At 72.3% G+C, this 57,671-nt stretch carries 48 protein-coding genes and 2 pseudogenes (2 of these 50 cut by a window edge); 36 read left to right on the top strand and 14 right to left on the bottom strand.

Features of this window, described 5'->3' with window-relative positions; translation table 11 throughout:
- Nucleotides 1-1,069: the 5' end (the start) of an isoleucine--tRNA ligase gene (gene ileS / locus AB852_RS21535; RefSeq protein ID WP_399546525.1), read on the bottom strand. It extends 2,120 nt beyond the left edge of the window; the window shows 1,069 of its 3,189 coding nt (coding positions 1-1,069); it begins with the start codon at nucleotides 1,067-1,069; its stop codon lies off the left edge, out of view.
- Nucleotides 1,070-1,758: 689 nt separating this feature from the next.
- Between ileS and AB852_RS21530 the strand changes: the two genes are divergently transcribed.
- The 3 genes from AB852_RS21530 (at nucleotide 1,759) to AB852_RS21520 (ending at nucleotide 4,706) form a co-directional block, all read left to right on the top strand.
- Entirely contained in the window at nucleotides 1,759-2,892 is a 1,134-nt protein-coding gene (locus AB852_RS21530) for a TraR/DksA family transcriptional regulator (RefSeq protein ID WP_073791085.1), read from the top strand.
- A 157-nt stretch (nucleotides 2,893-3,049) separates the two neighbouring features.
- Nucleotides 3,050-3,694 carry a signal peptidase II gene (lspA, locus tag AB852_RS21525; RefSeq protein ID WP_073791083.1) on the top strand — a complete coding sequence of 215 codons (645 nt, stop codon included), beginning with the start codon at nucleotides 3,050-3,052 and terminating at the stop codon, nucleotides 3,692-3,694.
- Between the two features lie 70 nt (nucleotides 3,695-3,764).
- On the top strand, nucleotides 3,765-4,706 hold the full coding sequence (locus AB852_RS21520) for an RluA family pseudouridine synthase (protein WP_073791081.1): 942 nt from the start codon (nucleotides 3,765-3,767) through the stop codon (nucleotides 4,704-4,706).
- A 34-nt stretch (nucleotides 4,707-4,740) separates the two neighbouring features.
- On the opposite strand, the gene AB852_RS21515 is transcribed toward AB852_RS21520, so the two are convergent.
- From AB852_RS21515 to AB852_RS21500, 4 genes are all read right to left on the bottom strand, one after another.
- A complete protein-coding gene (locus AB852_RS21515; RefSeq protein WP_079184826.1) occupies nucleotides 4,741-5,946 on the bottom strand; it encodes a mechanosensitive ion channel family protein in 1,206 nt (401 codons plus the stop codon).
- Between the two features lie 175 nt (nucleotides 5,947-6,121).
- Nucleotides 6,122-6,940, bottom strand: coding sequence for a thioredoxin domain-containing protein (locus AB852_RS21510; protein ID WP_073791078.1), 819 nt, complete (start codon nucleotides 6,938-6,940; stop codon nucleotides 6,122-6,124).
- 79 nt (nucleotides 6,941-7,019) lie between these two features.
- Nucleotides 7,020-7,709 (bottom strand): hypothetical protein, encoded by a 690-nt coding sequence (locus AB852_RS21505; RefSeq protein WP_073791689.1) that lies wholly within the window; start codon nucleotides 7,707-7,709, stop codon nucleotides 7,020-7,022.
- 158 nt (nucleotides 7,710-7,867) lie between these two features.
- Complete coding sequence (locus tag AB852_RS21500) at nucleotides 7,868-9,214, bottom strand: DUF2252 domain-containing protein (protein WP_073791076.1); 1,347 nt, start codon at nucleotides 9,212-9,214, stop codon at nucleotides 7,868-7,870.
- 335 nt (nucleotides 9,215-9,549) lie between these two features.
- Here AB852_RS21500 and dnaE point away from each other — a divergent pair, with 335 nt between their 5' ends.
- Nucleotides 9,550-13,089, top strand: coding sequence for a DNA polymerase III subunit alpha (gene dnaE, locus AB852_RS21495; protein WP_073791073.1), 3,540 nt, complete (start codon nucleotides 9,550-9,552; stop codon nucleotides 13,087-13,089).
- Between the two features lie 160 nt (nucleotides 13,090-13,249).
- On the opposite strand, the gene AB852_RS21490 is transcribed toward dnaE, so the two are convergent.
- Nucleotides 13,250-13,504 (bottom strand): hypothetical protein, encoded by a 255-nt coding sequence (locus tag AB852_RS21490; RefSeq protein WP_245876865.1) that lies wholly within the window; start codon nucleotides 13,502-13,504, stop codon nucleotides 13,250-13,252.
- Between the two features lie 238 nt (nucleotides 13,505-13,742).
- On the opposite strand from AB852_RS21490, the gene AB852_RS21485 reads away from it, so the two are divergent.
- The 4 genes and pseudogenes from AB852_RS21485 to AB852_RS21470 all read left to right on the top strand — a co-directional run.
- A complete protein-coding gene (locus AB852_RS21485) occupies nucleotides 13,743-15,014 on the top strand; it encodes an NYN domain-containing protein (RefSeq protein ID WP_178391083.1) in 1,272 nt (423 codons plus the stop codon).
- 178 nt (nucleotides 15,015-15,192) lie between these two features.
- Complete coding sequence (locus AB852_RS21480; protein ID WP_399546528.1) at nucleotides 15,193-16,215, top strand: ABC transporter ATP-binding protein; 1,023 nt, start codon at nucleotides 15,193-15,195, stop codon at nucleotides 16,213-16,215.
- Nucleotides 16,216-16,371: 156 nt separating this feature from the next.
- Complete coding sequence (locus AB852_RS21475; protein ID WP_073791009.1) at nucleotides 16,372-17,199, top strand: ABC transporter permease; 828 nt, start codon at nucleotides 16,372-16,374, stop codon at nucleotides 17,197-17,199.
- 34 nt (nucleotides 17,200-17,233) lie between these two features.
- Nucleotides 17,234-17,878 (top strand): annotated as a pseudogene (locus tag AB852_RS21470) (hypothetical protein); the annotation flags it as partial.
- Between the two features lie 394 nt (nucleotides 17,879-18,272).
- Here AB852_RS21470 and ybaK read toward each other — a convergent pair.
- The 4 genes from ybaK to AB852_RS21450 all read right to left on the bottom strand — a co-directional run bounded on the left by ybaK (nucleotide 18,273) and on the right by AB852_RS21450 (nucleotide 22,611).
- The gene (ybaK, locus tag AB852_RS21465; protein WP_073791007.1) at nucleotides 18,273-18,773 is read right to left on the bottom strand and encodes a Cys-tRNA(Pro) deacylase; all 501 of its coding nucleotides are present in this window, start codon (nucleotides 18,771-18,773) and stop codon (nucleotides 18,273-18,275) included.
- Between the two features lie 166 nt (nucleotides 18,774-18,939).
- A complete protein-coding gene (locus tag AB852_RS21460; protein WP_073791685.1) occupies nucleotides 18,940-19,680 on the bottom strand; it encodes an LON peptidase substrate-binding domain-containing protein in 741 nt (246 codons plus the stop codon).
- 11 nt (nucleotides 19,681-19,691) lie between these two features.
- A complete protein-coding gene (locus tag AB852_RS21455; protein WP_178391082.1) occupies nucleotides 19,692-20,726 on the bottom strand; it encodes a hypothetical protein in 1,035 nt (344 codons plus the stop codon).
- 364 nt (nucleotides 20,727-21,090) lie between these two features.
- Nucleotides 21,091-22,611, bottom strand: coding sequence for an oxidoreductase (locus AB852_RS21450; RefSeq protein ID WP_073791683.1), 1,521 nt, complete (start codon nucleotides 22,609-22,611; stop codon nucleotides 21,091-21,093).
- A gap of 522 nt (nucleotides 22,612-23,133) precedes the next feature.
- Here AB852_RS21450 and hisD point away from each other — a divergent pair.
- Genes hisD through hisF form a run of 8 tightly spaced genes read left to right on the top strand, consistent with a single transcriptional unit; the run spans nucleotide 23,134 to nucleotide 28,929 of the window.
- A complete protein-coding gene (gene hisD / locus AB852_RS21445; RefSeq protein ID WP_073791001.1) occupies nucleotides 23,134-24,459 on the top strand; it encodes a histidinol dehydrogenase in 1,326 nt (441 codons plus the stop codon).
- Nucleotides 24,456-25,571, top strand: a complete 1,116-nt coding sequence (locus tag AB852_RS21440; protein ID WP_245876863.1) for a histidinol-phosphate transaminase — start codon at nucleotides 24,456-24,458, stop codon at nucleotides 25,569-25,571. Before hisD ends, AB852_RS21440 begins: the two co-directional genes overlap by 4 nt.
- Nucleotides 25,568-26,170, top strand: coding sequence for an imidazoleglycerol-phosphate dehydratase HisB (gene hisB, locus AB852_RS21435; protein ID WP_073790996.1), 603 nt, complete (start codon nucleotides 25,568-25,570; stop codon nucleotides 26,168-26,170). Before AB852_RS21440 ends, hisB begins: the two co-directional genes overlap by 4 nt.
- 3 nt (nucleotides 26,171-26,173) lie before the next feature.
- On the top strand, nucleotides 26,174-26,338 hold the full coding sequence (locus tag AB852_RS39870) for a hypothetical protein (RefSeq protein ID WP_178391081.1): 165 nt from the start codon (nucleotides 26,174-26,176) through the stop codon (nucleotides 26,336-26,338).
- 14 nt (nucleotides 26,339-26,352) lie between these two features.
- Nucleotides 26,353-27,033 (top strand): imidazole glycerol phosphate synthase subunit HisH, encoded by a 681-nt coding sequence (gene hisH, locus AB852_RS21430; RefSeq protein WP_073790993.1) that lies wholly within the window; start codon nucleotides 26,353-26,355, stop codon nucleotides 27,031-27,033.
- Nucleotides 27,030-27,755, top strand: a complete 726-nt coding sequence (gene priA, locus AB852_RS21425) for a bifunctional 1-(5-phosphoribosyl)-5-((5-phosphoribosylamino)methylideneamino)imidazole-4-carboxamide isomerase/phosphoribosylanthranilate isomerase PriA (protein ID WP_073790991.1) — start codon at nucleotides 27,030-27,032, stop codon at nucleotides 27,753-27,755. Before hisH ends, priA begins: the two co-directional genes overlap by 4 nt.
- Nucleotides 27,752-28,177, top strand: coding sequence for a RidA family protein (locus tag AB852_RS21420; RefSeq protein ID WP_073790988.1), 426 nt, complete (start codon nucleotides 27,752-27,754; stop codon nucleotides 28,175-28,177). The genes priA and AB852_RS21420 overlap by 4 nt, the downstream gene beginning before the upstream one ends.
- A complete protein-coding gene (gene hisF / locus AB852_RS21415; protein ID WP_073790986.1) occupies nucleotides 28,174-28,929 on the top strand; it encodes an imidazole glycerol phosphate synthase subunit HisF in 756 nt (251 codons plus the stop codon). The genes AB852_RS21420 and hisF overlap by 4 nt, the downstream gene beginning before the upstream one ends.
- A 66-nt stretch (nucleotides 28,930-28,995) precedes the next feature.
- Here the strand turns inward: hisF and AB852_RS21410 are convergent, their stop codons facing one another.
- Complete coding sequence (locus AB852_RS21410) at nucleotides 28,996-29,631, bottom strand: TIGR03085 family metal-binding protein (RefSeq protein ID WP_073790983.1); 636 nt, start codon at nucleotides 29,629-29,631, stop codon at nucleotides 28,996-28,998.
- 158 nt (nucleotides 29,632-29,789) lie between these two features.
- On the opposite strand from AB852_RS21410, the gene hisI reads away from it, so the two are divergent.
- The 11 genes and pseudogenes from hisI to lgt form a co-directional block, all read left to right on the top strand.
- Nucleotides 29,790-30,158, top strand: coding sequence for a phosphoribosyl-AMP cyclohydrolase (hisI, locus tag AB852_RS21405; protein ID WP_073791681.1), 369 nt, complete (start codon nucleotides 29,790-29,792; stop codon nucleotides 30,156-30,158).
- 11 nt (nucleotides 30,159-30,169) lie between these two features.
- On the top strand, nucleotides 30,170-31,657 hold the full coding sequence (locus tag AB852_RS21400) for an anthranilate synthase component I (RefSeq protein ID WP_073790981.1): 1,488 nt from the start codon (nucleotides 30,170-30,172) through the stop codon (nucleotides 31,655-31,657).
- Nucleotides 31,658-31,795: 138 nt separating this feature from the next.
- Nucleotides 31,796-32,458: a TIGR02234 family membrane protein gene (locus AB852_RS21395; RefSeq protein ID WP_073790978.1), complete on the top strand. Its 663-nt coding sequence runs from the start codon at nucleotides 31,796-31,798 to the stop codon at nucleotides 32,456-32,458.
- A gap of 817 nt (nucleotides 32,459-33,275) precedes the next feature.
- Nucleotides 33,276-33,497: an HGxxPAAW family protein gene (locus AB852_RS21390; protein ID WP_073791678.1), complete on the top strand. Its 222-nt coding sequence runs from the start codon at nucleotides 33,276-33,278 to the stop codon at nucleotides 33,495-33,497.
- Nucleotides 33,498-33,596: 99 nt separating this feature from the next.
- Nucleotides 33,597-34,061, top strand: a complete 465-nt coding sequence (locus tag AB852_RS21385) for a DUF2752 domain-containing protein (RefSeq protein WP_079184825.1) — start codon at nucleotides 33,597-33,599, stop codon at nucleotides 34,059-34,061.
- Between the two features lie 154 nt (nucleotides 34,062-34,215).
- Nucleotides 34,216-35,025 (top strand): indole-3-glycerol phosphate synthase TrpC, encoded by an 810-nt coding sequence (trpC, locus tag AB852_RS21380; protein WP_178391080.1) that lies wholly within the window; start codon nucleotides 34,216-34,218, stop codon nucleotides 35,023-35,025.
- A gap of 7 nt (nucleotides 35,026-35,032) precedes the next feature.
- Nucleotides 35,033-35,227 carry a tryptophan biosynthesis modulator TrpM gene (gene trpM / locus AB852_RS40895; RefSeq protein WP_073790974.1) on the top strand — a complete coding sequence of 65 codons (195 nt, stop codon included), beginning with the start codon at nucleotides 35,033-35,035 and terminating at the stop codon, nucleotides 35,225-35,227.
- 306 nt (nucleotides 35,228-35,533) lie between these two features.
- A complete protein-coding gene (trpB, locus tag AB852_RS21370) occupies nucleotides 35,534-36,820 on the top strand; it encodes a tryptophan synthase subunit beta (protein WP_073790971.1) in 1,287 nt (428 codons plus the stop codon).
- A 32-nt stretch (nucleotides 36,821-36,852) separates the two neighbouring features.
- Nucleotides 36,853-37,668: a tryptophan synthase subunit alpha gene (gene trpA / locus AB852_RS21365; protein WP_073791672.1), complete on the top strand. Its 816-nt coding sequence runs from the start codon at nucleotides 36,853-36,855 to the stop codon at nucleotides 37,666-37,668.
- Nucleotides 37,669-38,282: 614 nt separating this feature from the next.
- Complete coding sequence (locus AB852_RS21360) at nucleotides 38,283-39,062, top strand: DsbA family protein (RefSeq protein WP_073791670.1); 780 nt, start codon at nucleotides 38,283-38,285, stop codon at nucleotides 39,060-39,062.
- A gap of 133 nt (nucleotides 39,063-39,195) precedes the next feature.
- Nucleotides 39,196-40,048, top strand: a pseudogene (gene lgt, locus AB852_RS21355) (prolipoprotein diacylglyceryl transferase); the annotation flags it as partial.
- A gap of 198 nt (nucleotides 40,049-40,246) precedes the next feature.
- Here the strand turns inward: lgt and AB852_RS21350 are convergent.
- Nucleotides 40,247-41,506 (bottom strand): MFS transporter, encoded by a 1,260-nt coding sequence (locus tag AB852_RS21350; RefSeq protein ID WP_079184823.1) that lies wholly within the window; start codon nucleotides 41,504-41,506, stop codon nucleotides 40,247-40,249.
- A 200-nt stretch (nucleotides 41,507-41,706) separates the two neighbouring features.
- Between AB852_RS21350 and AB852_RS21345 the strand changes: the two genes are divergently transcribed.
- The 5 genes from AB852_RS21345 (at nucleotide 41,707) to AB852_RS21325 (ending at nucleotide 51,048) form a co-directional block, all read left to right on the top strand.
- Nucleotides 41,707-42,246 (top strand): TetR/AcrR family transcriptional regulator, encoded by a 540-nt coding sequence (locus tag AB852_RS21345; RefSeq protein ID WP_073790965.1) that lies wholly within the window; start codon nucleotides 41,707-41,709, stop codon nucleotides 42,244-42,246.
- A gap of 1,158 nt (nucleotides 42,247-43,404) precedes the next feature.
- A complete protein-coding gene (gene gltB, locus AB852_RS21340; RefSeq protein WP_073790963.1) occupies nucleotides 43,405-47,916 on the top strand; it encodes a glutamate synthase large subunit in 4,512 nt (1,503 codons plus the stop codon).
- Nucleotides 47,909-49,369: a glutamate synthase subunit beta gene (locus AB852_RS21335; protein WP_073790960.1), complete on the top strand. Its 1,461-nt coding sequence runs from the start codon at nucleotides 47,909-47,911 to the stop codon at nucleotides 49,367-49,369. The genes gltB and AB852_RS21335 overlap by 8 nt, the downstream gene beginning before the upstream one ends.
- 224 nt (nucleotides 49,370-49,593) lie before the next feature.
- Entirely contained in the window at nucleotides 49,594-50,547 is a 954-nt protein-coding gene (locus AB852_RS21330; protein WP_079184822.1) for a TrmH family RNA methyltransferase, read from the top strand.
- A gap of 102 nt (nucleotides 50,548-50,649) precedes the next feature.
- Nucleotides 50,650-51,048: a phage holin family protein gene (locus tag AB852_RS21325; protein WP_073790957.1), complete on the top strand. Its 399-nt coding sequence runs from the start codon at nucleotides 50,650-50,652 to the stop codon at nucleotides 51,046-51,048.
- Between the two features lie 704 nt (nucleotides 51,049-51,752).
- On the opposite strand, the gene AB852_RS21320 is transcribed toward AB852_RS21325, so the two are convergent.
- Nucleotides 51,753-52,613, bottom strand: coding sequence for a S1 family peptidase (locus tag AB852_RS21320; protein WP_245876862.1), 861 nt, complete (start codon nucleotides 52,611-52,613; stop codon nucleotides 51,753-51,755).
- Between the two features lie 161 nt (nucleotides 52,614-52,774).
- On the opposite strand from AB852_RS21320, the gene AB852_RS21315 reads away from it, so the two are divergent.
- A complete protein-coding gene (locus AB852_RS21315; protein WP_073790955.1) occupies nucleotides 52,775-53,662 on the top strand; it encodes a hypothetical protein in 888 nt (295 codons plus the stop codon).
- A 57-nt stretch (nucleotides 53,663-53,719) separates the two neighbouring features.
- Complete coding sequence (locus tag AB852_RS21310; RefSeq protein ID WP_073790952.1) at nucleotides 53,720-54,478, top strand: ankyrin repeat domain-containing protein; 759 nt, start codon at nucleotides 53,720-53,722, stop codon at nucleotides 54,476-54,478.
- Between the two features lie 52 nt (nucleotides 54,479-54,530).
- On the opposite strand, the gene AB852_RS21305 is transcribed toward AB852_RS21310, so the two are convergent.
- Nucleotides 54,531-56,285, bottom strand: coding sequence for a glycoside hydrolase family 35 protein (locus AB852_RS21305; protein WP_073790949.1), 1,755 nt, complete (start codon nucleotides 56,283-56,285; stop codon nucleotides 54,531-54,533).
- Nucleotides 56,286-56,449: 164 nt separating this feature from the next.
- On the opposite strand from AB852_RS21305, the gene AB852_RS21300 reads away from it, so the two are divergent.
- Nucleotides 56,450-57,343, top strand: coding sequence for a helix-turn-helix domain-containing protein (locus AB852_RS21300; RefSeq protein ID WP_073790947.1), 894 nt, complete (start codon nucleotides 56,450-56,452; stop codon nucleotides 57,341-57,343).
- 6 nt (nucleotides 57,344-57,349) lie between these two features.
- Nucleotides 57,350-57,671 carry the 5' portion of a chorismate mutase gene (locus tag AB852_RS21295; RefSeq protein ID WP_073790945.1) on the top strand. It continues 20 nt past the right edge of the window, so only the first 322 of its 342 coding nucleotides appear in the window; the start codon lies at nucleotides 57,350-57,352; its stop codon lies beyond the right edge, outside the window.

Genomic DNA, 57,671 nt, shown 5'->3' with positions numbered 1-57,671 from the left:
CCTTCAGGTCGTCCTCACCGAACGCGGGGGACTGGTGGACCAGACCCGTACCGTCCTCGGTGGTGACGTAGTCGGCGTTGACGACGTAGTGCGCGGGCGCCGCGTCGGCCGGGAAGTCGACCAGGGTGAAGGGGCGCTGGTACGACCAGCGCTCCATCTCGGCGCCGGTGAAGCTCTGTCCGGTGGGCTCCCAGCCCTCGCCGAGCGACTTCGCGATCAGCGGCCGGGCGACGACGAGCTGCTCCGTGCCGTCGGTCACCACGTCGTACACGACGTCGGGGTGCGCGGCGACGGCGGTGTTGGACACCAGGGTCCACGGGGTGGTCGTCCAGATCAGCAGCGCGGCCTCGCCCGCGAGGGGGCCCGAGGTCAGCGGGAAGCGGACGAACACCGACGGGTCGACGACCGTCTCGTAGCCCTGCGCCAGCTCATGGTCCGACAGGCCGGTGCCGCAGCGCGGGCACCAGGGCGCCACCCGGTGGTCCTCGACGAGCAGGCCCTTGCCGAAGATCTCCTTCAGCGACCACCACACGGAGTCGATGTACTCCGGGTCCATGGTGCGGTAGGCGTCGTCCAGGTCGACCCAGTAGCCCATACGGTCCGTCAGCTCGGCGAACGCGTCGGTGTGCCGGGTCACGGACTCACGGCACCTGGCGTTGAACTCGGCGATGCCGTACGCCTCGATGTCCTTCTTGCCGTTGAAGCCGAGTTCCTTCTCGACGGCCAGCTCCACCGGGAGACCGTGGCAGTCCCAGCCGGCCTTGCGGCCCACGTGGTAACCGCGCATGGTCCGGAAGCGGGGGAACACGTCCTTGAAGACGCGGGCCTCGATGTGGTGCGCGCCCGGCATGCCGTTCGCGGTCGGGGGGCCCTCGTAGAACACCCACTCGGGGCGTCCCTCGGAGCGCTCCAGGCTCTTGGCGAAGACCTTGCTCTCGCGCCAGAAGTCGAGCACGGCGTGCTCCAGGGCGGGCAGGTCGATCTGCGCGGGCACCTGCCGGTACTGCGCGGCGCCGGGCGCGGCGGACTCTGCGGTGGTGCTCCGGGCCGGTTCTGGCTGCGGGGTCATCTCGGCGGCTCCTCCAACGGACTGCTTCTTCCGTCGGAGGGACGAGAGCCGGTGCGCCGGCTACGGCGCGCTCCCGCGGTACCACCCTCCTTGGCCCTCCGGCGCGGCGCGCCGGACAGCCCCCTCATTGGGGTCGCGACGCCGGTTCTACTCGCCCCGCGGTGCCCGGCTCGCGGGCGGGGGGCTTTCCTCCGGCGGCTCCGGGGTGATCTTCACGCCGCGCTGACCCCCGGGCTCACACCGTCCCCGGGTCGCTCTGGGCTGCTCACGCCGCTACTCGGCCCCATCCAAGCCTTTTCGCTGCGGCCAGTGTACGGCGCCGGGCGCCGCGCGCCGAACGGATTGCGCGGCGGCGGGCGCGCGGGGGGCGGACCCCAGGGCGCCTCGCGGCCCCGGCGCGGGCGGGCCGTACGGCTGTCGGCGCACCGGTGACGGAGGCGGCGGCCGCCGGGGCCCGCGGTGACCCGAACGGGGCAGCGGGGCGGGTGAGGGTTCCTGGCCTGCCCTTGTGGGCGCCGCGCGCGGTCCGTGCGCCGGTGGGGGCGGGTGCCCGGGCCGCCGGACCGGGTCCGGGGTGGTGTGCGGGGAGGCCAGGGGCGCGGTGCTCCCCGTTGCCGTGGGTCCGGGGGCGATTTATCGTCCCAGCACGATTCGCGAGCAAGATCACGATATGTGAAGGGGCCGCGGCCATGGTGGCGAAAGAGACCGCCGCAGAGCACTCACCGCCCCCGGCGGAGGGGACCGAAGCCGTCGCCCGGACAGCGGCGGCCAAGAAGGCCGCGGGGAAGAAGGCCGCGGGGAAGAAGACCGCGGCGGCGAAGAAGACCACCGCGAAGAAGACGGCGGCCAAGACCGCGGGAGCCGGGACCGCGGCGGCCAAGAAGGCGACCGCGAAGAAGGCACCCGCGAAGAAGGCACCCGCGAAGAAGACCGCTGCCGAGAAGGCACCCGCCAAGGCGCCGGCCGGGAAGGCCGTGTCCGGTGAGGCGGCGGCCGGGAAGGTGTCCGCCGAGGGGGCCGGGAGCAGTAAGGCGGGTGCGGGCCGGGCAGACATCCGTAGGACGGACGTCCCGCACCCGGACCACGGGACCGGGACCGGGGCGGACACGGAGGCGGAGGCGGGCCCGGGGACGGACAGCGGCGGTGGCGGGGCGACCGGGGGCGCGGTGCGTACGGGTGCGGGGGGCGCCCGGGACACGGGTGCGCAGCGGTCGGCGGCCAGACGCAGGAAGAACACGGCGCCGGGGAGCGCCGGGGCAGGGGGCGGGAAGGACCGTTCGGACGGCTCGGAGAGTGCGGACAGTGCGGCTGCGGTCGCGGACATGACGGGAGCCACGACAGTGGTTGCGAAGAAGACTCGGGGTACGGCCACGGCGGCGAAGGGCACCGGTCCGGTGCCCAAGGCGCGGCCGGCCGCGGCGGAGCCCGGCGAACTCCAGGTACGCCCGGGTGAGGAACCCTGGACACCGGAGGAGGTCGCCGAGGCACGCGCGCTGCTGTCCGCCGACGCGACCCGGCTGCGGCAGGAGATCACCTCCTCGGAGGCGTCCCTGGCCGGTCTGATGCGGGACTCCGGGGACGGCGCCGGTGACGACCAGGCCGACACCGGGACCAAGAACATCACCCGTGAGCACGAGCTGGCGCTCACCGCCAACGCCCGGGAGATGCTCGAACAGACCGAGCGCGCCCTGGACCGGCTGGAGACCGGGACGTACGGGCTGTGCGAGAACTGCGGCAAGCCGATCGGCAAGGCCCGTATGCAGGCGTTCCCCCGGGCGACCCTGTGTGTGGAGTGCAAGCAGAAGCAGGAGCGCAGGGGCTGACACCCCGGCGCGACCCCCGCGCGCGGGGAGCCACCGGGGCGGTGTCCGCCGCGCCGCCCCGGTCCCGCCCCGGCCCCGTACCGCTCCTTGCCTGATCAGCCGGTCATGCCGTGCCGTACCCTCGTCCTCAGTCAGGTACCTAGGCTGAGGGACTCACGTGGCAGAGGCGGAGCGCATCATCGGTACGCCGGACATCCCGGACCCGTCCGGGGCTCGACCGGCCCCCGACGACGGGAACAGCGGACGGGAACCCGTCGAGGGGGACACCGCCGGTGCCGAGGGCACCGACGGCGCGGAGGAGACCCCCGCCCCGCGTGGCAAGCGGCGGATCATGGCGCTGTTCGCGGTGGCCGCGGTGGCGTACGCGTTCGACCTCGTCACCAAGCTGATCGTGGTCGCCAGGCTGGAGCACCATGAGCCGATCGAGGTCATCGGTGACTGGCTGCGCTTCGAGGCGATCCGCAACTCCGGTGCCGCCTTCGGCTTCGGCGAGGCGTACACGGTGTTCTTCACGGTGGTCGCGTCCCTGGTGATCGTGGTGATCGCCCGGCTCGCCCGCAAGCTGTACAGCACGCCGTGGGCCATCGCCCTGGGGCTGCTGCTCGGCGGCGCGCTCGGCAACCTCACCGACCGGATCTTCCGCTCGCCCGGGGTGTTCAAGGGCGCGGTCGTCGACTTCATCGCGCCGAAGCACTTCGCCGTCTTCAACCTCGCGGACTCCGCGATCGTCTGCGGCGGCATCCTGATCGTGCTGCTGTCCTTCCGGGGACTGGACCCGGACGGGACCGTCCACAAGGACTGACAGCGCCCCGCGGCCCCCGCCAGGACTCCGGCCGGGCCGGGGGGCCGCCGGAGTCCTGCATACTCGACGGGTGAGCACGCTTCCCGAGATCCGAACCCTGCCCGTGCCGGACGGCCTGGAGGGCGAGCGCGTCGACGCCGCCATCTCCCGGATGTTCGGCTTCTCCCGTACGAAGGCGGCGGAGCTGGCCGCCGCGGGCAAGGTGCTGGTCGACGGCACGGCGGTCGGCAAGTCCGAGCGGGTCCACGGCGGCGCCTGGCTGGAGGTCGAGATGCCGCAGGCGCCCGCGCCCGTGCAGGTCGTCGCCGAGCCCGTCGAGGGCATGGAGATCATCCATGACGACGACGACATCCTGGTGATCGTCAAGCCCGTCGGCGTCGCCGCGCACCCCAGCCCCGGCTGGACGGGGCCCACCGTCATCGGCGGGCTGGCCGCCGCCGGGTACCGCATCTCCACCTCCGGGGCGGCCGAGCGGCAGGGCATCGTGCACCGGCTGGACGTGGGTACGTCCGGGCTGATGGTCGTCGCCAAGTCGGAGTACGCCTACAGCTCGCTGAAGCAGCAGTTCCGGGAGCGGACGGTCGACAAGCGTTACCACACGCTCGTCCAGGGCCACCCGGACCCGATGAGCGGCACCATCGACGCCCCGGTCGGGCGCCACCCCCAGCACGACTACAAGTGGGCGGTCGTCGCCGAGGGCAAGCCCTCCGTCACCCACTACGACCTGATCGAGGCGTTCCGCGCGGCCTCGCTGCTGGACGTGAAGCTGGAGACCGGCCGCACCCATCAGATCCGGGTGCACATGGCCGCGCACCGCCACCCCTGCGTCGGTGACCTGACGTATGGGGCGGACCCCACGCTGTCCAAGCGGCTCGGGCTGACCCGTCAGTGGCTGCATGCGGTGCGGCTCGGTTTCGAGCACCCGGGCGAGGCCCGCTGGGTCGAGTTCGGGAGCGGATACCCCGAGGACCTCCAGCAGGCACTCGACCGCGTCCGCGCCGAGTCCTCCTAGGGCCCTCGGGTCCACCCGGCGCCCGCGGCTCCTCCTAGCGCCTGCGCTCGCTCAGGTCCTTCTCCGGAGCGGTCACCCTTCGCGGCAGCCCGGCGGTCGTCCGTCCGCCGGGCTCCTCGTGTTCCCGGGCGGTGTCCTGCACCGTGTCCTTCACGAGCCCGGCGTCACCGCCGCTCCCGACGGCGTCCGGTCCGTCCGGCCTGCCGGGGGCCGGTGCCGCCGTCGCCGTGGTGATGTGGGGCAGGGCGTACGGGTGGTGGTCGGTGAGCCAGCGGAGCATCTGCTCGCGGACCGCGACCCGTACCGTCCAGATGTCGTCGGCGTCCTTCGCGGTGACCAGGGCACGCACCTCCATCGTCGTGGGGGTGGAGTCGGTGACGGCGAGCACATGGTCGCGGCGGTCCCACGCGGGGCAGCCCTTGAGGATCTCGTGCAGCTTCTCGCGCATCTCGGCCACCGGGGCGCTGTGGTCCAGATGGAAGAAGACGGTGCCCGTCATCTGGATACCGCCCCGGGACCAGTTCTCGAAGGGCTTGCTGGTGAAGTACGACACCGGCATGGTGATCCGCCGCTCGTCCCAGGTGCGGACCGTCAGGAACGTCAGGGTGATCTCGTCGACGGTGCCCCACTCCTCGTTGACCACGACCGTGTCGCCCAGCCGCACCATGTCACCGAAGGCGATCTGGAACCCGGCGAAGAGATTGCCGAGCGTGGACTGCGCGGCGATACCCGCGACGATGCCCAGCAGTCCCGCCGAGGCCAGCAGCGAGGTACCCGCGGCCCGCATCGGGGGGAAGGTGAGCAGCATCGCCGCGACCGCCACCACGCCCACCACGGCGGTGACGACGCGCTGGATCAAGGTCACCTGGGTACGGACCCGGCGCACCCTCGCGGGATCGCGGCGCGCCCCCGCGTAGCGGGCGTACGTCGACTCCACGACGGCCGCGGCCATCCGGATCATGAGCCATGCCGTCGCCCCGATCAGCACCAGGGTCAGCAGCCGGGCCATGCCCGGCGAGGGTGACCCCAGCAGCCTGCCCTGTCCGTAGGCGCCGCGGACCAGGGCCGCGCACAGCACGACCTGGAGGGGCACCCGGCAGCGGCGCAGCAGCCCCCACAGGGGGGTCTCCGGGTGGCGTCGGTCGGCCCTGCGCAGCAGTTGGTCGACCGCCCACCCCAGCAGCAGGGTGAGGACGACCGATCCGCCGAGGACCAGTGCGGGTCGCAGTACGTTCTCCATGTCTGCGCTTGTAACCGGGACCCGCCGTCGTGAACCTGCGATCCCCGCCGGGGTCGGGGATGTCACATCCGCCCGGTACGTACGGCCGGGGGAGACGCCGCGGGGACCGCGCGGTACGCGCCCGGGGCGATGCCCCCGGGCCGGACCGCGCGGTCCCCGTGACGCTGCGGACGTGTCAGCCCTTGAGGGCCTGGTCGATCGCCGCGTTGTACTCCTCCACCGAGCCGGGGGAGCCCTGGCCGTTCGCCCCGGTGACCTTCTTGCCGTCCATCACCAGCGCCGGGGTGCCCGTGACCTCGTCCTTGTTCTTGTCGAAGGTCTTCGCCATCTCCAGGGCCCAGCGGTCGTAGGTCCCCTCCTTGACGTTCTTCTGGAACTCCTTGTTGCCCTTCAGCTCCTTGACCTGGTCGGCCACCTCTATGAGGTACGAGTCCTCCTTGAAGGTGTCCTTGCTCTCCTGCGGGTGGTACTTCGCGGAGTAGAGCTGCGACTTGTAGGTCAGGAACGCCTCGGGGCTGACGTTCAGCGCCGCGCCCAGCGCGCTGAGCGCGTTGCGGGAGCCCTCACCCGACAGGCTCTTGTCGAGGAAGGTCGCGCCGATGAACTGGACCTTGTACTTGCCGTCCTTGACGTCCTTCTCGATCGTCGAGCCGAGGCCCTGCTCGAAGGAGGCGCAGGCCGGGCAGCGCGGGTCCTCGTACAGCTTGAGGGTCTTCTTCGCGGAGTCCTCGCCGATGACGACCGTGGTGCCGTTCTCACCGGACGAGTTCGCGGGCTTGACCAGGGTGTCCTTGGCCGCGGCCTTCCAGTAGTCGGGCTCGCCGGCCTGCATGATCAGGTAACCGGCACCGGCGCCGATCGCGAGCACACCCACGATCGCACCGGCGACGACCAGCTGCCGCTTCGCCTTGTCCTTCTTGGCCTGCTTCTCGCGCTCCACGCGCAGCCGCTCGCGCGCCGCGGTCTTCGCGGACTGGGTGTTCCTCTTGCTCATGGGGGATCTCCGTGTCATGACGTACCCGCTCGGGGCGGGGTACGGAAGGGGGTCTGCGAATGCCGGACGTGGCCGGCGGTCAGCCGAAGGCGGGGGCCGCAGGGGGGCCGCGGCGGCCCACCGAGTGCGCCCACAGCCGGGGCCGGGCGACGGGGACCGCGCGGGTGACGGCGCCGGGCAGCGGGCGCCCGGGCTCCCGGGCCACGGTCACCGCGGCGACCGCGATCAGCAGCGGCCGGAAGGTGCAGACGGCCACCGCGCGCAGCAGCTGCCCCAGCGCCCGCTCACCGCGCCACAGCCAGACCGCGGCGAACAGCCCGATCCCGATGTGCGCGGCGAGCAGCAGCCAGGGGGTGCCGGGGGTCGCGTCGGCCAGCAGGGCCGCCGCCCGGTTCTGCGGGCCCGCGGCCATCCCGGCCAGCGGGGTGCCCACATCGCCGCGGCACAGGACGTCCAGACCCACCGAGCGCAGCGCACCGGTGACCGGACCGCCCGCCCGGCCGTAGCAGACATGCTGCCCGGCGGTGAAGACGGTGTCCGAGGCCAGCTCCAGCGGCACCAGCAGTGCCGCGATCCGGCCGAAGCCGCGCTCCCGCCGCCCGGCGAGGGCGAAGGCGAGGACGAAGACGCCCGCCGTGACCACCGCGGTGGTCGACAGGGGCAGGGGTACCCCGGACAGCAGCACGTGCGACGCGACGGAGAGCGTCACGACGACTGCCGTGAACAGCGCCGCGCGTACGGCTCTGATCGGGGTACCGGATATGTCCATCGCGGAGGAGTGTCCCATGGGCGGTGGTAAGAGAGCCCTAAAGGGTCCCTGTGAGTTCGGCGGGGAGCGGTGGGCCCGGCGGGGCCCGGTGCGGCCGGTGGGGCGGGAGCGGGCCGATTCCGCCCCGCTCGCGCCCCACCGACGGCGGCCGGGCGGTGCTACAGGCCCGGGATGCGGCCGTTGCGGAAGAGGTCCACGAACGTCTGGTGGTCGGCGCGGGCCCGCGCGCCGTAGCTGTGCGCGAAGTCCACCAGCAGCTCCGCGAAGCCGTCCTCGTCGGCGGCGATCGCCGCGTCGATGGCGCGCTCGGTGGAGAACGGCACCAGCTCCGAGTGGCCGCTCTCGTCGTCCGCCGCGGAGTGCATCGTCGCCGTGGCCCGGCCGAGGTCCGCGACGACCGTCGTGATCTCGTCCAGATCGTCCAGGTCGGACCAGTCCAGGTCCACCGCGTACGGGGAGACCTCGGCGACGAGCTGCCCCGAGCCGTCCAGCTCGGTCCAGCCCAGCCACGGGTCCGCGTGCGCCTGGAGCGCCCGCTGGGAGATCACCGTGCGGTGGCCCTCGTGCTGCCAGTACTCGCGGATCGCCCGGTCCGTGATGTGCCGGGACACCGCCGGGGTCTGCGCCTGCTTGAGGTAGATCACGACGTCGTTCTCCAGGGCGTCGCTGTTGCCCTCCAGCAGGATGTTGTACGAGGGGAGGCCGGCGGACCCTATGCCGATGCCCCGGCGGCCGACGACATCCTTGACGCGGTACGAGTCGGGGCGGGTCAGCGACGACTCGGGCAGGGTCTCCAGATAGCCGTCGAAAGCGGCCAGGACCTTGTACCGGGTGGCCGCGTCCAGCTCGATGGCGCCGCCCCCGGAGGCGAAGCGCCGCTCGAAGTCACGGATGTCCGTCATCGAGTCGAGCAGGCCGAAGCGGGTCAGCGAGCGGGCGACCCGCAGCGCGCCCAGCAGCGGGCCGTCCGCGGTGTCCAGGGTGAACGGCGGCACCTCGTCGCTCTTGGCGCCGGTCGCCAGCGCGTGGACCCGCTCGCGGTAGGCCGCCGCGTACGTGCGCACCAGGCCGGTGATCTGCTCGTCGCTCAGGGCCTTCGCGTACCCGATCAGCGCCAGCGACCCGGCGAACCGCTTGAGGTCCCAGGTGAAGGGGCCTACGTACGCCTCGTCGAAGTCGTTGACGTTGAAGATCAGCCTGCCCTGCGAGTCCATGTACGTGCCGAAGTTCTCGGCGTGCAGGTCGCCGTGGATCCACACCCGGGAGGTGCGGTCGTCCAGGTACGGGCCGCTCGCGGTCTTCGCGGCACTCGCGCCCTCCGCGTGCAGGTCGTGGTAGAAGAGGGCCGCCGTACCGCGGTAGAAGGCGAACGCCGAGGACGCCATCTTGCGGAACTTCACCCGGAACGCGGCGGGGTCGGCGGCCAGCAGCTCACCGAATGCGGTGTCGAAGACGGCGAGGATCTCCTCGCCGCGCTGCTCGGCGCGGGGCTGCTGAACCGACATCGGGGGGTGCCTCCTGGTACGGACCGGTCGGGCTCGCGCGGTGATGCGCGGGCCTGTGCGCATGGTGCCTGATGTGTCCGGGCTGCCGGGCGCGCGGGGCGGGACCGCACACCGCGGCCTTCCGGCCCCGTACGCGCTCCCGGTCCTGTCAACGCGCGACACGCCTTCGGAGTGCCCGCCCCGGACATCCGTGGACGGCGTTCCGGGGCCGGGACGCCACCCGATCGCGTCCCCGCACCGTACCGGCGGGCGCCCCGTTCCTGTCAGTGCGGAGACGTAGACTTCCACGCTGTCCCCCCAGACCGTCGCCGACCGTTTCCGCTGGAGGCCGTACCGTGTCGAAACCGCCGTTCACGCACCTGCATGTTCACACCCAGTATTCGCTGCTGGACGGTGCGGCGCGGTTGAAGGACATGTTCAACGCGTGCAACGACATGGGCATGTCGCATATCGCGATGACGGACCACGGGAACCTGCACGGGGCGTACGACTTCTTCCATCAGGCGACGAAGGCGGGCATCACGCCGATCATCGGGATCGAGGCGTACGTGGCGCCGGAGTCCCGGCGCAACAAGCGGAAGATCCAGTGGGGCCAGCCGCACCAGAAGCGGGACGACGTCTCCGGTTCGGGTGGCTATACCCACAAGACGATCTGGGCGGCGGACGCGACGGGGCTGCACAACCTGTTCCGCCTCTCCTCGGACGCGTACGCGGAGGGCTGGCTGACGAAGTGGCCCCGGATGGACCGCGAGACGATCTCGAAATGGTCCGAGGGCCTGATCGCCTCGACGGGCTGTCCGTCGGGTGAGCTCCAGACACGGCTGCGGCTGGGGCAGTTCGACGAGGCGCTGAAGGCGGCGTCCGACTACCAGGACATCTTCGGCAAGGACCGCTACTTCCTGGAGCTGATGGACCACGGCATCGAGATCGAGCGCCGGGTCCGCGAGGGGCTGCTGGAGATCGGGAAGAAACTCGGCATCCCCCCGATCGTCACCAACGACTCCCACTACACCCACGCCTCCGAAGCCGTCGCCCACGACGCGCTGCTCTGCATCCAGACCGGCAAGAACCTCTCCGACCCCGACCGCTTCCGCTTCGACGGCACCGGCTACTACCTCAAGTCCACCGACGAGATGTACGCCATCGACTCCTCCGACGCCTGGCAGGAAGGCTGCGCCAACACCCTCCTCGTCGCCGAGCAGATCAACACCGAGGGCATGTTCCAGCAGCGGAACCTCATGCCCAAGTTCGACATCCCCGAGGGCTACACCGAGGTCAGCTGGTTCCAGGAGGAAGTGCGCCGCGGTATGGACCGCCGCTTCCCCGACGGTGTGCCCGACGACCGGCAGAAGCAGGTCGAGTACGAGATGGACGTCATCATCCAGATGGGGTTCCCGGGGTACTTCCTCGTCGTCGCCGACTTCATCATGTGGGCCAAGAACAACGGCATCGCGGTGGGCCCCGGCCGTGGCTCCGCCGCCGGATCGATCGTCGCCTACGCGATGGGCATCACCGACCTCGACCCCATCCCGCACGGTCTGATCTTCGAGCGGTTCCTGAACCCCGAGCGCGTGTCGATGCCCGATGTCGACATCGACTTCGACGAGCGCAGGCGCGTCGAGGTGATCCGGTACGTCACCGAGAAGTACGGCGCCGACAAGGTCGCCATGATCGGTACGTACGGCACGATCAAGGCGAAGAACGCCATCAAGGACTCCGCCCGCGTCCTCGGCTACCCGTACGCCATGGGCGACCGCATCACCAAGGCCATGCCCGCCGACGTCCTCGGCAAGGGCATCCCGCTCTCCGGCATCCTCGACCCGGCCCACCCCCGCTACTCCGAGGCGGGCGAGGTCCGGGGGATGTACGAGAACGAGCCGGACGTGAAGAAGGTCATCGACACCGCGCGCGGGGTGGAGGGCCTGGTCCGGCAGATGGGCGTCCACGCCGCCGGCGTCATCATGTCCAGCGAGCGGATCACCGACCACGTCCCCGTCTGGGTGCGCCACTCCGACCAGGTCACCATCACCCAGTGGGACTATCCGAGCTGTGAGTCGCTCGGCCTGCTGAAGATGGACTTCCTCGGACTGCGCAACCTCACGATCATGGACGACGCCGTCAAGATGGTGAAGTCCAACAAGGGCATCGACATCGACCTCCTGGGGCTCGCGCTCGACGACCCCAAGACCTTCGAACTCCTCGGCCGGGGCGACACCCTCGGCGTCTTCCAGTTCGACGGCGGACCCATGCGGTCCCTGCTGCGGCTGATGAAGCCCGACAACTTCGAAGACATCTCCGCCGTGTCCGCCCTGTACCGGCCGGGCCCGATGGGCATGAACTCGCACACCAACTACGCCCTGCGCAAGAACGGCCAGCAGGACATCACCCCGATCCACCCGGAGCTCGAAGAGCCGCTGCGGGAGATCCTCGATGTCACCCACGGTCTGATCGTGTACCAGGAGCAGGTGCAGAAGGCCGCGCAGATCATCGCCGGGTACTCCCTCGGCGAGGCCGACATCCTGCGCCGCGTGATGGGCAAGAAGAAGCCCGAGGAACTGGCGAAGAACTTCACGATCTTCCAGGCCGGTGCCCGGAAGAACGAGTACAGCGACGAGGCCATCCAGGCCCTGTGGGACGTCCTGGTGCCGTTCGCCGGATACGCGTTCAACAAGGCCCACTCCGCCGCGTACGGACTCGTCTCGTACTGGACGGCGTACCTCAAGGCCAACTACCCGGCCGAGTACATGGCCGGACTGCTCACCTCGGTGAAGGACGACAAGGACAAGTCCGCGGTCTACCTCAACGAATGCCGCCGGATGGGCATCAAGGTGCTGCCGCCCAACGTCAACGAGTCCATGTCGAACTTCGCCGCCCAGGGTGACGACGTGATCCTCTTCGGGCTGAACGCCGTGCGCAACGTCGGCTCGAACGTCGTGGACTCGATCATCCGCAGCCGCAAGGCGAAGGGGAAGTACGCGTCGTTCCCCGACTACCTCGACAAGGTCGAGGCGGTCGTCTGCAACAAGCGCACCACCGAGTCCCTGATCAAGGCCGGCGCCTTCGACACCATGGGGCACACCCGCAAGGGCCTCACCGCGCAGTACGAACCGATGATCGACAATGTCGTCCAGGTCAAGCGCAAGGAGGCCGAGGGGCAGTTCGACCTCTTCGGCGGCATGGGCGACGACGCGGGTGACGAGCCCGGCTTCGGCCTCGACGTGGAGTTCTCGCCCGACGAGTGGGAGAAGACCTATCTGCTCGCCCAGGAACGCGAGATGCTCGGCCTCTATGTCTCCGACCACCCGCTGTTCGGTATCGAGCATGTGCTGTCGGACAAGGCGGACGCGTCTATCTCCCAGCTCACCGGCGGTGAGCACAGCGACGGCGCGGTCGTCACCATCGGCGGCATCATCTCCGGCCTCCAGCGCAAGATGACCAAGCAGGGCAACGCCTGGGCGATCGCCACCGTCGAGGACCTCGCGGGCTCCATCGAGTGCATGTTCTTCCCCGCCACCTACCAGCTCGTCTCCACCCAACTCGTCGAGGACGCGGTCGTCTTCGTCAAGGGACGGCTCGACAAGCGGGAGGACGTGCCCCGGCTGGTCGCCATGGAGCTGATGGTGCCCGATCTGTCGAACGCCGGGACCGACGCCGCCGTCGTGATCACCATCCCGACCGTGAAGGTCACCCCGCCGATGGTCAGCAGGCTGGGGGAGATCCTCAGCCACCACAAGGGCAACAGCGAGGTACGGATCAAGCTCCTGGGCGCCCGCTCGACCACCGTCCTGCGACTGGACCGCCACCGGGTGCAGCCCGACCCCGCGCTCTTCGGCGATCTGAAGGTCCTCCTCGGCCCGTCCTGCCTCGCGGGCTGAGGGACTGAGCGGCTGAGGGCCCGAGGGCTGAAGGGCTGAGGTCCTGAGGGGCTGAAGAACTGAGCGCGGGGCACGGTCACGCCCGCGCACGATGCACGAGAGGGGCGCGTCCGGTACACCCGGACGCGCCCCTCTTCGATGCGGTGGCGACCCCGGGGGGTCAGTTGTGGCCGAATCGCTTCTGCCTGCCCTTCCGGGCCACGTCACCAGGAGTGACCTGGGAGCCGCGCTGCTCCGTCTGGGACTCCAGCGAGCTGCGCCGTGCCTCCTCCGCGCTCTGCTCGGCGGCCGACGAACGGTCCTGCTGCTGGCCGCCGTGTTTGCGGTGCTTGTTCTTGGCCATGGTGATGCCTCCTGAGGGGGATCCGGGGTCCAGAGCCGCGACCAGATTCACATAGGCGGACAAAGCGCGCATGTCGGAGAATTACCCTGGGTGACAAGGCGCGTCGGGGCGTTATGGGCGAATCCGCCACGCCGAAGATCGAGTTCGGGCCGTTAAGCCCCCCGGGGTCGGGCAGACTCCAAGCAGGTCTGAGAAACCCGACGCGCGCCCGCGAAGGTAGAGGAGACGCGGGAGTCCGAAGTTCCGCCGTCCTGAAGGGCCACTTTCGGGACACCCCGATGCAGGATTCAGGGACAGTTCAGGAAAGAGGGTGGATCGCGTGGACCGCTGTGTCGTCCTGGTGGACGCCGGATATCTGCTGGGGGCCGCCGCGAGTCTCCTCGCCGGGGAACCGTCGAGATCCCGGATCACCGTCGATCACACCGCCCTGATCCAGGGCCTGCGTGAGCGCGCCGAGCAGGACACCGGACGCCCGCTGCTGCGTATCTACTGGTTCGACGGCGCCCCCGACCGCGTACCGCAGCCCGAGCACCGCAGACTGCGCGTGATGTCCCGGGTCACCGTCCGGCTCGGCGCGCTGACCCGCAGCGACGGCCGCTGGGCCCAGAAGGGCGTCGACGCGGCCATGCACGCCGAACTGACCGAGCTGGCCCGCAACCGCGCCTGCTCCGACATCGTCCTGGTCACCGGCGACGGCGATCTGCTGCCCGGCATGATGGCCGCCAAGGAACACGGGGTCGCCGTCCATCTGTGGGCCCTCCAGGCCGCCGACGGCGACTACAACCAGTCCGAGGACCTGGTCGCCGAGGCCGACGAACGCCGCGTCCTCGACCGGATCTGGATCACCCGGGCCGTCCGCGCCAAGGACACCACCGGGATCTGCGCCCCGCCGCCCGTGCCCCGGCCCGAGATCGCCGCCATCCTCTCCGCCCCGCTGCCGGAGTCCGCTCCCGACCGGACCGCCACCGGCCGCCCCCACCCCGGCGACGGCCCCGCCGACCCCCCGCACCCCGCCCCGCCCCGCGACAGCAACGGCGTCACCCACGGCAACGGCGCCGCCGACCGGGGCGCGCCCAAGGGCGTCCCCACCCCGAAGGACCTCGCCGCGCTGCGCGCCCCGGGGACCCACCCCGTACCGGGGGCGCAGCCCCAGCCCGCCGGGGCCACCCTGCGCTGGTCCTCCGACAAGGGCTGGGTGGACCGCCCCGGCACGGTCTCCGAGCCCGCCGACGCCGCGTCGCTGCCGACCCTCGCCCAGGTCACCACCGCCGAGCAGCGCTGGGCGGACCGCGAGGAGGACATCACCACCGTCGGCGGCGACCCCTACGAGGTCGGCCAGGTCTTCGCCCGCCGCTGGATGGCCCGGCTGCCCGAACCGGCCGCCCTCCAGCGGCTGTCCACCCTCTACCCCCGGGTCCCGCACCGCATCGACGGGGAACTGCTCCGGTACGCCGCCCGCTTCGGTCTCCTCGCCCACAAGGACGACCAGATCGACGAGCACGACCGGTACGCCATCCGGGCCGGGTTCTGGCGGGAGGTCGAGGCCCGGACCGCCCCCGAGCCCGCCCCGGCGGGCGAGTGACCCCACCCCGTACCGGGGGCGCGGCGGCGCCGCACGGACCCGCCCCCGGGGCCCGGCGACGGGCCCCGGCCCGCCCGCGCCGGACGCCCGCGCCCGGTGTCCCGCCGATCCTCCCGCGGACCGCCTTGTGCACCCCGGAGGCATAGCGCCCTCCCGGCACCCCGTAGGCTCCCTCTTCGTGAGTACGCGCCCCGCACACCCGGAACACATCGGCGATGTGGTGTGCGTGGTGCGCGACCTGGTGAAGACGTACCCCGCCAGCCGAGGCCGGCGCGGAGCCCCCGGCACCCCCGAGGTACGGGCCACCGACCGGGTCCGCCTCGACATCCGGCGCGGCGAGATCTTCGGCCTGCTCGGACCCAACGGCGCCGGTAAGTCCACCCTGGTACGCCAGCTCACCGGACTGATGCGGCCCGACTCCGGCGCCGTCGAGATCCTGGGCCACGACATCGTCCGCCACCCCGAACGCGCCGCCCGTATCCTCGCCTACCTCGGCCAGGAGTCCAGCGCCCTGGACGAGCTGACCGTCTCCCTCGCCGCGGAGACCACCGCCCGGCTGCGCGGCCTCGAACTGCGGGCCGCCCGCGCCGCCCGCGACACGGTCCTCGAAGAACTGGGCCTCACCGCCCTCGCGTCCCGCCCGCTCGCCCGGCTCTCCGGCGGCCAGCGGCGGCTCGCCTGTGTCGCCGCCGCGCTCGTCGGCGAACGCCCGCTGCTGGTGCTCGACGAGCCCACCACCGCCATGGACCCCATCGCCCGGCGCGCGGTCTGGGCCGCGATCGACCGCCGCCGCGCCGAACACGGCACCACCGTCCTGCTGGTCACCCACAACGTCATCGAGGCGGAGACGGTCCTCGACCGGGTCGCCGTCCTCGACCGGGGCCGGGTCATCGCCTGCGACACCCCCGGCGGACTCAAGGAACGGGTCGCCGGGGAGGTACGCGTCGAGCTCGTCTGGCGGGAACGCGCGCCCCTGGACATCCCGGAGGTCGCCGCGCTGCGCTCCTCCGCGACCCTGCACGGCCGCCGCTGGGTGCTGCGTCTCGCCCCCGACGAGGCCCGTGCCGCGGTCGCCGCGGTGACCGGCGGCGCCGCGTTCGCCGCCCTCGACGACTTCACCCTCGCGACGCCCAGCCTGGAGGACGTCTATCTGGCGCTCGGCGGCAGCGACACCGCCGCAGAGGGCCTGGTGAAGCTGTGACCCGCCGATCCGCCCGTGCCCCGGCCCCCGGGCCGGGCCCGGCCCCGTACCGCGCCCGCCGACCGGGCGGCCGTACATGAGGCCGCCCACAGCGCCGTCCGTCCGGGCCACCATGGACGCCGTGCCGCACGTCGTCAGGAACAGGAGCCTCACCACGTGACTGTCGTACCCGCCGAGGTGCTGTCCGGCCGCCGGACCGCGCCGCCGCGTCCCGCGACCCGCTCGGCCCCCGCAGAGCTCGCGCCCCGCGCCCGGCTGCTGCCCTCGCTGGCCGCCGTCTACCGCGCCCAGCTCTCCCGGGCCCGGGTCGCCCGTATCCCGCTGCTGTTCGTCGCGACCTTCCAGTCCATCGGGATCATGGTCCTGATGCGGGGGGTCGTCGACGGGGGTGACGAGGCCCGCGCGGTCGTCGCCGGTTCCAGCGTCCTCGTCGTCGCGTTCGTCGCGCTGAACCTCCTCGCCCAGTACTTCGGACGGCTGCGCGCCGACGGCGGGCTCGACCACTACGCGACCCTGCCGGTGCCGCCCGCCGCCGTGGTCCTCGGCGCCGCCGCCGCGTACGCCTCCTTCACCGTGCCCGGCACCTTCGTCACCGCCGTCGCGGGCTGCTTCCTCTTCCAGCTCCCGCTCACCCATCTGTGGGTGCTGGCCGCCGTGGTCCCGCTCGCCGGGGCCGCCCTCGCCGGGCTCGGCGCCGCCCTCGGACTGCTCGCGCCGCGCCCCGAACTGGCCACCCTGCTCGGCCAGCTGGGCATGTCCGCGGCCCTGCTGCTCGGGGTGCTGCCGCCGGAGCGGCTGCCCTCGGCCGTCCAGTACGGCCGTGATCTGCTGCCGTCGACCTACGGGGTCGAGGCGTTCGCCCGGACCTTCGCGGCCGACCCCGACTGGGCCGTCGTCGGACTCCATCTCGCGGTCTGCGCGGTGGTCGGGGTGCTGTCCCTCGCGGTCGCCACCTGGGCCTACCGCCGGGCCGCCGTCCGATGACGCGGGATCCCCGCCGGACTGGCACGATGTCAGGGTGACCGCACCGCTGACTCCGCCGCCCCACCACCAGCCGCACTCAGTGGGGGGCTGGGGGACCCCGAGTTCCGGACCCCCTGTGGCGTACGGCCAGGACGAGGGTCCCGGGATACGCGCCGAACTGCGTGAGGCCGCCGTGATCATGGCGGCGGTCGCCGCCGCCGGGGCGCTGCTCGGGCTGCTCTGGCTGTGGCTCGCGCCGCGGGTGCCGCTCGTCGCGGACTCCGACGCGGTCTATCTGGGGGACACCGAGGGCGAACAGGCCATCGGGATCGACGGGACGTTCACCCTGCTGGCGGTCGGCTTCGGCGCGCTGAGCGCGCTGGTGGTGTTCCTGGTGCGCAGACGCGGCGGTATCCCGCTGGTCGCCGGACTCGCCGTCGGCGGACTGCTCGGGGCCCTGCTGGCCTGGCGGCTCGGGGTCTGGCTCGGTCCCGCGCAGGACGTGGTCGCCCATGCCAAGGAGGTCGGCAAGGGCGTCACCTTCGACGCGCCGCTGAAGCTGGAGGCCCGCGGGGCGCTGCTGGTGTGGCCCGTCACCGCGATGCTCGTCCATCTCTGTCTGACGGCGCTGTTCGGCCCCCGCGACCCGGACCCGTACGCCGATCTCCACGCCTACGGCCCGTACGGACCGCCGCCCGCCGACGGCTCCGGCCAGGGCCCCGGGCACCCGCCCGGCGGCTGGGGGCAGACCGCCCCGCCCGGCCCGCAGCCCGAGGACACGCCCCCGGCGGACCACCAGGACCGCTCGCCCCACGCCCCGCCGGAGGACCCCCGCCCGGGGCGCCCCTGACCCTCCGCTCCCGGCGGGAGGGGCCGGTCAGGGGCCCGGTGCCGCGTCCGTCACCGGCCGGGCTCCCGGGTGCTCGTCGGGGCGGCTCAGGCGGGCCGCCGTCCGTGGTTGGCACGCCGTTTCCGGATACGCCACTTCCGCTTCCGCGTCCTCTTCGACATGTCCTCGGTACTTAACGCAAGGCGACCGGTCCGTCCAGGGTCCGCGCACGGCGGGTTCCGACCGCACTCCCGGTCCGCCCGGGTCAGCCCCGGCCGATGGGGGCCAGCGCCGCACCCGTCAGGGCCGCCAGATCCGCGGGGGCCAGTTCGACCTCCAGGCCCCGGCGGCCCGCCGAGACACAGATCGTGGGGTGCGCGCCGGCCGACGCGTCAAGGACGGTACGGAGCCGTTTGCGCTGGCCGAGGGGGGAGATCCCGCCCCGGACGTACCCGGTGACCCGCTCGGCCGCGACCGGATCGGCCATGGTGGCCTTCTTGCCGCCGACCGCCGAGGCGAGGGCCTTCAGATCGAGGGTCCCGGCGACCGGCACCACCGCCACCGTCAGCTCCCCGTCCACCTCCGCCACCAGGGTCTTGAACACCCGCTCCGGCGACACCCCCATCGCCTCGGCGGCCTCCTCGCCGTACGACGGATGGGCGGGGTCGTGTTCGTACGTGTGGACGGTGAACACGGTCCCCGCCGCAGTGAGCGCCACGGTCGCGGGGGTGCCGCCCGGCTGCTGCTTCCTGGACTTCTTCGCCATCGGGCCCTTCGCTTCGGCTCGGTGCTCGGTGCTCGGTGCTGGGTGCTGGGTGCTGGGTGCGTGACGGTGGCTGTGCGGTGCCGGGTACGTGGAGCTGAGTACGGGACGGCGGGTACGTGGTGCCGCGTCGCGCCGCTCGTCGTACGGGTGGTGGCGCGACGCGGGGTCAGTTCAGGCTGGTGGGGGAGCGGGTCAGGTCCACCGCGGGCAGCGACGGCAGATTGCGGATGATCGCGCTCTCCCCGCGCAGCAGCCGCAGTTCGTCACGGAGCCGGGACGCGGTGTCCGGGGCCTGGAGCAGCCGTTGCTTGGTGGGGGTGTCCAGGACCGCCGCGGCGGCGACCAGATAGGACACCACGGACGGCTCGTCGGGGAGGTCGGCCCCCGTCGAAAGGGACCGCTCCCGGGCCCCCGCCAGCCGTTTCTGATAGGCGCGGAACGCCCGCAGCACCCCTTCGGCGAGGGCGCCCGCCTCGTCGCCCGGTTCCTCCTCCAGTTCCTCCAGCTCGGCGGTCAGGAACGGTCCGGACGCGTCGACGGAGAGCAGCCGGACCCGGGTCGTGCCGGTGGCGAGCGCCTCGAACCCGCCGTCGGCGCGTTCCCGGACGGTCGCGGCGTCGGCGATGCAGCCCACCGAGTGGAACGCCTTCAGCGGGTCGTCGCCGAAGCCCGCGGTGGGTCCGCGCTCGGGTACCGCGGTCTGGTCGGGGAGCCCCTGCGCGCTGGGCGCGACCTCGTGGCCGTCGCGGATGGCGACGACGGCGAAGCGGCGGGGTTCCCCTTCGGGGATCTTGAGGAGATCGCGCATCAGGGCGCGATAGCGCTCCTCGAAGATGTTCAGGGGCAGGACGAGACCCGGGAACAGCACCGAGTTGAGCGGGAAGAGCGGCAGCCGGACGGTGGTCACGACGTACAAGCCTAGTGGCCGCCGGAGGCATCGCGTCCGCGCCGGCCGCGCAGCGGGGTCGACGCGGCCACCTCGATCCGTACACCGTCGCGCAGTTCGAGGAACTGGCCGAGCGGATCGTCGGAGAAACGGTCCCAGGGGAACGAGGTCGCGTACGGGCCGGTCCGCCCCAGCTGGACCAGGGCCTCGGGCCAGCGTTCCAGCCGGACGAGCACACAGACCAGGACGTTGCGCACCTCGGCGGGCCAGGGGTCGGCGACGGCGTACCGGCCGGACAGGGCGGCCGCGAGGTCGGCGGCGGAGTCCAGCCGGGCCCGGGGGACGGGACCGGGCGCGCCGGGCCCCGTGGACGCCGTGAGATGCCCGAGCGCGGCCCGTAGGGGGAGCGCCTGGACGAGGGAGTCCGGCAGGGCGTCCTGCGCGGCGCGTTCGGCGAAGTCGAAGCACTGGTCGTGCGACCGGCCGCCCGCGGTGGCGAGGAAGCGCAGCGCGGCCACATGGCAGCCGTAGTGGTGCGGGGAGCGGCGGACGGCCTCGCCCCACAGCGCCTCGAAGCGGGCGGGCGGCGCCCCGGTGCCCCGGGCCTGGTCGAGGGCGACCCGCCAGGGCACGGGGTCGCGGGGGTCGCCCTGGGCGGCGGCGGTGACGAGCGGTGTCGCGGCGCCCAGCTGTTCGGCGCGGGCGGGGGCGGCCCAGCCCCGGGCGACGGCCTGTTCGGCGCGCAGCAGCAGCATGTCCGGATCGTCCGGTTCGGTCCGCCGCCAGTGCTCGAACCACTCGGGCCGTGAGCACGCGAAGGTGGCGAGCCGCATGACGTACCGGTCGCGGTTCTCCCACTCCGCGCGCTCCCGGGTCAGGGCCAGGAGTTTCGCGGCGGGCTCGTACTCGCCGCGTCCGGCGGCCACCAGCGCGGGGCCGAGCCGATCGTCGGGAGCGTCGAGGAGGACCTCCTCGTCGGCGGGCAGTCCCGCGGCGAGCGAAGCGGTGTGTCGGGCCATCCGGGCGGTACGGATGAGGGCACGCAGCAGAGCCATGGTCCAAACCATTGAAAACCGCAGGTCGGGGCCGCGCCAGGGCTGCGGGGTGACGGTTTCGTAACCGCCCCGGGGTTGCCTCCCGCTTGGTCAAGTCCCGGCAAAACCGGAGCGGGGGCGGGGTGCGGGCCGTGTGCGGATTACGTGCGGACCGGGCATCCGGCGGACTTCGGCCAGGCATCGGCCGGGTGCGGTCGTACCCGTGGCGGGCGGCGGCGGGTACGTTCGGCCCGGCCCGGGGCGCCCCGCCGGGGCGCCCCGTTCGGCCCCGGTCTCCAGCCCCGCCGCAGCCCGTCTCCAGCCCCGCCGCGGTCCGGGTACGGCCCGCCGCGGCCCCGGTGCGCCCCGTACCCGGCTCGGCCCGGTGCGGTCCGTCTCAGCCCCGGTGCAGCAACCGGGTGGCGCCCGCCGCGACCGCCGTGGCCAGGACCCAGCCCAGCATGATCATCGCGGTGGCCAGCCACTGCCACACCCCGGACAACCGCCAGTGACCGTCCTGGCCGAGGTCCATCACCGGGATCAGCAGATCGAGGGCGAAGATCGAGGCGCTCCACTCCGGGTGCTCGCCCGGCTTCAGGGGCTGCGGCTCGGCCCGGGAGAACGCCACCGCGCAGGCGCCCCACAGCACCGCCATCCACACCGCGGCCCGGCCCGGACGGTATCCGTACGCCACCGTCCAGTCCTGCGCGTAGCCCCAGAGCTTCGCCCCGACCGGCAGGGTCTCGCGCCGCCGCCGCTGCTTGGCGAGCAGCACCCGGCGGGCCTCGGCGTCCTCACCGCTGTCCCGCAGGACCGCCGCGAGCCGTTCGTAGGGCTCCGGGTGGTACTCGGGGGTGGCCGCCGCGACCCACTCCAGCCGCCGGGCCAGCGGGAAGCTGCCGGTCGGCACCAGATGCTCGTAGCCGAAGCCGCCCATCTGGAGGCGGCCGGGCCCCGGCCAGCTGGTGGAGCGGTCGACGAGGTTGACCACCCGGGCGCCCGACAGGACGACCCGCCCCCGCTCGGGGCGTTCGCCGAGGAACCGCAGCTCGGGGGTGTGAACCCGGCGCAGCGACAGTTCCTGGCGGTCGGTCAGGGCGAACCGGGCGCCCGCGAGGTCCACCGCGTCCCCGAACCGGCCGTCGTCCAGCCGGATGCCGCCCCGGCACTCGAAGCGCTGGACGCGGGTCCCGCGCGCGGGGGTGACGCCGCTGTTCGCGACGGGGTCCGTGACGCTCGCCGGGGTCAGGTACAGCGAACGCTCCACCGTGAGCTGCGGGGCGTTCAGCGCGCGGTCGCCGTACGGATTGGCCAGCCTGCTGCCGCGCAGGCTCAGCGAGACGCCGATCTGCGCACCGCGCAGGCTCAGCTCGCCGTACGCCTCCATCAGCTCGGCCTGGAGGTCCTGGCCGACCGACACCCCGTCCGCGACGATCGCCCGGCCGCGCCGGTCGCCGTAGACCACGGCCTGGTTCAGCAGCAGATCCGTGCCGATCTGCGCGTCCGTCATCCGGATGCCGTGCTGGAAGCGGCAGCGCGGCAGATGCAGATCGCCCTCCGTGTGCAGCCGGGCCGCCTCCAGCCGGGGGACCGCGCAGTCGACCAGCCGCAGGGTCGCGAAGCGGGCCTCGGGCACCAGCACCTCGCCGCCGAAGCGGCAGCGGTCCAGCTCCACATAGGGCTCGACGGTGCCGCCCGCGAGGTCGAGGGTGCCCGCGATCAGCACGCCCGCGAGCTTCAGGGAGGCGACCCGGCCGGGCAGCGGCGGCGGCCCGTCCAGCAGCAGCCAGCACACGATCCGCGCCCGGACGGTCCGCTCCGGGCCCCAGGGGTGGCCGCCGTGCGGATCGTCCACGATCGGATCGCCCGCGCGCAGGTCGTAGCGGCTGCCGTTGCGGAACGCCTGCCACATGCCCATCTCGGCCGCGGTGAGCCCGTCCGGCGGGTCACCTACCCCGGTCGTCGTACCCTCGCTGTCGACCACCACCGTGCCTCCTCCCGGCCCCCCGTTCCCTCGTTCCGTGGTTCGTGTCGTCCTGTCGTCACTGTTCGCCGTGCCGGTCGTGCGGTGGCGCCGACGGTCCGGCGCGGTCGCCGCCGCCGATCCGTGGTGCCGTTGATCCGCCGTGCCGTTGATCTGCCGTGCCGCTGTGCCGTCGTGCCGGGGGCTGCCGGGACCTTGTGCTGTCCGGGCCGGTGGCGGGTCGTTTCTGCTGTCCTGCCGGCCGGTCGGACCGCACGGTCCCCCCGGTCCCGCGAAGCCCATCCGCCCCGATGGCTCGTACAGCAGTTCATACCCACCGAGTGACGATATGAACACGCACAGTGAATACATTTCGGGGTGTTCCGCCCCTGGCGTCCCTCCGGCCCCCGGACCGCCGTGTATCAGTCACTGATACGGCCGCCCGGCACGCTCGCGCCGTCTGCGAGAATTGGCGTCGTGATCTCCCGAATCGATCTGCGCGGTGACGCCCTCCCCGAGGGCGGCGCCCTGCGCGACCTGCTGCCCCGTGCCGACTTCGACGTCGAGGCCGCCCTGGAGAAGGTGCGGCCCATCTGCGAGGACGTGCATCATCGGGGCGACGCGGCGCTGATCGCCTACGCGAAGCGCTTCGACGGGGTCGCCCTCGGCCGGGTCCGGGTGCCCGCCGAAGCCCTCGCCGACGCCCTCGAACAGCTCGACCCCGCCGTACGGGCGAGCCTGGAGGAGTCGATCCGCCGCGCCCGGATCGTGCACCGCGCCCAGCGCCGCACCTCTCACACCACCCAGGTCGTCCCCGGCGGCAGCGTCACCGAGAAGTGGGTGCCCGTCGACCGGGTCGGGCTCTACGCGCCCGGCGGCCGGTCCGTGTACCCGTCGTCCGTCGTGATGAACGCCGTCCCCGCGCAGGAGGCGGGCGTCGCCTCCATCGCGCTGGCCTCCCCGCCGCAGAAGGACTTCGGCGGGCTGCCGCACCCCACCATCCTCGCGGCCTGCGCCCTCCTCGGCGTCGACGAGGTGTACGCCGCCGGCGGCGCCCAGGCCGTCGCCATGTTCGCGTACGGCACCGAGTCCTGCCCGCCCGCGAACATGGTCACCGGCCCCGGCAACATCTGGGTCGCCGCCGCCAAGCGCTACTTCACCGGCCGGATCGGCATCGACACCGAGGCCGGACCCACCGAGATCGCCGTCCTCGCGGACGACACCGCCGACCCGGTGCACATCGCCGCCGACCTCATCAGCCAGGCCGAGCACGACCCGCTCGCCGCCGCCGTCCTCGTCACCGACTCCGTGGCCCTCGCCGACGCCGTCGTCAAGGAACTCGAACCGCAGGTCGCCGCGACCAAGCACATCGAGGAGCGCATCGCGCCCGCGCTCGCCGGACGCCAGTCCGCCGTCGTCCTCGTCGACGGTCTGGAGGAGGGCCTGCGCGTGGTCGACGCGTACGGCGCCGAGCACCTGGAGATCCAGACCGCGGACGCCGCCGCCGTCGCCGACCGCGTCCGCAACGCCGGAGCCGTCTTCGTCGGCCCCTGGTCCCCGGTCTCCCTCGGCGACTACTGCGCCGGGTCCAACCACGTACTGCCCACCGGCGGCTGCGCCTGCCACTCCTCCGGACTGTCCGTGCAGTCGTTCCTGCGCGGCATCCACATCGTGGACTACACCCGCGAGGCGCTCGCCGAGGTCGCCCACCATGTGGTGACCCTCGCCGACGCGGAGGACCTGCCCGCGCACGGCGCGGCGGTGAAGGCACGGTTCGGATGGAAGGTTCCCCAGAGCAAGTGACCCGCATCGACGACCTCCCCGTCCGGGACGAACTGCGCGGCCGGTCGCCCTACGGCGCCCCGCAGCTCGACGTCCCCGTCCGGCTGAACACCAACGAGAACCCCTACCCGCTGCCCGACGCCCTGGTCGAGCGGATCACCGAGCGCGTCCGCGAGGCCGCCCGGCAGCTGAACCGCTACCCCGACCGGGACGCCGTCGAGCTGCGCACCGCGCTCGCCGCCTACCTCACCCGTACCGGCAAGCACCCGGTGACCCTGGCGAACGTCTGGGCCGCCAACGGCTCCAACGAGGTCATCCAGCAGCTCCTCCAGACCTTCGGCGGCCCCGGCCGCACCGCGCTCGGCTTCGAGCCCTCGTACTCGATGCACCCGCTCATCTCCCGGGGCACCGGCACCCGCTGGATCGACGGACCCCGCCGCGACGACTTCACCCTCGACGAGGCCGACGCCACCCGGGCCGTCACCGAGCACCGCCCCGACGTCGTCTTCATCACCACCCCCAACAACCCCACCGGCAACGCGGTACCCGCCGACACGGTCCGCGCCCTCTACGAGGCCGCGCAGGACGCCAAGCCGTCCATGGTCGTCGCCGACGAGGCGTACGTCGAGTTCAGCCACGGCGACTCGCTGCTGCCGCTGCTCGAAGGCCGCCCGCACCTGGTCGTCAGCCGCACCATGTCCAAGGCGTTCGGCGCCGCCGGACTGCGGCTCGGCTATCTCGCCGCCGACCCCGCCGTCGTGGACGCCGTCCAGCTCGTCCGGCTGCCCTACCACCTGTCGGCCGTCACCCAGGCCACCGCGCTCGCCGCGCTGGAGCACACCGACACGCTCCTGAAGTACGTCGACCAGCTCAAGTCCGAACGCGACCGCCTGGTCACCGAACTGCGCGCCCTCGACTACGAGGTCACCGTCTCCGACGCCAACTTCGTGCAGTTCGGCCGCTTCGACGGCGACGGGGGCCCGCACGCCGTCTGGCAGCGCATCCTCGACCGGGGCGTCCTCGTCCGTGACAACGGCGTCCCCGGCCGGCTGCGGGTGACCGTCGGCACCCCCGAAGAGAACGACGCGTTCCTCGACGCGGTCCGTGAAGTCAAGAAGGAGCTCAGCGCATGACCCGCCCAGAACGCATCGGCAGGGTGGAACGCACCACCAAGGAGACCTCCGTCCTCGTGGAGATCGACCTCGACGGCAGGGGCAAGGTCGATGTGTCGACCGGCGTCGGGTTCTACGACCACATGCTCGACCAGCTCGGCCGGCACGGACTGTTCGACCTCACCGTCAGGACCGAGGGCGACCTCCACATCGACTCCCACCACACCATCGAGGACACCGCCCTCGCCCTGGGAGCCGCCTTCAAGCAGGCCCTCGGCGACAAGGTCGGCATCTACCGCTTCGGCAACTGCACGGTCCCCCTGGACGAGTCCCTCGCCCAGGTCACCGTCGACCTGTCGGGCCGCCCCTACCTCGTGCACACCGAGCCCGAGAACATGGCACCCATGATCGGCGCCTACGACACCACGATGACCCGGCACATCCTGGAGTCGTTCGTCGCCCAGGCCCAGATCGCGCTGCACGTCCACGTGCCCTACGGCCGCAACGCCCACCACATCGTGGAGTGCCAGTTCAAGGCCCTCGCGCGCGCCCTGCGCTACGCCAGCGAGCACGACCCGCGCGCGGCCGGCATCCTTCCGTCCACGAAGGGCGCCCTGTAAGCCATGAACGGACTGTCCACCGTCCTCATCTTCGTCGGGCTGTTCCTCGTCGGCGGCATCTTCTCCTTCGCCAAGCAGGGCCTGTCCAAGAGCTTGATCGTCCTGCTCTCCATCGGCGCCGGCATGTGCCTGCTCGCGGGCGTGATCCGGCTCGACTACTGGAACTGAGGAGGGCGCGCCCGATGACCGGCACGACCAGCACCCCCGCCACCCCCGGCACCACCACCCGCCGCAAGAAGGTCGTCGTCTTCGACTACGGCTTCGGCAACGTCCGCTCCGCGGAACGCGCGCTCGCCCGCGCGGGCGCCGACGTCGAGATCACCCGCGACTACGACAAGGCCATGAACGCCGACGGACTCCTCGTCCCCGGGGTCGGCGCCTTCGACGCCTGTATGAAGGGCCTCACCCAGGCCCGCGGCCACTGGATCATCGACCGCAGACTGTCCGGCGGACGCCCCGTCATGGGCATCTGCGTCGGAATGCAGATCCTCTTCGCCCGCGGTATCGAGCACGGCGTCGAGACCGAGGGCCTCGACGAATGGCCCGGCTCCGTGGAACCCCTCCAGGCCGGGATCGTTCCGCACATGGGCTGGAACACCGTCGACGCCCCCGAGGACTCCCAGCTCTTCGCCGGACTCGACGCCGACGCCCGCTACTACTTCGTGCACTCCTACGCCGTCCACGACTGGACCCTGGAGATCACGAACGCGGCGATGCGCGAACCCCTCGTCACCTGGTCCACGCACGGCAAGCCGTTCGTCTCCGCCGTCGAGAACGGCGCCCTGTGGGCCACCCAGTTCCACCCCGAGAAGTCCGGCGACGCCGGAGCCCAGCTCCTCACCAACTGGATCGGAACCCTGTGACCACGCTTGAACTCCTTCCCGCCGTCGACGTCCGCGACGGTCAGGCCGTCCGTCTCGTGCACGGCGAGTCCGGTTCGGAGACCTCCTACGGCTCCCCGCTGGAGGCCGCCCTCACCTGGCAGCGGGCGGGCGCCGAGTGGCTGCACCTGGTCGACCTCGACGCCGCGTTCGGCACCGGCGACAACCGCGCGCTGATCGCCGAGGTCACCGCCGCGATGGACATCAAGGTCGAACTGTCCGGCGGCATCCGCGACGACGCCACCCTGGCCGCCGCCCTCGCCACCGGCTGCACCCGCGTCAACCTCGGCACCGCCGCCCTGGAGACCCCCGACTGGGTCGCCAAGGTCATCGCCGAGCACGGCGACAAGATCGCCGTCGGCCTCGACGTACGCGGCACCACCCTGCGCGGCCGCGGCTGGACCCGCGACGGCGGCGACCTCTACGAGACCCTCGCCCGGCTCGACACCGAGGGCTGCGCCCGCTACGTCGTCACCGACATCGCCAAGGACGGCACCCTCCAGGGCCCCAACCTGGAACTCCTCGCCAATGTCTGCGCGGTCACCGACCGGCCCGTCGTCGCCTCCGGCGGCGTCTCCTCCCTGGACGACCTGCGCGCCATCGCCGCACTCGTCCCGCGCGGTGTCGAGGGCGCCATCGTCGGCAAGGCCCTGTACGCCAAGTCGTTCACCCTGGAAGAGGCACTGGCGACGGTCGCGTCATGACGCAAGCCGTACGACGGGTGCGCGGCGGGTCCCCCTGGGAGGAGCCCTTCGGCTTCTCCCGCGCCGTCGCCGCCGGTGACCGGATCGTCGTCGGCGGCACCACCTCGTTCCGCGGCGACATCCTGCACGGCGAGGGCGACCCCGCCGAACAGGCCCGGGTGGCGTTCACGAACGCCCTCGCCGCGATCCGGGAACTCGGCGCCGGACCCGAATCCGTCATCCGCACCCGGATGTACCTCACCCACGCGCGCGACGCCGACGCGGTGGGCGCGGTGCACCACGAGTTCTTCGCCGCGGTACGCCCCGTCACGACCCTGGTGGTCGTCGACGGGTTCGTCGACCCGCGCATCCTGGTCGAAGTGGAACTAGAGGCCCACCGGGAAACCCCCGCGCCGGGCCCGGAGGAGTCCGAACAGTCATGACCCTGGCGGTCCGAGTCATTCCCTGCCTGGACGTGGACGGCGGCCGGGTCGTCAAGGGCGTCAACTTCCAGAACCTGCGCGACGCGGGCGACCCCGTCGAGATGGCCAAGGTCTACGACGCCGAGGGCGCCGACGAGCTGACCTTCCTCGACATCACCGCGTCCTCCGGCAACCGCGAGACCACCTACGACGTGGTCCGCCGCACCGCCGAACAGGTGTTCATCCCGCTCACCGTCGGCGGCGGCGTCCGCACCCCGGACGACGTCGACAAGCTGCTGCGTGCCGGGGCCGACAAGGTCGGCGTCAACACCGCCGCGATCGTCCGCCCCGACCTGATCAGGGAGATCGCCGAACGCTTCGGCCGGCAGGTCCTCGTCCTGTCCGTCGACGCCCGCCGCACCCCCAAGGGCACCTTCGAGGTCACCACCCACGGCGGCCGCCAGGGCACCGGCATCGACGCCGTCGAATGGGCCCACCGCGCGGCCGACCTCGGCGCCGGGGAGATCCTGCTGAACTCCATGGACGCCGACGGCACCAAGGACGGCTACGACCTGGAGATGATCACCGCCGTCCGCGAACACGTCACCGTCCCGGTCATCGCCTCCGGCGGCGCCGGCCGTCTCACCGACTTCCCCCCGGCCGTCGCGGCGGGCGCCGACGCAGTCCTCGCCGCGTCGGTCTTCCACTTCGGCGACCTCCGCATCGGCGAGGTCAAGCGGGCCTTGCGGGAGGCGGGGAACGCGGTGCGGTAGGCGTAGGGGGCGTCCGCCGTTCCGCGGATGCCCCCGCACCGGGCCCCGGGGAGCCGCCCCGAAGGCTCAGATGCCGATCTGCTTCGAGCCGTGGAGCTTCTCCACGGCCTCCTGCTCGCCCTCCAGCTCCACCGTCGCCGCGTCCTGCCGGCCGAAGGCGAACATCAGCAGCTCACCCGGCTCGCCGGTGACCGTGACGACCGGCGCGGCGCGGTTGGCCACCACCGTACGGCCGTCCGGGCGGCGCAGCACCGCGCCCACCGGGTACTTCCGGCCCATCAGCCGCGCCGTGCGCTCCAGCCGGGACCACAGGGCGTCCGCGAAGACCGGGTCCAGCTTGCGGGGCGTCCAGTCCGGCTGGGCGCGGCGCACATCCTCCGCGTGGACGTAGAACTCCACCGCGTTCGACGCCTCGTCCACCTGCTTCAGGGAGAACGGCGACAGCTTCGGCGGACCCGTCCGGATCAGCTGGAGCAGCTCCTCGTACGGCTTCGCGGCGAACTCCGCCTGCACCCGGGCGAGCCGGTCCGCGAGGGGCTTGAAGAGGATTCCGCCCGCCGCGTCCGGGCGGCGCTCCCGCACCACCACATGCGCCGCCAGGTCCCGGGCCAGCCACCCCTCGCAGAGGGTCGGGGCCTCAGGACCCGCCGACTCCAACAGATCGGCGAGGAGCAGACGTTCACGTTTGGCATGGGTCGACATGCGCCCAGCGTACGGCGGGCCCGGCGGCACTGCCACGGGACGGCCTCCGCGCCCGGCGCCCGCCCCCGGGCCCCCGGCGCCCCCGGACGCCCCCCGGACGCGTCCGGTGACCGGACGGCGACCCCGCGTCGTCGCACCCGTGCAGCACAATGGGGGACATGACCAGCACGCCCCGTGAGCCGAGCCGGCTCGCCCCGGAGATCGCCGCCCGCCTCAAGCGCACCCCGGACGGCCTCCTGCCCGCGATCGCCCAGCAGTACGACACCGGCGAGGTGCTGATGCTCGGCTGGATGGACGACGAGGCACTGCACCGCACACTGACCACCGGCCGCGGCACCTACTGGTCCCGCAGCCGCCGGGAGTACTGGGTGAAGGGCGACACCTCCGGCCACGTCCAGCACGTGAAGTCCGTCGCCCTCGACTGCGACGCGGACACCGTGCTGCTCAAGGTCGACCAGGTCGGCGCCGCCTGCCACACCGGGGACCGCACCTGCTTCGACGCGGGCACCCTCCCGCTGGGCCAGTAGGGTCACCCGCCATGGACCTGGAGACCTTCCGCAAGCTCGCCGCCGACCGCCGCGTCGTCCCCGTCAGCCGCAAACTCCTCGCGGACGGCGACACCCCGGTCGCCCTCTACCGCAAGCTCGCCGCCGAGCGGACCGGCACCTTCCTCCTGGAATCCGCGGAGAACGGGCGCTCATGGTCCCGGTACTCCTTCGTCGGTGTCCGCAGCGCCGCCACTCTCACCGAACGCGACGGCGCCGCCCACTGGCAGGGCACCCCACCGGTCGGCGTCCCTCAGGGCGGCGACCCGCTCGCCGCCCTGCGCGCCACCGTCGAGACCCTCCACACCCCCCGTGACCTCGCCGCCGGGCTGCCCCCGTTCACCGGCGGCATGGTCGGCTACCTCGGCTACGACATCGTCCGCCGGCTGGAGCGCATCGGCCCCGGCGAGCGGGACGATCTCAAGCTGCCCGAGCTGACGATGCTGCTCACCTCCGACCTCGCCGTCCTCGACCACTGGGACGGCACGGTCCTGCTCATCGCCAACGCCATCAACCACAACGACCTCGACACCGGCGTCGACGAGGCATGGGCCGACGCGATCGCCCGGCTCGACGCGATGGAGGCCGACCTCTCCCGGCCCGTCGCCCAGCCCCCGGCCGCACTGCCCCCGTCCGAGCTGCCCGAGTTCACCGCCCTGTGGGGCGGCCCCGACTTCCAGGAAGCCGTCGAGGACGTCAAGGAACGCATCCGCGCGGGCGAGGCGTTCCAGGTCGTGCCCTCCCAGCGCTTCGAGACCCCCTGTACCGCGAGCGCCCTGGACGTCTACCGCGTGCTGCGCGCCACCAACCCGTCCCCGTACATGTACCTGATCCGGTTCGACGGCTTCGACGTGGTCGGCTCCTCCCCGGAGGCCCTGGTCAAGGTCGAGGACGGGCGCGCGCTGCTGCACCCCATCGCCGGCACCCGCCCGCGCGGCGCCACCCCCCAGGAGGACCAGGCCCTCGCCGACGAGCTCCTCGCCGACCCCAAGGAACGCGCCGAGCACCTGATGCTGGTCGACCTCGGCCGCAACGACCTCGGCCGGGTCTGTGAACCCGGGTCCGTCGAGGTGGTCGACTTCATGTCCATCGAGCGCTACTCGCACGTCATGCACATCGTGTCGACCGTCACCGGGAAGATCGCCCCCGGCCGCACCGCGTACGACGTCCTGACCGCGTGCTTCCCTGCGGGCACCCTCTCCGGGGCGCCCAAGCCGCGCGCCATGCAGATCATCGACGAGCTGGAGCCCTCCCGGCGCGGACTGTACGGCGGCTGCGTGGGCTATCTGGACTTCGCCGGGGACTCCGACACCGCCATCGCCATCCGTACGGCCCTGCTCCGCGACGGCACCGCCTACGTCCAGGCCGGGGCGGGGGTCGTCGCCGACTCCGATCCCGTCCTTGAGGACCAGGAATGCCGCAACAAGGCCGCGGCGGTGCTGCGCGCGGTCCACACGGCGAACCGCCTCCCGGCCCGCTGACGGCCCGGCGGTTGCGGAGCGCCGTCCGCGATCCGTGGCCGGGTGGCGGCGGTTCACGCCGGGGATGTGACGCATTCGTGGGCGGTCGCGGGGTGCCCCCGGGGCTTGGCGCGCGGGAGCGCGGGGGATAGTGGGGGAGTGACTTCCGCCGTCCCCCACCCCCGTACGGGCACCGACCGGTCGCCCGCCGCCGCCCGCGCCGGGCTCCGCAGCCTCGCCGCCGCCCTGCTGCTGGGTGCGGCGGGCGCGGCGATCGCCCTGCTCGCCAGCCGTCAGGGCTGGACCGAGGGCACCGCGAACGTCCCGGGCGGTGACTTCCCGCTGGCCGCCAAGGGCAGCGAGGTCACCGGTGTGCCGGCCGCCCTCGCCATAGTGGGCCTCGCCGCCCTGGTCGCCGTCTTCGCGGTCCGCAGAGCCGGGCGCGTCGCCGTCTCCGCGCTGCTCGCCCTCTGCGGTGCCGGTACGGTGCTCGCCGCCGTGCTCGGGGCCCGGGACCCCGCCGCGCTGGACGACCGGGCCGCCGAGGTGTCCGGTGACACCTCCGCCACGGTCGACGCGCTCAGCCACACCGTCTGGCCGTATGTCGCCGCGGTCGGCGGGGCGCTGATCCTGCTCGCCGGGCTGCTCGCCCTGCGGTACGGGCGGCTGTGGCCCGCGATGTCGGGGCGCTATGAGCGGGACGGGTCGCCGCGGCGGGCGCGGCGGGCTCCTGCGGTCGATCCTGACCGGCCCGAGGACCTCTGGAAGGCCCTCGACCGCGGCGAGGACCCCACCCAGCAGGGCCCCGCCCCCACCCCGTAACACCCCCCGCCCGTCCACCGGTTCCCCCGTAGCCCGCGCCCCTGAGGTCTGTCCGGCTGGGCGTACTTGTCCCGTGCGGGTCGCTCGGTGGGTGCGCAGTTCCCCGCGGGCCGCCTTCGCTTGCGCTTCCCAGGTCTGTCCGGCGCGGCGCACTCCGTTCCTGAGCCGTCGTTCGTGGGGTGCGCAGTTCCCCGCGGGCCGCCTTCGCTTGCGCTTCCCAGGTCTGTCCGGGTGGGCGTACTTGTCCCTGTGCCGTCGTTCGTGGGGTGCGCAGTTCCCCGCGCCCCTGGATGCTGCCCCCTCGGGTTTGTTCGTCGGGTGCGGGTCTGCCCTCGTCTTTGCGCAGTTCCCCGCGCCCCTGAAGGGGCACTCCTCTCCTCGTGCAGTCGCATGGCTGCGGGAGGGGGTGGGCGGGAATCTCTGCTCGCAGACTCCGATGCTCTTCAGTCGGGTAGGGGGATGTCTTACCGAGCGTGTCGGATCGAGGACGGAGAATCCCGACCGGCACCGACCCGAAGAACAAGCCGGATGCGCCCCAAAGGGGCGCGGGGAACTGCGCGAAACCACCGAGCGACGGCACAGGAACGAAGTACGCCGCGCCGGACGGACCTAGAAAGGGCAAGCGAGGCGACCCCCGCGAAACCCATGAGCGACGGCACGGGAACGAAGTGCGTCCCGCCGGACGGACCTCGGAAGCGTGAGCGAAGGCGACCCGGGTGCACGGCGGAGCCCTCCGTGCGGAACAATGACCATGAGCGTCCGGCTCACCCCAGGGACACGGCCGTACACGGCCGCCTACAGCAACGAGGAGCTAGTCATGTCCAGCAGCAGCCACGGACACACTCCGGCCGCCTGGGCCGGGGTCATCATCGCCTTCGTCGGCTTCTGTGTCGCCGGTGTTTTCATGGTCATGGCGAACACGGCCGGCTTCTGGGTCGGTATGGCCATCCTCGGTCTCTCCCCCGTGGTCGGCGGGATCATGAGCGTCATGGGCATGGGCCAGAAGCGCCCCCGTGAGCTCATGCCCACCGAGGGCTGACATCCCGCCCGGCCCGCCCCACGCCCCCGGAACCACGGGCGGGCCGCCCCCGGTCGTGGCCGTCGCGCGTGGACGGCGCTCGCGGGGCAGAATGCTCGCGTGACCGCCGAACACCCGAGCGCCCCCGTACCGGACACCGCCGCGAGCACCCCGCGGCCCGCCCGGGGCGGGGCCCTGCGGCGGCTCGCCGTCCCGCTGGGCATCCTGGGGTCCGTCGCGGCGGCTTTCAGCTACGTCGCCGCCGTCGACCCCAATGAATCCGGCCACTACCCGACCTGTCCGCTGCTCCAGCTCACCGGGCTGTACTGCCCGGGCTGCGGCGGACTCCGCAGCGCCCACGCCTTCGCGCACGGCGATCTGGCCACCGCACTCGCGGCCAACGCGCCCGCCGTGGCCGGATTCATCGCCTTCGCCGTCCTGTGGACCCTGTGGGCGGTAAGGGCCGCCCGGGGGAGGCGGTTCAGCGCCGTACCGCCCACCGCCGTGCTGTGGGGCCTGGGCGGACTGCTCCTCGCTTTCACCATTGTCCGGAACCTGCCGTTCGGTGGCTGGCTGAGGCCTTGATCACCGGGGAACGTCCAGGTAGTGGGACCGCGCGGTACCGGATGCGGGACCGGCTCGCTCCTGCGGATATCATCGGTACGACCACCGCTTCCGCCCAGCGCGGACGCGGGACCAAAAGCTTCACACGCCACCGTCAGGGAAGGGGGCCGCTCGCGTGAGTGTGCTCGACGAGATCATCGACGGAGTCCGTGCCGACCTCGCGGAGCGGCAGGCGCGGGTCGGCCTCGACGAGCTCAAGGAGCGCGCGGCGCAGGCCCCCGCGGCCAAGGACGGAGCCGCCGCGCTGCGCGGCGAGGGCGTCAAGGTCATCTGCGAGGTCAAGCGGTCGAGCCCCTCCAAGGGCGCGCTCGCCGCGATCGCGGACCCCGCCGGACTCGCCGCCGACTACGAGGCGGGCGGCGCCGCCCTCATCTCCGTCCTCACCGAACAGCGCAGGTTCGGCGGTTCCCTCGCCGACCTGGAGGCCGTCCGCGCCCGGGTCGACATCCCCGTGCTGCGCAAGGACTTCATCGTCACCTCCTACCAGCTGTGGGAGGCACGTGCCTACGGCGCCGACGTCGTCCTGCTGATCGTCGCCGCCCTGGACCAGCCCGCCCTGGTGTCCCTCATCGAGCGCGCCGAGTCCATCGGGCTCACCCCGCTGGTCGAGGTGCACGACGAGGACGAGGCCGAGCGGGCCGTCGACGCGGGCGCCCGGATCATCGGCGTCAACGCGCGTGACCTCAAAACCCTCAAGGTCGACCGCTCCACCTTCGAGCGGGTCGCCCCGGAGATCCCCGACAGCATCGTCAAGATCGCCGAGTCGGGGGTGCGCGGGCCGCACGACCTGATCGCCTACGCGAACGCCGGGGCCGACGCGGTACTCGTCGGCGAGTCCCTCGTCACCGGCAAGGACCCCCGTACCGCCGTCTCCGACCTGGTCGCCGCGGGCGCGCACCCCGCGCTGCGGCACAACAGGAGCTGACTCCACCGTGCCGATCGCGTCCCGACTCGCCCGAGGCTGCCGGCCGCGGGGCTGCCGCGCGCCCGCGCGGCGCGCGCTGGGGCGCCGGGTGCGGTACGTGATCGGGGCCGAGCCCGGACAGGTGAACGGCCGCCGATGGTGGGCCTCCGGCACCGGGGGCGCCGTATCAGGGGTCGACGCCGCCGGGGGCTGCGGGAGCTGACGCTCCCCGTGCCCCGGGGCACACGATCCCCGGGTGTCCGTACGGGTGCGGGCCGCGCGTCGTCCGCGCGGTTCACCCGCCTCGCCGTGCGCCGCCCCTTCCCCCTGCCGCGGTCCGTCCGCGGGCTCGCCGGCGTTCGAGGACCCACGGAATCCGTGGGCGTCTCGTGCGGCGCGCTCGTCCGGGTACGGGACGCCGGTCGTCCGCGCGGTTCCCCGCGCCCTTCCGAGGGCGGCCGTGGGTCGTGCGGGATGTGGTCATCGTTGGATCTAGACCCGGGGCCCGTGCCCCGTGAGGTAATCAGACATGCCCAGTGACTTCTTCTTTCCCGACCGTGAAGGTCATGTCCCCAGTGCCGAGGGGTACTTCGGGGCGTTCGGCGGCAAGTTCATCCCGGAGGCCCTCGTGGCCGCCGTGGACGAGGTCGCCGTCGAGTACGACAAGGCCAAGTCGAACCCGGTGTTCGTGGCCGAGCTGGAGGAACTGCTCGTCCACTACACGGGCCGCCCCAGCGCGCTGACCGAGGTGCCGCGCTTCGCGGAGCACGCCGGCGGGGCCCGGGTGTTCCTCAAGCGCGAGGACCTGAACCACACCGGCTCGCACAAGATCAACAATGTGCTCGGCCAGGCCCTGCTCACCAAGCAGATGGGCAAGACCAGGGTCATCGCCGAGACCGGCGCCGGACAGCACGGGGTGGCCACCGCCACCGCGTGCGCGCTGTTCGGCCTCGAATGCACCATCTACATGGGCGAGATCGACACCCAGCGCCAGGCGCTGAACGTCGCCCGGATGCGGATGCTCGGTGCCGAGGTCATCGCCGTGAAGTCCGGCTCCCGCACCCTCAAGGACGCCATCAACGAGGCGTTCCGCGACTGGGTCGCCAATGTGGACCGGACGCACTACCTGTTCGGGACGGTCGCCGGACCGCACCCCTTCCCGGCCATGGTGCGCGACTTCCACCGGGTCATCGGGGTCGAGGCGCGGCGCCAGATCCTGGAGCGGGCCGGCCGGCTGCCCGACGCGGCTGTGGCCTGTGTCGGCGGCGGGTCCAACGCGATCGGGCTGTTCCACGCGTTCATCCCGGACGCCGCCGTCCGGCTCGTCGGCTGCGAACCGGCCGGACACGGCCTGGACACCGGTGAGCACGCGGCGACCCTGACCGCCGGTGAGCCGGGCATCCTGCACGGCTCACGCTCGTACGTCCTCCAGGACGACGAGGGCCAGATCACCGAGCCGTACTCGATCTCGGCGGGCCTGGACTACCCGGGCATCGGCCCCGAGCACGCGTACCTCAAGGACAGCGGGCGCGGCGAGTACCGCGCGGTCACCGACGCCGCCGCGATGGACGCGCTGCTGCTGCTGTCGCGCACCGAGGGCATCATCCCCGCCATCGAGAGCGCGCACGCGCTGGCGGGCGCCCTGGAGCTGGGCCGCGAGCTGGGCCCCGAGGGGCTGCTGCTGGTGAACCTGTCCGGCCGCGGCGACAAGGACATGGACACCGCCGCCCGCTACTTCGGGCTGTACGAGACCGACGCCGCCGTCGAGGCGGACGCTGACGGCGGCGCCGCCGAGATCCAGGGGGACGTGAAGTGAGCGGGACGACGGGCGTGGCGGACGCCACCCATATCGGGGGACGGGCCGAGCTGCTGGGCCAGACCCTCGCCGGGGCGCGCGCCGAGGGGCGCGCCGCCCTCATCGCGTACCTCCCGGCCGGGTTCCCGACGGTCGACGGCGGGATCGACGCGGTCAAGGCCGTCTTCGACGGCGGGGCCGATGTCGTGGAGGTCGGGCTGCCGCACAGCGACCCGGTCCTCGACGGGCCGGTCATCCAGACCGCGGACGACATCGCGCTGCGCGGCGGGGTGCGGATCGCGGATGTGATGCGCACGGTGCGTGAGGCGCATCTGGCCACCGGCAAGCCGGTGCTGGTGATGACGTACTGGAACCCGATCGACCGCTACGGCGTCGAGCGGTTCACCGCGGAGCTGGCCGCGGCGGGCGGGGCGGGGTGCATCCTGCCCGATCTGCCGGTGCAGGAGTCCGCGCTGTGGAGGGAGAACGCCGCGAAGCACGGGCTCGCGACCGTGTTCGTCGTCGCTCCGAGCAGCAAGGACGCACGGCTCGCGGAGATCACGGACGCCGGGTCCGGGTTCGTCTACGCGGCCTCCCTGATGGGGGTCACGGGCACCCGGGAGTCGGTCGGCGAGCAGGCGCAGGACCTGGTGCGGCGGACCCGGGCCACGACGGACCTGCCGGTCTGTGTGGGGCTCGGGGTCTCCAACGCGGTGCAGGCCGCGGAGGTCGCGGGGTTCGCCGACGGGGTGATCGTGGGCTCGGCGTTCGTCAAGCTGATGCTCGACGCGGAGGACGCGGGGGCGGGGCTCGTGGCCGTCCGGTCGCTCGCGCGGGAGCTGGCGGAGGGTGTGCGGGGGCGGGTCTGAGCGGGGCCGAGGCACGGGGGTCCCGTGCCTCGGCGTCCGGCTCTCGTGGTCCCGGCCCCGGCCCCGGCCCCGGTTCCGGTCCCCGGCCCGGTCCCCGGTTTCGTCGGTGAGCCCACGCCTTCCTGTGCGGGTCGCCTTCGCTTGCGCTTTTTAGGTCTGTCCGGGTGGGCGCGCTTGTTCCTGTGCCGTCGCTCGTGGGTTGCGCAGTTCCCCGCGCCCCTTTGGGGCTCTTCTGCTGGGTGGGCTTGTTCGGTGCGGGTCGCTCGGTGGTTCGCGCAGTTCCCCGCGCCCCTGGATGCTGCCCCATTGCGGTCGCCCTTCGGGTGCGGGCCGGTCCTCGTCTTCGCAGCAGTTCCCCGCGCCCCTTTGGGGCTCTTCCGGCGGGTGGGCTTGTTCGGTGCGGGTCGCTCGGTGGTTCGCGCAGTTCCCCGCGCCCCTGGACGCTGCCCCATTACGGTCGCCCTTCGGGTGCGGGCCGGTCCTCGTCTTCGCGCAGTTCCCCGCGCCCCTGACGGGGCTGTCCTCGGGGTTCTTTTCCTGTGGGGGTGGGTCACCCGAATGGATGGTCCTCATGAGGGCCGGGCACGGTTGCCGTTCTGGGTCGTTTGCCGGGTGTGAGTGACAAGAACCGTGAGGGAAAGCGCACAGCCCGTGAGCGGCTCGCCGTGGAACGGCAGCGTGAGAAGGCCCGTGAGAAGCGGCGCCGGACGTTGATCGTCAGCAGTGCCGTCGTCGGCGTGCTCGGACTCGCCGCCGTGATCGGCGTGATCGCCGCCAACTCGGGCGGTGGTGAGGAGGACACCTCGGGGCCCGTCGTCGTACCCAAGGGGGCGATCGGGCAGGACGGGCTCGCGATCCCCGTGGGCAAGGACAGCGCCAAGTCGACCCTCACCATCTGGGAGGACTTCCGCTGCCCGGTCTGCAAGGTCTTCGAGGACACGTACCGCTCGACGATCCAGGAGCTGACCGCGAGCGGGAAGCTCAAGGTCGAGTACCACTTCGCGACGCTGATCGACGGGAACATGGGCGGCAGCGGCTCCCTGCGCGCGGCCAACGCGGCGGCGTGTTCGCAGCAGGCCGGGAAGTTCCCCGCCTATCACGACGTCCTCTTCGAGAACCAGCCCGCCGAGACGGACGACGCCTTCGCCGACAACGCGAAGCTGACCGAGCTGGCGGGCAAGGTCGACGGGCTCGACACGGACGTCTTCAAGCGGTGCGTGGACGACGGGACGCACAACAGCTGGGTCGCCAAGTCGAACAAGGCGTTCCAGGACGGCGGCTTCCGGGGTACCCCGACGATCCTGCTGAACGGCAAGGACGTCTACGCCGACCAGGCGAACCCGCTGACCCCGGCCAAGCTGAAGAAGCTCGTCGAGGACGGCGGCCAGGGGTAGCGGAGGCGGGCGCCCCGGAAAAGCGGGGCCGGGAGCGGGGCACCCGGGCGGGCCGGTGCCCGGACCCGTTATGCAGCCGTGTCGGGGGCGGGGTGCCGGTGCCGGTGCCGCGCAAGGTAGCGTCGGACCTGCCATGGAACTTGCCTTCATCCCCAGCCCCTCGACCGGTGTGGTGCACCTCGGGCCCATCCCGCTTCGCGGCTACGCGTTCTGCATCATCATCGGCGTCTTCGTGGCGGTCTGGCTCGGCAATCGCCGCTGGATCGCCCGGGGCGGGCGGTCGGGCACGGTCGCCGACATCGCCGTCTGGGCCGTGCCGTTCGGTCTGATCGGCGGCCGCCTCTACCACGTCATCACGGACTACGAGCTGTACTTCAGCGAGGGCCGGGACTGGGTCGACGCCTTCAAGATCTGGGAAGGCGGCCTCGGGATCTGGGGGGCCATCGCCTTCGGCGCGGTCGGCGCCTGGATCGGCTGCCGCAGCAGGGGCATCCCGCTGCCGGCGTACGCCGACGCCGTCGCCCCGGGCATCGCCCTCGCCCAGGCGATCGGCCGCTGGGGCAACTGGTTCAACCAGGAGCTGTACGGGCGGCCCACCGATCTTCCCTGGGCCGTGGAGATCACGTCCTCGGTCGACGGCCGGGTACCCGGGACCTATCACCCGACGTTCCTGTACGAGTCGCTGTGGTGCATCGGGGTCGCGGTCCTGGTGATCTGGGCCGACCGCCGCTTCAAGCTCGGTCACGGCCGTGCCTTCGCCCTGTACGTCGCGTCGTACTGCGCGGGCCGCTTCTGGATCGAGTACCTGCGGGTCGACGAGGCGCACCATGTGTTCGGGCTGCGGCTGAACAACTGGACCGCGCTGGTCGTCTTCCTGCTGGCCGTCGTCTACCTGGTGGTGTCGCACAAGAAGCGGCCGGGCCGGGAGGACGTGGTGGAGCCGGGCGACGGTGACGGACCCGGCGCGGAATCCGACGACGGTGACGCCGACGGCTCCGGTGACCGCACCGGCGCGGGTACGACGCGTCCGCGTGACGCCAAGGGCGTGACAGGCCCGTCCGGCCCCGGCAAGGGGACGGGCGGAACGGCCACCGCGACGGCCGACAAGAGCTGAGCCCGCACGGGCGACCAGGACGGGGACGGGCCTCTGGCCCGTCCCCGTTCGTATGCCCGCGAGGTCCCGGTCAGGCGGCCGGGGAGCGGGACATCCGGTGGCCCCACTCCGAGAGCAGCAGGGCCGCGACCGCCAGGCCCGCCGCGATCAGCGGCAGCGCGCGGGCCCCGGCCCAGCCGATGCCGAGCGCTCCGACCGCCCCCGACATGGCGATCGCCAGATAGAGGATCGCGGCGTTCAGCGAGACCAGCACGGACGCCGATGCGGGGTCGAGGGTGATGAGCCGGTGCTGCTGGGGTGAGGTGATCGCGAACGCGGCCACGCCGTAGACGACGATCATCAGCAGCGCGGAGGTGTACGCGCCGGTGGTGAGCGGGAACAGCAGCAGGGCGCCGGTCATCCAGAGCAGCGCGAGGGCCACCACGGCCCGCCCGCCGAAGCGGTCCGCGAGCCGTCCCGCCGCGATGTTGCCGAGGGTGCCGACCACCCCGAGCGTGAACATCAGGACGGCCAGCCGGTCACCGCTGCCGCCCGTCGCGGGCTCGAAGACGACGGCGATGTAGGTGTACGGCAGATAGATCGCGGTGAACCCGACCAGGGTGGTCGCCAGGACCGCCAGCACCCGGCGGTCCCGCAGCGGCGCCAGCCGGGCGCGCAGCCCCTCCGGGGCCGGTGCGGCCACCCGCGCGGGCACCAGCAGCCGTACGCCGATCAGTCCGAGCACCGAGAGCGCGGCGACGAACCACATCGTGGAACGCCAGCCCAGCCAGCCGCCGAGCGCGGTGCCTATCGGGGCGCCGAGCGCGGTCGCCGCCGTGAAGCCCGTGGTCACCGCGGCGATCGCGCGGCCCCGCCGTTCGGGCGCGACCAGCGCGGCGGCGGTGACCGCGGCGGTCGGGACGAAGAGTCCGGCGCCGGCCGCCGCGACCATCTGCGCGGCCAGTACGGTCGCGAAGGTCGGTGCGAGCGCCGTGGCCACATTGCCCAGCAGATGGACGGCGACCGCGAGCAGCAGGACGGCGCGCCGCGCCCGCCGGGCGGTCGCCGTCGCGAGGACGGGCGCCAGCACCGCACAGGTCAGGGCGAACACCGTCACCACCTGGCCCGCGGTGGTGACGGAGACCCCGAGGTCCCGGCCCATCTCGGGCAGCACCCCCGCCAGCACGAACTCGTCCGTGCCGATCGCGAAGGTGGCGAACCCCAGCACGAAGACGCTGCCGCGTGGCGCGCTTCCGTGTGGTGCCGGGGGCGGTTCGTCCTTGTCCGCCGGGCCGTGGGCGGGCGCGCCCGGTGCCGTTCGTCGTCCGCTGGGGTGGAGATCGCTGTCCATGGCCGTCCTGTCGTAGGTCGTGCGCAGGGTCGGTGGGGTCGTGGCCGGATACGCGCACGCCTTTCCGACGGGCCGGGTGGCGCGAGGGGCTGGTGCGGGCGTGCGGCGTCCACGAAAGACGGAACCGATCGGTACCGTCTGCTGGGTGAGGACGGTACCGATCGGTTCTGTTTGGCGTCAAGGTCGGTTACGGTGACTCCATGGCCACCCACGCACGCGAACGGCTCATCGACACCGCCGGAGCGCTCTTCTTCGCCGAGGGCATCCGCGCGGTCGGCGTGGAGCGGCTGCTGGCCGACTCGGGCATCGGACGGGCGTCGTTCTACCGGCACTTCGCGAGCAAGGACGACCTGGTGGTCGCCGTCCTCGAACGGCGCGACACCGACTGGCGCCGCTGGCTCGCCGCGGAGGTCGAGGCCCGGGGCCGTGATCCGCTGGCCCTCTTCGACGCGCTCGCGGACGACGCCGCCCGGGGGGACTTCCGGGGCTGCGCCTTCATCAACGCCCTGGCCGAGAGCGCGGACGCGGACGGTCCCGTGCACCGGCTCGCCGTCGCGCACAAACGGGCCGTCACCGGTTTCGTCGCGGGACTCCTGGCGGAGGCGGGGCAGTCCGGACCCGAGGCGCTGGCCCGGCGGTTCGTGCTGCTCATGGACGGGGCCACGGTCACGGTCGTCCGCGAGCGGGATGCCGCGCCCCTGCGGGAGGCCCGCGCGATCGCGGCGGGCCTGATGGCCTGACCGGTTCGCCCCCGCGGGTCGCCTTCGCTTGCGCTTGTGAGGTCTGTCCGGCTGGGCGTACATGTTCCTGTGCGGGTCGTTCGTGGGTGCGCAGTTCCCCGCGCCCCTGAGGTCGCGCCCCTTGCGGTTCCCGTTCGGGTGCGGGTCGCCTGTGGTTGCTCGCGCAGTTCCCCGCGCCCCTGAAGGGGCGCCCACCTGGGGTTGTTTTCCACCCTTCTCCTCGTGCAGTCGCATGGCTGCGGGAGGGGGTGGGCGGGAATCTCTGCCCGCAGACTCCGACGCCACCAGTACGGCCACTGGACGTCCGTACCGAGCGTGTCGGATCGAGGACGGAGAATCCCGACCGGCACCGACCCGAAGAACCGGCCGGATGCGCCCCAAAGGGGCGCGGGGAACTGCGCAAAAGACGAGAACCGGCCCGCACCCGAAGAGCGACTGCAAGGAGGCAGCATCCAGGGGCGCGGGGAACTGCGCACCCCACGAGCGACCCGCACAGGGACAGGTGCGCCCAGCACAGGGAACCCGGAAGCGCGAGCGAAGGCGACCCGCGTGGGCCGGGGCGACCCGGGGACGTACGATGACCCTGAGACCCCGCCGGACGGCGCACCGCACGGGCAACTGTTACCGGGCGGTTTCGAATCCTTTGCGGCTGGGCATGAGCCGTAAGCGCTGTGGGCAACGATGCCCACCCGCACCCCGGACCCACGGTCATCGATCTGCCCGTAGCGGGTCCCCGCACCAAGGTCACCGAAGGCCCCGGAGCTCCGCCGCCACCAGCGGCGCACCCGCCCCGCGCCAACGGTCTCCGTACCCACCCAGGACGTCGCCGCTGACGTCGGGCTCCGCTGTGAACAGGGACGACAGAGCAAGTGCCGGCAAAGGCCGCCGGTGCCGCCCGTTGACCGGACGACCCGCCCGGAGCATCATCGTCACCCGTACGGGTGTCCGCATGCTGGAATGAGTTATCCGCTTTTCGAGAAGCGTTCCATCATGTAACCTGCACGAAATTTTCCGCAGAGGGCCAACGTCGTCCCTCGGCACTTGATATATGCCACGACGACGACGGGAGTGCCGATGCGTACGCCGCGCCAGCCGTCCCAGCCCCCCATGAGCGCCTCGAACTGGGCCCACATGGACGCTCGCCCTGCCGCGCAGGGGATGTACGACCCGCGCAACGAGCACGACGCCTGCGGCGTCGGGTTCGTCGCCACCCTCACCGGCGAGGCGAGCCATACGCTGGTCGACCAGGCACTCACGGTTCTGCGGAACCTGGAGCACCGCGGCGCCACCGGCTCCGAGCCCGACTCGGGCGACGGCGCGGGCATCCTCTGCCAGGTCCCCGACGCGTTCCTGCGCGAGGTCACCGACTTCGAGCTGCCCGCCGCCGGCGGCTACGCCGTCGGTATCGCGTTCCTGCCCGAGCACGGCACCGACGCGGCCACCGCCCGGATCGACGCCATCGCCGCCGACGAGGGCCTCACCGTCCTCGGCTGGCGCGAGGTGCCCGTCGCGCCCCAGCTCCTCGGCGCCACCGCCCGCGCCACGATGCCCGCCTTCCGCCAGCTCTTCGTCACCGACGGTGAGCACACCGGCATCGCCCTCGACCGCAAGGCGTTCGTGCTGCGCAAGCGCGCCGAACGCGAGGCCGGGGTGTACTTCCCGTCGCTGTCCGCGCGGACCGTCGTCTACAAGGGCATGCTGACCACCGGCCAGCTCGAACCCTTCTTCCCGGACCTGTCCGACCGCCGCTTCGCCAGCGCCGTCGCCCTCGTCCACTCCCGGTTCTCCACCAACACCTTCCCGAGCTGGCCGCTCGCCCACCCGTACCGGTTCGTCGCCCACAACGGTGAGATCAACACCGTCAAGGGCAACCGCAACTGGATGCGCGCCCGCGAGTCCCAGCTCGCCTCCGGCCTCTTCGGCGACCAGGCGGCCCTGGAGCGGACGTACCCCGTCTGCACCCCGGACGCCTCCGACTCCGCGTCCTTCGACGAGGTCCTCGAACTGCTCCACCTCGGCGGCCGGTCCCTGCCGCACAGCGTGCTGATGATGATCCCGGAGGCGTGGGAGAACCACACCTCGATGGACCCGGCCCGCCGCGCCTTCTACCAGTTCCACGCCACGATGATGGAGCCCTGGGACGGCCCCGCCTGTGTCACCTTCACCGACGGCGTCCAGGTCGGCGCGGTCCTCGACCGCAACGGACTGCGCCCCGGCCGCTACTGGGTCACCGACGACGGGCTCGTCGTCCTCGGCTCCGAGGTCGGCGTCCTCGACATCGACCCCGCGAAGGTCGTCCGCAAGGGCCGCCTCCAGCCCGGCCGGATGTTCCTCGTCGACACCGCCGAGCACCGCATCATCGAGGACGACGAGATCAAGGCCGGACTCGCCGCCGAGCAGCCCTACGGCGAATGGCTGGAGGCCGGGGAGATCGAGCTGGAGGACCTGCCCGAGCGGGAGCACATCGTGCACACCCACGCCTCGGTCACCCGCCGCCAGCAGACCTTCGGCTACACCGAGGAAGAGCTGCGCATCCTGATCGCCCCGATGGCGAAGTCCGCCCTGGAGCCCATCGGCTCCATGGGCACCGACACCCCCATCGCCGCGCTCTCCGACCGCCCCCGGCTGCTGTTCGACTACTTCACCCAGCTCTTCGCGCAGGTCACCAACCCGCCGTTGGACGCCATCCGCGAGGAACTCGTCACCTCGCTGCGCTCCTCGCTGGGCCCCCAGGGCAACCTCCTGGAGCCGACCGCCGCGTCCTGCCGCAGTGTGACCCTGCCGTTCCCCGTCATCGACAACGACGAGCTCGCCAAGCTCATCCACATCAACGCCGACGGCGACATGCCCGGGATGACCGCCGCGACCCTCTCCGGTCTCTACCGGGTCTCCGGCGGCGGCGAAGCCCTCGCCACCCGTATCGACGCGATCTGCGCCGAGGCCGACGACGCCATCGAGGCCGGCGCCCGGCTCATCGTGCTGTCCGACCGGCACTCCGACGCCGAGCACGCCCCCATCCCGTCGCTGCTGCTGACCGCCGCCGTGCACCACCACCTCATCCGCACCAAGCAGCGCACCCATGTGGGCCTGCTGGTCGAGGCCGGGGACGTCCGCGAGGTCCACCACGTCGCGCTGCTCATCGGTTTCGGCGCCGCCGCGGTCAACCCGTACCTCGCGATGGAGTCCGTCGAGGATCTCGTCCGCGCGGGGACGTTCCTGCCGGGCGGTGAGCCCGAGGGCGCCATCCGCAACCTCATCTACGCCCTCGGCAAGGGCGTCCTCAAGGTGATGTCCAAGATGGGCATCTCCACCGTCGCGTCCTACCGCGGCGCCCAGGTCTTCGAAGCCATCGGCCTGGCGCCCGAGTTCGTCGACCGCTACTTCATCGGCACCACCTCCAAGATCGGCGGCGTCGGCATCGACGTCATCGCCAAGGAGGTCGCCGCCCGGCACGCCAAGGCGTACCCGGTCTCCGGGATCGCCCCCGCCCACCGCGCCCTCGACATCGGCGGCGAGTACCAGTGGCGCCGTGAGGGCGAGCCGCACCTGTTCGACCCGGACACCGTCTTCCGGCTCCAGCACTCCACCCGCAACCGCCGCTACGACGTGTTCAAGCAGTACACCGACCGCGTCAACGAGCAGTCCCAGCGGCTGATGACCCTGCGCGGCCTGTTCGGCTTCGACACCGGACGGGACCCCGTCCCGCTGGACGAGGTCGAGCCGGTCTCCGAGATCGTCAAGCGGTTCTCCACCGGCGCCATGTCCTACGGCTCCATCTCCCGCGAGGCCCACGAGACGCTCGCCATCGCCATGAACCAGCTCGGCGGCAAGTCCAACACCGGCGAGGGCGGCGAGGACCCCGACCGGCTGTACGACCCGGCGCGGCGCTCGTCCATCAAGCAGGTCGCCTCGGGCCGCTTCGGCGTCACCTCCGAGTACCTCGTCAACGCCGACGACATCCAGATCAAGATGGCGCAGGGCGCCAAGCCCGGCGAGGGCGGCCAGCTCCCCGGCCACAAGGTGTACCCGTGGGTCGCGAAGACCCGGCACTCCACCCCCGGCGTCGGACTGATCTCCCCGCCCCCGCACCACGACATCTACTCCATCGAGGACCTCGCCCAGCTCATCCACGACCTGAAGAACGCCAACCCGAAGGCCCGCATCCATGTGAAGCTGGTCTCCGAGGTCGGCGTCGGCACGGTCGCCGCGGGCGTCTCCAAGGCCCACGCGGACGTCGTCCTCATCTCCGGCCACGACGGCGGCACCGGCGCGTCCCCGCTGACCTCGCTCAAGCACGCGGGCGGCCCCTGGGAGCTCGGCCTCGCCGAGACCCAGCAGACCCTGCTGCTCAACGGGCTCCGCGACCGGATCGTCGTCCAGACCGACGGCCAGCTCAAGACCGGCCGTGACGTCGTCATCGCCGCGCTGCTGGGCGCCGAGGAGTTCGGTTTCGCGACCGCGCCGCTCGTCGTCTCCGGCTGCGTCATGATGCGGGTCTGCCACCTCGACACCTGCCCCGTCGGCATCGCCACCCAGAACCCGGTCCTGCGGGAACGGTTCTCCGGGAAGGCCGAGTTCGTCGTCAACTTCTTCGAGTTCATCGCCGAAGAGGTCCGCGAGATCCTCGCCGAGCTGGGCTTCCGCACCATCGAGGAGGCCGTCGGTCACGCCGAGGCCCTCGACGTCACCCGTGCCGTCGACCACTGGAAGGCCCAGGGCCTCGACCTCGCGCCCCTGTTCCACGTCCCGGACCTGCCCGAGGGCGCCGTGCGCCACGCCCTCATCGCCCAGGACCACGGACTGGAGAAGGCCCTCGACAACGAGCTCATCAAGATCGCGGCCGACGCGCTCGCCGCGAACGCCCAGGACGACGCCCAGCCCGTCCGCGCCCGGGTCGCGATCCGCAACATCAACCGGACCGTCGGCACCATGCTCGGCCACGAGGTGACCAAGAAGTTCGGCGGCGCCGGACTGCCCGACGACACCATCGACATCACCTTCACCGGCTCCGCCGGCCAGTCGTTCGGCGCGTTCGTGCCGCGCGGGGTCACCCTGCGCCTCGAAGGCGACGCCAACGACTACGTCGGCAAGGGCCTGTCCGGCGGCCGGATCGTGGTCCGCCCCGACCGGGCCGCCGACCACCTCGCCGAGTACTCCACCATCGCGGGCAACACCATCGCCTACGGCGCCACCGGCGGCGAGATCTTCCTGCGGGGCCGCACCGGCGAACGCTTCTGCGTCCGCAACTCCGGCGCGCTCGTCGTCTCCGAAGGCGTCGGCGACCACGGCTGCGAGTACATGACCGGCGGCCACGCCGTCGTCCTCGGTGAGACCGGACGGAACTTCGCCGCCGGTATGTCCGGCGGAGTCGCGTACGTCATCGACCTCGACCGGGACAACGTCAACGCCGGGAACCTCGCCGCCGTCGAGACCCCCGACGAAGCCGACAAGCGGTGGCTGCACGACGTGGTGCGCCGTCACCACGAGGAGAGCGGCTCCACCGTCGCCCAGAAGCTGCTCGCCGACTGGGACAACGCCGCCGCCCGCTTCAGCAAGATCATCCCCAGTACGTACAAGGCAGTGCTCGCCGCCAAGGACGCCGCCGAGCGAGCCGGACTCCCCGAGTCCGAGATCACCGAGAAGATGATGGAGGCGGCGATCAATGGCTGACCCGAAGGGCTTCCTCAACCACGACCGCCAGGGCGCCTGCTCCCGTCCCGTGCCGGAGCGGCTGCGCGACTGGAACGAGGTCTACGTTCCCGGCTCCCTGCTGCCGATCATCAGCACACAGGCCAGCCGCTGCATGGACTGCGGCATCCCGTTCTGCCACAACGGCTGTCCGCTCGGGAACCTCATCCCCGAGTGGAACGACTACGCCTACCGGGAGAACTGGCAGGCCGCGTCCGAGCGCCTCCACGCCACCAACAACTTCCCCGAGTTCACCGGGCGGCTGTGCCCCGCCCCGTGCGAGTCGGCGTGCGTCCTCGGCATCAACCAGCCCGCGGTGACCATCAAGAACGTCGAGGTCTCCATCATCGACAAGGCGTGGGAGACCGGCGAGGTCGCACCCCAGGCCCCCGAACGCCTCTCCGGCAAGACCGTCGCCGTCATCGGCTCCGGACCCGCCGGACTCGCCGCGGCCCAGCAGCTCACCCGCGCCGGGCACACCGTCGCCGTGTACGAGCGCGCCGACCGTATCGGCGGGCTGCTGCGCTACGGCATCCCCGAGTTCAAGATGGAGAAGCGCCACATCAACCGCCGCATCGAGCAGATGCGCGCGGAGGGCACCAAGTTCCGCACCGGGGTCGAGATCGGCCGCGACATCGACGCCATGAAGCTGCGCAAGCGCTACGACGCCGTCGTCGTCGCCGCCGGCGCCACCGTCTCCCGTGACCTGCCCGTCCCCGGCCGGGAACTGCGCGGCATCCACTTCGCCATGGAGTACCTGCCGCTCGCCAACAAGGTCCAGGAAGGCGACTTCGTCGCCCCGCCGCTCACCGCGGAGGGCAAGCACGTCGTCGTCATCGGCGGCGGCGACACCGGCGCCGACTGCGTCGGCACCGCCCACCGCCAGGGCGCGCTCTCGGTCACCCAGCTGGAGATCATGCCCCGCCCGGGCGAGGACCGCGCGGACGGCCAGCCCTGGCCGACGTTCCCCATGCTGTACAAGGTGACCTCCGCCCACGAGGAGGGCGGCGAGCGCGTCTACTCCGTCTCCACCACGCACTTCGAGGGCGACGAGGACGGCAACGTCCAGTCCCTGCACCTCGTCGAGGTCGAGTTCGTGGACGGCAAGCTCGTCCAGAAGCCCGGCACCGAGCGATCGATCCCCGCGCAGCTCGTGACCCTCGCGATGGGGTTCACCGGCACCGACCAGGAGAACGGTCTCGTCGCCCAGTTCGGCCTCGAACTCGACGGCCGCGGCAACATCGTCCGTGACGAGGACTACCTGACCAACATCCCCGGCGTGTACGTCGCCGGTGACGCGGGCCGCGGACAGTCCCTCATCGTCTGGGCCATCGCCGAAGGCCGCTCCGCCGCCCGCGGTGTCGACCGCTTCCTCACCGGCGCGAGCGACCTGCCCGCACCCATCCGGCCCACCGACCGGTCGCTGACCGTCTAGCGTCCCTCATACGTTCCCGTACAACGGCGTACGGAACTAAGCGGTGCCCGCCCCTGTCCCCGACCGGACAACGGGGCGGGCATCGTGCCTTTCCCAGCTCCCTGCCACCTGGATGCTCCCTTCCACCGCGGCGGCCCGGCCCCACGGCGCGGGGGAGCGGCGTTCCGGCGCTGCGTCGCGGGGGAGCGGCTTCCCGGCCTCGCGGCGCGTGGGAGAGTGGACGGATGAGCGAGTACCGTGCCGCACGTCGACCTGCCCGGCGCACCGGTGAGAAGTCCGAGCCGCGCCGGAGCGGCACACAGAGGTCCGAGCCGCGCCGTAGCGGGACCCCCCTGCGGATCAGCACCCGCAACGCCGCCTTCCAGCAGTGGCACGCCCTGCTGGGCAACCGCGCCAAACGCCAGCGCGCCGGGGAGTTCCTGATCCAGGGGGTACGCCCCCTCACCCTCGCCCTCGACCACGACTGGCCGCTGAGCGCGGTGCTCCACAGCGCGGGCGGCAGCGGCGGGCGGCCCCTGTCCCGGTGGGCCCGCGACACCCTCGACCGGGTCCCCGCGGGCGTCACCCGCGTCGACATGGACCCGGAGCTGCTGCACGAGCTCGGCGGCAAGGAGGACACCGTCCCCGAGCTGCTCGCCGTCGCCCGCGTCCCCGACGACCGCCTCGACCGGCTCACCGTCGGCCCCGACTTCCTCGGCGTCGTCTTCGACCGCCCCATCACCCCCGGCAACATCGGCACCCTCATCCGCTCCGCCGACGCCTTCGGTGCCCACGGTGTCGTCGTCTCCGGCCACGCCGCCGACATCTACGACCCCAAGTCGCTGCGCGCCAGCACCGGTTCGCTGTTCGCCCTGCCCGTGGTGCGGGTCCCGTCCCCGCAGACGGTCGCGGACTGGGCGGCCGGGCTGCGCGCGCGAGGTGTCCCGCTGCGGATCGTCGGCACCGACGAGAGGGGCGCGGCGGATCTCACCGGCACGGATCTGACGGGACCGGTGCTCGTCGTCATCGGCAACGAGACCTCCGGGATGAGCGCGGCGTGGCGCGAGCTGTGCGACGAGACGGTGCGGATCCCGATCGGCGGCGCGGCGAGTTCCCTCAACGCGGCGGCGGCGGGGACGGTGCTGCTGTACGAGACGCAGCGGCAGCGGGGGTTTCCGGCGGTGGGGGCACCGGTCTAGGCGGGGGTACCGGTCTGGGCAGCGGTGCGGGGCGGTGACCGATACAAAACTGTGAACTGGATTCACAGGCAATTTTTGTGACTTGGGTGTCAAACTGAGTGCATGGCAAGTCACCGTCAAGAAACCAAGTCGCACCGGGTGTTCGGCACGATCGCGGGGGTCAGCCTCGCCATCGGGGTGCTCCCCGGGATAGGTATCGGGTCCGCCGGGTCCGATGTCTCCGCCGTGATCGTCGCGTCCGCGGTCTTCATCATCGTCAACCAGTTGATCTACAGCTACCCGAACTCCATCCGGACGGCCCCGCCGGTCGCGACGCTCGTCCTGGCGGTGGTGGGGTTCGTGCAGGACGCCCTGGCCTGGCTGCTGGTCTCCTGGCTCGCGAGCCAAATGGGTTTCGGTGTCGAGGTCGACGGGGTCCTCGCGGCGGTGCTGGGTGGACTGGTCGTCCGGACTGTCACGTTGGCGGCCCTCGCGCTGGCGCCTGGGCGGGAGGCCGCGTAGGTCTGTCCGGGTGGGCGTACTTCGTTCCCGTGCGGGTCGCCTTCGCTTGCGCTTGCCAGGTCTGTCCGGTTGGACGTACTTCGTTCCCGTGCCGTCGTTCGGTGGTTTCGCGCAGTTCCCCGCGCCCCTGGATGCTGCCCTCTTGCTGTCGCTTTTCGGGTGCGGGCCGTTCTCGTTTTCGCGCAGTTCCCCGCGCCCCTTTGGGGCGCGTCCGGTCGGTTCTTCGGGTCGGTGCCGGTCGGGATTCTCCGTCCTCGCTCCAACGCGCTCGGTCGGACGTTCACTGGTCCTGCTGAAGAGCATCGGAGTCTGCGGGCAGAGATTCCCCCCCACCCCCTTCGGCAGCCATGCGACTGCGAGAGGAGGGGAGTGCCCCTTCAGGGGCGCGGGGAACTGCGCAAAAGACGAGGGCAGACCCGCACCGGGCGAACAAGCCCGAAGGGGCAGCATCCAGGGGCGCGGGGAACTGCGCACCCACGACCGGCCCGTGCAGGAACAAGTACGCCCAGCACAAGGAACCCGGGGGCGCGAGCGAAGGCGACCTGCGGGGAACTGCGCATCCCACGGGCGACGGCACGGGAACGAGTACGCCCAGCCGGACAGACCTGACAAGCGCGAGCGAAGGCGACCTGCGCACCCCCGGGCGACCCGCGCAGGGACAAGTGCGTCCAGCGCGGGAAGCCCGGGGGCGTCAGTGAGAGGTGTTACAGGGTTGCGGCTGCCGAGGCGATCTGGGAGGCGAACGTGGACACCTCGGTGTACACGCCCGGGTAGTTGGGCCGCGCACAGCCCTGGCCCCAGCTCACGATGCCGACCTGGACCCAGGCCCCCGCGTTGTCCCGCCGGAACATGGGCCCGCCGGAGTCGCCCTGGCAGGTGTCGGTCCCGCCGGCCTGATACCCCGCGCACAGCTCCTCGCCCGGGACCAGGGAGGACCCGTACGACTGCTGACAGGACGCGTCGCTGACGAACGGCACGCTCGCCTTCAGCAGATACCGCTGCTGCGCCCCGCCCTCACGCGCGGCACCCCATCCGGCGACGGTGAACGTCCCGGAGTTGTACGCCGTGCTGGTGGCGATCTTCAGCGTGGGCTGGTTGATCGGGGCCGCGAGCTTGACGAGGGCCCAGTCCTTGCCGGTGCCGTTGTAACCGGGCGCCTGGAGGACCCGCGTGGAGCGGACCTTGGTCGCCGCGCTGTTCTGGAGGTCGACGACCCCCGCCGTCGCGGTGATGGAGGTGTTGGCCCCGGAGCCGCTCACGCAGTGCGCGGCGGTCAGGACGATCTGCTGGGTGTACAGGGCGCCGCCGCAGCCCATCGAGAGCCGGACCATGAACGGGAACTCGCCCTGCGCCGCGCGGGTGCCGCCGACGACCGGGGAGGGAGCGGCCTGGGCGGAGCTGAGGGGCTGGAGGGAGACGGCCGCGAGCAGTACCGCGCCTGTCGCTATGAGCCGTCTGGCGCCGGGGAACTTCCTCAGGAGCTTCAAGGTACTTCCTTTCGTGGGGGGTTGACCGCCGGACGGGTCCGGTCGGGCGGCCGGGGCGGGACACATGGCTCGACACATGCGACCCACTCCGAGACACCTGACATGCACTCGCCAAGCTGGTTGGATTATGAGATCGCCGGGCGCCCGCGGCAAGGGTCTGATTCCGGACACCCGTCCCGGCCCGGCGGCGCGAATCCACCTACAGTGGAAATCGGTTCAGCACCTCAGGGGGTCCGGACGTGGCGAACGGCGGAACGGTCGAGCACGGTTTCCCGCATCTGGCGACCGTGCGATCGGCGATCACGGCCCTGCACCGACGGCTGTCCTCCGACGGCGTCCGCGCCTTCGACCTGTCCGTCGCACCCGCCGACGTCGCCTTCGGCGACCTGGACGATCTCCATCTGGGCGCACAACGCGTCGCCCGCGAGATGGTCCGCCACTACCGGCTGCCGGACGCCCGGATGATCGTCGGGTTCCGCGACATGACCCACGCCGCGAACGTCGAGCTCACCGCGGGACCCGAGTACTTCATCGAACTCAACGACCGGTTCAAGACGTATCGCCGGGACATCGGAGCCGCCCTCGCCCATGAGGTCGCCCACGTCTACCTGCACCGTCTGGACCTGTCGTTCCCCGGCACCCGGGACAACGAGATCCTCACCGACACCGCCGCCACCTACCTCGGCGCGGGCTGGCTCCTGCTCGACGCCTTCCGCGAGGACCGCGTCTCCTCCCAGAAACTCGGCTACCTCACCCCGGAGGAGTTCGGATACGTCCTGGCCAAACGCGCCCTGCTGCTCGGGGAGGACCCCGCGCCCTGGTTCACCAGCCCCCAGGCGTACACCGCCTACACACAGGGAATGGCGCGCGCCCGCGACGACGAACGGCAGCCCCCGCTCACCGCCGCCGGCCGCACCGGCCGCCGCCGCTACGCCCGGGACCGCCGCCGCGCCAAGGACCACCCCGCGGCCCTTCCGCCCGACGCGCCCTACACCTTCGACGGCGATTCACCCCTGCGGGTGTCGTTCGCCTGCCCCACCTGCGGACAGCGGATCAGAGTGCCCGTCCGGGGACGGGTCCGGGCCCGATGCGCCCTGTGCCGCACGGTCCTGGACTGCGACACCTGACCCCGCGCCCCGCAAAAGACGTTGCGCCCGACCGATCCCCTCGGCCAGGGTGCCCGGATGGACCACCCCGACGCCGCCCCATCCGGCGCACAGCTCCACCCGGCCGTACTCACCGCCGTCACGGACCCGGCCGGGGCGCGGCGCACGCTCACCGGACTCCTCCGCTCCGGCGCCGACCCGGATTTCCCCGACGAGGACGGCGTCACCCCCCTGTACCTCGCCTCCGTGCAGGGCGCCGCCGACCTGGTACGACTGCTGCTCCGCGCGGGCGCCGACCCCGACCGGCCGGGCGGCACGGAAGGTCTGCCGCTGTGCGCCGCGGCTGCCGGAGGCCACACGGACGCGGTACGGGCCCTGCTCGCGGCCGGGGCCCGGCCCGACGCCCGGGAGGAGTTCGGCTTCACCCCGCTGGCCTGGGCGATCAGGGGCGGACACACGGCGATCGTGGCCGCCCTCCTCGACGCGGGCGGCGACCCGGACCTGCCCGGACCCGAAGAGGAGCCCCCACTGGTCGCGGCCGCGCGGCGCGGCTCCCCGGGGATCGTCCGCGCACTGCTGGAGCACGGCGGCTCGGCGGGCCGTACGGAGGCATTGGCCGAGGCGCGCCGCTGGGCCGCCCTCGACATCCCCGCGGAACTGACACGAACCCTGCTCGCCACCCGCACCGGCACCCTCCGGGTGGTGACCGAACGCTCCCACCACGACGGCACGGAGCGCGTCGCGGTGCGGCTCCTCGATCCGGCCGGCACCCTCCGAGCGGGTGACGACCGCGACCTGGGCCACGCCCGGATCGTCCCCCTCCTTCTCACCGACTAGTTCCGCACCGGAGATCCGGGGCACGGGACGCCTCGCACACGGCCCCGACGGGTCACACCGGGCGGAAGGCCACCGTGGAACCGGGGGAGTCGAGCTCAAGGAGCCAGACCTCGTTCACGCCCTCCCGCAGCACCGGCCCGGGTACGTACAACCCGGTCTGCGGCCCCGCCGACCAGTACCGCCCCAGGTTGAACCCGTTCACCCACAGGAACCCCCGCCCCCACCCGGGCACCTCCACCACCGCGTCCCCCACGGCCCCCCGCACCTCGAAGACCCCCCGGTACAGCCCCCGCCCGTCCCCCTCACCCACGGGTACGGGCGCCAGCGCGCGGACCCGTCCCGCGTCGTCGAACGCGTCCAGCCGCAGCCCCCGCGCCCGTACGCCGTGCAGATACTGCCGTTCGTGCAGCACACCGCCGGTGATCCCCTTGGGCTCCCCGAGCCGCGGACCGTAGTTCACCCGGCCCAGCGACTCCACCCACAGCTCCACCCGCGCCGGACCCGGCACCGGCACCGGCAGCACCGCGGCGTCCTCGGTGAGCACCCCCGCCCGCACCCCGTCGACCTCGACCACCGCCAGATCCCGCAAGCCCCGCACCCGCAGCTCGTACGGCTCCCGGGGCCCCGGCACCTCGCACACGTACCGCACCAGCCCCCGGTCCACGTCCAGCTCCTCGAACGTCGGCGGCGCCGCGTGCACCGACTCCGGACCGCCCAGCCCCGCCAGCACCTCCGCCAGCGGCACCCACTCCAGCGGACCCGCCGCCACCGGCGCCCCCAGCACCGGCGCAGCCTCGGGAACCGGCGGCAACGGCCCGTCCGCGTACGCCGCCAGCACCTCCCGCATCAGCCGGAACTTCTCCGTCGGCCGCCCGTACTCGTCCACCGGCGCCCCGTAGTCGTACGACGTCACATCCGGCTCCAGTACCCCGTCGTGCAGCTCCCCGGCCCGGTTCGCCCCCGACCAGCCCGCGAAGCTCGTCCCCCCGAACGCCATGTAGAGATTCACCGACGCCCCGCACTCCAGGATCTCCCGCAGCGCCGCCGCCGCGTCCGCCGCGTCCCGCGACACATGCTCCGCGCCCCAGTGGTCGAACCACCCGCACCAGAACTCCATGCACATCAACGGACCCCGCGGCCGGTGCCGCCGCAGCGCGTCGAACCCCGCCCGCGCCTGCGAGCCGAAGTTCACCGTCGCGAGCACGTCCGGCACCGAGCCGCCCGTCAGCATGTGGTCCTCGGGCCCGTCCGACGTGAACAGCGGCACCCGCACCCCGAGGTCCGACAGCATCCCCGCGAGATGCCGCAGATATACCGCGTCCGACCCGTACGAGCCGTACTCGTTCTCCACCTGCACCATGATCACCGGGCCCGCGCCGTCGATCTGCCGCTCCGTGATCTGCGGCAGCAGCACCCCGAACCAGCGCGTCACCGCCGCCAGGAACTCCGCGTCCCGGGTCCGCACCCGCGCCCCCAGGGAACCCGTCACCCAGTGCGGGAGCCCGCCGTTCTCCCACTCGGCGCAGATGTACGGACCCGGCCGCACGATCGCCCACATCCCCGCCGCCCGCACCGCGTCCAGGAACCGGCCCACCCGCTCCACGTCCCGGAACTCACCCGGCCTCGGCTCGTGCATGTTCCACGGGACATATGTCTCCACGCAGTTCAGACCCAGCGCCCGCAGCATCGCCAGCCGATGCCCCCACTGCTCCTCATGGACCCGGAAGTAGTGCAGCGCCCCCGACAGCAGCCGCACCGGTCTTCCGTCCGTCTCGAAGTCGTCCTCGCCCACCCTGAACTCGGCCATCACATCCCTCTCGGTCACCGGCCCCCACACGATCGCCCTTGGCGGGCGCCGGGTCCATGGACAAAGATCGGGGGTGATTGGACGCAAAGGTTCCGGAACGGACGGGGCGGGCACCCACCACCCGGCCCCACCGGCCGACGCGGCGAGAAAAGGGGAGAAAGCGGATGTATCACACCTGGATGAGGTACTTCACCCCGAGCCCCCAGCACCACCGCCTCGGACTCGTCTGCCTCGGCGTCGGACTCCAGCACGGCACCCTCCCCACCGTCGGCCCCCGCACCCTCGACCACCATGTCGCCGTCGTCATCACCGCGGGCCGCGGCTGGTACCGCAGCCCCGACGGCCGCCGCACCACCATCACCGCCCCCGCCCTGCTCTGGCTCACCCCCGGCGTCCCCCACCACTACGGACCCGACCCCGGCACCGGCTGGGACGAGAGCTTCGTCGACTTCTCCGGCCCCGCCACCACCACCTACACCGAACTCGGCTACATAGAACCCGAACGCCCCGTCGTCGCCCTCTCCGACCCCACCGGCCCCCGCACCGCCATCAGCCGCATCGCCCGCGCCGCCCGCCGCGGCAACCCCCTCCTCGAAGTGGAGACCGGCGCGGCCGTCCATGAACTCCTCGTCGCCCTGCGCCGCGCCCGCGCCGGTACGGCCCCCGACGGCCACCCCGTCCTCCAGGCCCTCGCCCGCGACGCGTTCCAATCGCTCTCCGTCGCCGAACACGCCGCCCGCCACGGAATGACCCCCGCCGAACTGCGCACCGCCGTCCGCCGCGCCGCCGGATGCAGCCCCAAGGACTACCTCCTCGGCATCCGCCTCGGCCGCGCCAAGGAACTCCTCGCCGCCACCGAACTCCCCGTCGCCTCCGTCGCCCGCCGCGTCGGCTACGACGACCCCGCCTACTTCTCCCGGCTCTTCACCCGCCGCGTCGGCATGGCACCCATCCGCTTCCGCGACCAGCAAGGACGCGCCGTACCCGGCGGCTGGTCCACCACCGTCCCCGACCCCGACGACCCCCCGATCCTCCGTTCCGGCCGCCCCGTAGGGTGATCCACCATGACCCCCAGCGACACCGACAACGCCACCGGCACGGGTCCCGGCTCCGTCGACCCCGCGGTCCGAGCCGAACTCGTCCGCCTCCGCGAAAGCATCGACAACATCGACGCCGCCGTCGTCCATATGCTCGCGGAACGCTTCAAATGCACCCAGCAGGTCGGCCACCTCAAGGCCGCCCACCGACTGCCCCCCGCCGACCCCGGCCGCGAAGCCGACCAGATCGCCCGGCTCCGCACCCTCGCGGAGAACGCCAAACTCGACCCCGCGTTCGCCGAGAAGCTCCTGAACTTCATCATCGCCGAGGTGATCCGCCACCACGAGC

Origin of the sequence: Streptomyces uncialis (assembly GCF_001905345.1) — a bacterium.
In the GTDB taxonomy this organism is placed as follows: Bacteria; Actinomycetota; Actinomycetes; order Streptomycetales; family Streptomycetaceae; genus Streptomyces; species Streptomyces uncialis.
Note: the sequence above shows the minus strand (reverse complement) of the source record. Positions and strands in the feature narration are given on the sequence as shown.

Bases quoted from the DNA above. Each gene is read 5' to 3' on its own strand.
- AB852_RS21310 (WP_073790952.1), top strand. From the start codon at position 53,720: ATGGACCACCCCGACGCCGCCCCATCCGGCGCACAGCTCCACCCGGCC.
- AB852_RS21320 (WP_245876862.1), bottom strand. From the start codon at position 52,613: ATGTGTCGAGCCATGTGTCCCGCCCCGGCCGCCCGACCGGACCCGTCC.
- AB852_RS21325 (WP_073790957.1), top strand. From the start codon at position 50,650: ATGGCAAGTCACCGTCAAGAAACCAAGTCGCACCGGGTGTTCGGCACG.
- AB852_RS21350 (WP_079184823.1), bottom strand. From the start codon at position 41,506: ATGGACAGCGATCTCCACCCCAGCGGACGACGAACGGCACCGGGCGCG.
- AB852_RS21345 (WP_073790965.1), top strand. From the start codon at position 41,707: ATGGCCACCCACGCACGCGAACGGCTCATCGACACCGCCGGAGCGCTC.
- AB852_RS21400 (WP_073790981.1), top strand. From the start codon at position 30,170: ATGGACCTGGAGACCTTCCGCAAGCTCGCCGCCGACCGCCGCGTCGTC.
- AB852_RS21530 (WP_073791085.1), top strand. From the start codon at position 1,759: ATGGTGGCGAAAGAGACCGCCGCAGAGCACTCACCGCCCCCGGCGGAG.
- hisI (WP_073791681.1), top strand. From the start codon at position 29,790: ATGACCAGCACGCCCCGTGAGCCGAGCCGGCTCGCCCCGGAGATCGCC.
- hisB (WP_073790996.1), top strand. From the start codon at position 25,568: ATGACCCGCCCAGAACGCATCGGCAGGGTGGAACGCACCACCAAGGAG.
- AB852_RS21305 (WP_073790949.1), bottom strand. From the start codon at position 56,285: ATGGCCGAGTTCAGGGTGGGCGAGGACGACTTCGAGACGGACGGAAGA.
- AB852_RS21490 (WP_245876865.1), bottom strand. From the start codon at position 13,504: ATGCGCGCTTTGTCCGCCTATGTGAATCTGGTCGCGGCTCTGGACCCC.
- AB852_RS21450 (WP_073791683.1), bottom strand. From the start codon at position 22,611: ATGGGCATGTGGCAGGCGTTCCGCAACGGCAGCCGCTACGACCTGCGC.
- gltB (WP_073790963.1), top strand. From the start codon at position 43,405: ATGTACGACCCGCGCAACGAGCACGACGCCTGCGGCGTCGGGTTCGTC.
- AB852_RS21455 (WP_178391082.1), bottom strand. From the start codon at position 20,726: ATGGTTTGGACCATGGCTCTGCTGCGTGCCCTCATCCGTACCGCCCGG.
- AB852_RS21500 (WP_073791076.1), bottom strand. From the start codon at position 9,214: ATGTCGGTTCAGCAGCCCCGCGCCGAGCAGCGCGGCGAGGAGATCCTC.
- ybaK (WP_073791007.1), bottom strand. From the start codon at position 18,773: ATGGCGAAGAAGTCCAGGAAGCAGCAGCCGGGCGGCACCCCCGCGACC.
- AB852_RS21330 (WP_079184822.1), top strand. From the start codon at position 49,594: ATGAGCGAGTACCGTGCCGCACGTCGACCTGCCCGGCGCACCGGTGAG.
- AB852_RS21335 (WP_073790960.1), top strand. From the start codon at position 47,909: ATGGCTGACCCGAAGGGCTTCCTCAACCACGACCGCCAGGGCGCCTGC.
- AB852_RS21390 (WP_073791678.1), top strand. From the start codon at position 33,276: ATGTCCAGCAGCAGCCACGGACACACTCCGGCCGCCTGGGCCGGGGTC.
- AB852_RS21300 (WP_073790947.1), top strand. From the start codon at position 56,450: ATGTATCACACCTGGATGAGGTACTTCACCCCGAGCCCCCAGCACCAC.
- hisH (WP_073790993.1), top strand. From the start codon at position 26,353: ATGACCGGCACGACCAGCACCCCCGCCACCCCCGGCACCACCACCCGC.
- AB852_RS21510 (WP_073791078.1), bottom strand. From the start codon at position 6,940: ATGAGCAAGAGGAACACCCAGTCCGCGAAGACCGCGGCGCGCGAGCGG.
- AB852_RS21505 (WP_073791689.1), bottom strand. From the start codon at position 7,709: ATGGACATATCCGGTACCCCGATCAGAGCCGTACGCGCGGCGCTGTTC.
- hisF (WP_073790986.1), top strand. From the start codon at position 28,174: ATGACCCTGGCGGTCCGAGTCATTCCCTGCCTGGACGTGGACGGCGGC.
- AB852_RS21410 (WP_073790983.1), bottom strand. From the start codon at position 29,631: ATGTCGACCCATGCCAAACGTGAACGTCTGCTCCTCGCCGATCTGTTG.
- trpB (WP_073790971.1), top strand. From the start codon at position 35,534: ATGCCCAGTGACTTCTTCTTTCCCGACCGTGAAGGTCATGTCCCCAGT.
- AB852_RS21515 (WP_079184826.1), bottom strand. From the start codon at position 5,946: ATGGAGAACGTACTGCGACCCGCACTGGTCCTCGGCGGATCGGTCGTC.
- AB852_RS21420 (WP_073790988.1), top strand. From the start codon at position 27,752: ATGACGCAAGCCGTACGACGGGTGCGCGGCGGGTCCCCCTGGGAGGAG.
- AB852_RS39870 (WP_178391081.1), top strand. From the start codon at position 26,174: ATGAACGGACTGTCCACCGTCCTCATCTTCGTCGGGCTGTTCCTCGTC.